At 63.7% G+C, this 56194-nt stretch carries 49 protein-coding genes, 1 tRNA gene and 1 pseudogene; 36 read left to right on the top strand and 15 right to left on the bottom strand.

Annotated features, from left to right (window positions below):
• Positions 1–89: 89 nt before the first annotated feature.
• The 3 genes from ACOXXX_RS13675 to ACOXXX_RS13665 all read left to right on the top strand — a co-directional run bounded on the left by ACOXXX_RS13675 (position 90) and on the right by ACOXXX_RS13665 (position 4551).
• Complete coding sequence (locus ACOXXX_RS13675; protein ID WP_422827154.1) at positions 90–971, top strand: hypothetical protein; 882 nt, start codon at positions 90–92, stop codon at positions 969–971.
• A gap of 21 nt (positions 972–992) precedes the next feature.
• On the top strand, positions 993–1931 hold the full coding sequence (locus ACOXXX_RS13670) for a hypothetical protein (RefSeq protein WP_422827153.1): 939 nt from the start codon (positions 993–995) through the stop codon (positions 1929–1931).
• A 115-nt stretch (positions 1932–2046) separates the two neighbouring features.
• Entirely contained in the window at positions 2047–4551 is a 2505-nt protein-coding gene (locus tag ACOXXX_RS13665) for a GcvT family protein (RefSeq protein WP_422827152.1), read from the top strand.
• Positions 4552–4626: 75 nt separating this feature from the next.
• Here the strand turns inward: ACOXXX_RS13665 and ACOXXX_RS13660 are convergent, their stop codons facing one another.
• From ACOXXX_RS13660 to ACOXXX_RS13650, 3 genes are read right to left on the bottom strand one after another with little or no spacing between them, the layout of a single operon-like run.
• Positions 4627–5088: a hypothetical protein gene (locus tag ACOXXX_RS13660; RefSeq protein WP_422827151.1), complete on the bottom strand. Its 462-nt coding sequence runs from the start codon at positions 5086–5088 to the stop codon at positions 4627–4629.
• 8 nt (positions 5089–5096) lie between these two features.
• Complete coding sequence (locus ACOXXX_RS13655) at positions 5097–6785, bottom strand: acyl-CoA dehydrogenase family protein (RefSeq protein WP_422827150.1); 1689 nt, start codon at positions 6783–6785, stop codon at positions 5097–5099.
• Positions 6775–7044 carry a hypothetical protein gene (locus ACOXXX_RS13650; protein WP_422827319.1) on the bottom strand — a complete coding sequence of 90 codons (270 nt, stop codon included), beginning with the start codon at positions 7042–7044 and terminating at the stop codon, positions 6775–6777. The genes ACOXXX_RS13655 and ACOXXX_RS13650 overlap by 11 nt, the downstream gene beginning before the upstream one ends.
• Here ACOXXX_RS13650 and ACOXXX_RS13645 point away from each other — a divergent pair.
• Complete coding sequence (locus ACOXXX_RS13645; RefSeq protein WP_422827149.1) at positions 6932–7702, top strand: sulfite exporter TauE/SafE family protein; 771 nt, start codon at positions 6932–6934, stop codon at positions 7700–7702. The two genes, ACOXXX_RS13650 and ACOXXX_RS13645, sit on opposite strands and share 113 nt — an antisense overlap.
• Positions 7703–7713: 11 nt before the next feature.
• Here ACOXXX_RS13645 and ACOXXX_RS13640 read toward each other — a convergent pair whose 3' ends face one another.
• Together ACOXXX_RS13640 and ACOXXX_RS13635 are read right to left on the bottom strand one after the other, a co-directional pair.
• The gene (locus tag ACOXXX_RS13640) at positions 7714–8214 is read right to left on the bottom strand and encodes a DUF3859 domain-containing protein (RefSeq protein WP_422827148.1); all 501 of its coding nucleotides are present in this window, start codon (positions 8212–8214) and stop codon (positions 7714–7716) included.
• A gap of 140 nt (positions 8215–8354) precedes the next feature.
• Entirely contained in the window at positions 8355–9953 is a 1599-nt protein-coding gene (locus ACOXXX_RS13635; protein WP_422827147.1) for a phosphoenolpyruvate carboxykinase, read from the bottom strand.
• Positions 9954–10299: 346 nt separating this feature from the next.
• Here ACOXXX_RS13635 and ACOXXX_RS13630 point away from each other — a divergent pair, with 346 nt between their 5' ends.
• Genes ACOXXX_RS13630 through ACOXXX_RS13600 form a run of 7 tightly spaced genes read left to right on the top strand, consistent with a single transcriptional unit; the run spans position 10300 to position 15757 of the window.
• Entirely contained in the window at positions 10300–11001 is a 702-nt protein-coding gene (locus ACOXXX_RS13630) for a response regulator transcription factor (RefSeq protein WP_422827146.1), read from the top strand.
• A 3-nt stretch (positions 11002–11004) separates the two neighbouring features.
• Positions 11005–12732 (top strand): sensor N-terminal transmembrane domain-containing protein, encoded by a 1728-nt coding sequence (locus tag ACOXXX_RS13625; RefSeq protein ID WP_422827145.1) that lies wholly within the window; start codon positions 11005–11007, stop codon positions 12730–12732.
• A gap of 9 nt (positions 12733–12741) precedes the next feature.
• The gene (locus ACOXXX_RS13620) at positions 12742–13167 is read left to right on the top strand and encodes an HPr kinase/phosphorylase (protein ID WP_422827144.1); all 426 of its coding nucleotides are present in this window, start codon (positions 12742–12744) and stop codon (positions 13165–13167) included.
• On the top strand, positions 13164–14093 hold the full coding sequence (gene rapZ / locus ACOXXX_RS13615; protein WP_422827143.1) for an RNase adapter RapZ: 930 nt from the start codon (positions 13164–13166) through the stop codon (positions 14091–14093). Before ACOXXX_RS13620 ends, rapZ begins: the two co-directional genes overlap by 4 nt.
• Positions 14090–14524, top strand: a complete 435-nt coding sequence (locus ACOXXX_RS13610) for a PTS sugar transporter subunit IIA (protein ID WP_422827142.1) — start codon at positions 14090–14092, stop codon at positions 14522–14524. The genes rapZ and ACOXXX_RS13610 overlap by 4 nt, the downstream gene beginning before the upstream one ends.
• 28 nt (positions 14525–14552) lie before the next feature.
• Positions 14553–14834, top strand: coding sequence for an HPr family phosphocarrier protein (locus ACOXXX_RS13605; protein WP_422827141.1), 282 nt, complete (start codon positions 14553–14555; stop codon positions 14832–14834).
• A 47-nt stretch (positions 14835–14881) separates the two neighbouring features.
• The gene (locus ACOXXX_RS13600) at positions 14882–15757 is read left to right on the top strand and encodes a lysophospholipid acyltransferase family protein (protein ID WP_422827140.1); all 876 of its coding nucleotides are present in this window, start codon (positions 14882–14884) and stop codon (positions 15755–15757) included.
• Between the two features lie 58 nt (positions 15758–15815).
• Here ACOXXX_RS13600 and ACOXXX_RS13595 read toward each other — a convergent pair whose 3' ends face one another.
• Positions 15816–16691 (bottom strand): 3-hydroxybutyryl-CoA dehydrogenase, encoded by an 876-nt coding sequence (locus ACOXXX_RS13595; protein ID WP_422827139.1) that lies wholly within the window; start codon positions 16689–16691, stop codon positions 15816–15818.
• A gap of 154 nt (positions 16692–16845) precedes the next feature.
• Between ACOXXX_RS13595 and ACOXXX_RS13590 the strand changes: the two genes are divergently transcribed.
• Both ACOXXX_RS13590 and ACOXXX_RS13585 read left to right on the top strand, forming a co-directional pair.
• On the top strand, positions 16846–17682 hold the full coding sequence (locus ACOXXX_RS13590) for a DUF6473 family protein (RefSeq protein WP_422827138.1): 837 nt from the start codon (positions 16846–16848) through the stop codon (positions 17680–17682).
• A gap of 285 nt (positions 17683–17967) precedes the next feature.
• On the top strand, positions 17968–18381 hold the full coding sequence (locus ACOXXX_RS13585; RefSeq protein ID WP_422827137.1) for a GFA family protein: 414 nt from the start codon (positions 17968–17970) through the stop codon (positions 18379–18381).
• Positions 18382–18609: 228 nt separating this feature from the next.
• Here ACOXXX_RS13585 and ACOXXX_RS13580 read toward each other — a convergent pair whose 3' ends face one another.
• The 5 genes and pseudogenes from ACOXXX_RS13580 to ACOXXX_RS13560 all read right to left on the bottom strand — a co-directional run bounded on the left by ACOXXX_RS13580 (position 18610) and on the right by ACOXXX_RS13560 (position 25227).
• On the bottom strand, positions 18610–19539 hold the full coding sequence (locus ACOXXX_RS13580) for an electron transfer flavoprotein subunit alpha/FixB family protein (RefSeq protein ID WP_422827136.1): 930 nt from the start codon (positions 19537–19539) through the stop codon (positions 18610–18612).
• Positions 19539–20297 (bottom strand): electron transfer flavoprotein subunit beta/FixA family protein, encoded by a 759-nt coding sequence (locus ACOXXX_RS13575; protein ID WP_422827135.1) that lies wholly within the window; start codon positions 20295–20297, stop codon positions 19539–19541. The genes ACOXXX_RS13580 and ACOXXX_RS13575 overlap by 1 nt, the downstream gene beginning before the upstream one ends.
• Positions 20298–20496: 199 nt before the next feature.
• Positions 20497–21618, bottom strand: a complete 1122-nt coding sequence (locus ACOXXX_RS13570; protein ID WP_422827134.1) for a M48 family metallopeptidase — start codon at positions 21616–21618, stop codon at positions 20497–20499.
• Positions 21615–22775 (bottom strand): annotated as a pseudogene (locus tag ACOXXX_RS13565) (DUF898 family protein); the annotation flags it as partial. The gene ACOXXX_RS13570 and the pseudogene ACOXXX_RS13565, both read right to left, overlap by 4 nt.
• A 28-nt stretch (positions 22776–22803) precedes the next feature.
• The gene (locus ACOXXX_RS13560; RefSeq protein WP_422827133.1) at positions 22804–25227 is read right to left on the bottom strand and encodes a DNA topoisomerase IV subunit A; all 2424 of its coding nucleotides are present in this window, start codon (positions 25225–25227) and stop codon (positions 22804–22806) included.
• A 170-nt stretch (positions 25228–25397) separates the two neighbouring features.
• Here ACOXXX_RS13560 and ACOXXX_RS13555 point away from each other — a divergent pair, with 170 nt between their 5' ends.
• From ACOXXX_RS13555 to ACOXXX_RS13540, 4 genes are all read left to right on the top strand, one after another.
• Entirely contained in the window at positions 25398–26057 is a 660-nt protein-coding gene (locus ACOXXX_RS13555; RefSeq protein ID WP_422827132.1) for an SH3 domain-containing protein, read from the top strand.
• 121 nt (positions 26058–26178) lie between these two features.
• Positions 26179–27003 carry an SDR family NAD(P)-dependent oxidoreductase gene (locus ACOXXX_RS13550; protein ID WP_422827131.1) on the top strand — a complete coding sequence of 275 codons (825 nt, stop codon included), beginning with the start codon at positions 26179–26181 and terminating at the stop codon, positions 27001–27003.
• Positions 27004–27072: 69 nt separating this feature from the next.
• Positions 27073–27276: a twin transmembrane helix small protein gene (locus ACOXXX_RS13545; protein WP_422827130.1), complete on the top strand. Its 204-nt coding sequence runs from the start codon at positions 27073–27075 to the stop codon at positions 27274–27276.
• Between the two features lies 1 nt (position 27277).
• Entirely contained in the window at positions 27278–27853 is a 576-nt protein-coding gene (locus ACOXXX_RS13540; RefSeq protein ID WP_422827129.1) for a cob(I)yrinic acid a,c-diamide adenosyltransferase, read from the top strand.
• 71 nt (positions 27854–27924) lie between these two features.
• Here the strand turns inward: ACOXXX_RS13540 and ACOXXX_RS13535 are convergent, their stop codons facing one another.
• Positions 27925–29301: a cytochrome P450 gene (locus tag ACOXXX_RS13535; protein ID WP_422827127.1), complete on the bottom strand. Its 1377-nt coding sequence runs from the start codon at positions 29299–29301 to the stop codon at positions 27925–27927.
• Between the two features lie 122 nt (positions 29302–29423).
• On the opposite strand from ACOXXX_RS13535, the gene ACOXXX_RS13530 reads away from it, so the two are divergent.
• The 4 genes from ACOXXX_RS13530 to ACOXXX_RS13515 all read left to right on the top strand — a co-directional run bounded on the left by ACOXXX_RS13530 (position 29424) and on the right by ACOXXX_RS13515 (position 33735).
• Positions 29424–30077 (top strand): hypothetical protein, encoded by a 654-nt coding sequence (locus ACOXXX_RS13530; protein WP_422827126.1) that lies wholly within the window; start codon positions 29424–29426, stop codon positions 30075–30077.
• 119 nt (positions 30078–30196) lie between these two features.
• Complete coding sequence (tuf, locus tag ACOXXX_RS13525) at positions 30197–31372, top strand: elongation factor Tu (protein WP_422825817.1); 1176 nt, start codon at positions 30197–30199, stop codon at positions 31370–31372.
• Positions 31373–31497: 125 nt separating this feature from the next.
• Positions 31498–32238: a sulfite exporter TauE/SafE family protein gene (locus ACOXXX_RS13520; RefSeq protein ID WP_422827125.1), complete on the top strand. Its 741-nt coding sequence runs from the start codon at positions 31498–31500 to the stop codon at positions 32236–32238.
• 255 nt (positions 32239–32493) lie between these two features.
• Entirely contained in the window at positions 32494–33735 is a 1242-nt protein-coding gene (locus tag ACOXXX_RS13515) for a CoA transferase (RefSeq protein WP_422827124.1), read from the top strand.
• A 134-nt stretch (positions 33736–33869) separates the two neighbouring features.
• On the opposite strand, the gene ACOXXX_RS13510 is transcribed toward ACOXXX_RS13515, so the two are convergent.
• On the bottom strand, positions 33870–34091 hold the full coding sequence (locus ACOXXX_RS13510) for a hypothetical protein (protein WP_422827123.1): 222 nt from the start codon (positions 34089–34091) through the stop codon (positions 33870–33872).
• Between the two features lie 516 nt (positions 34092–34607).
• Between ACOXXX_RS13510 and ACOXXX_RS13505 the strand changes: the two genes are divergently transcribed.
• Positions 34608–34683, top strand: a tRNA-Trp gene (locus ACOXXX_RS13505).
• A gap of 182 nt (positions 34684–34865) precedes the next feature.
• Here the strand turns inward: ACOXXX_RS13505 and ACOXXX_RS13500 are convergent.
• Positions 34866–35447: a hypothetical protein gene (locus ACOXXX_RS13500; RefSeq protein ID WP_422827122.1), complete on the bottom strand. Its 582-nt coding sequence runs from the start codon at positions 35445–35447 to the stop codon at positions 34866–34868.
• Positions 35448–35800: 353 nt separating this feature from the next.
• Between ACOXXX_RS13500 and secE the strand changes: the two genes are divergently transcribed.
• The 10 genes from secE (at position 35801) to ACOXXX_RS13450 (ending at position 50772) form a co-directional block, all read left to right on the top strand.
• A complete protein-coding gene (gene secE / locus ACOXXX_RS13495) occupies positions 35801–35998 on the top strand; it encodes a preprotein translocase subunit SecE (protein WP_422827309.1) in 198 nt (65 codons plus the stop codon).
• 181 nt (positions 35999–36179) lie between these two features.
• Positions 36180–36713, top strand: coding sequence for a transcription termination/antitermination protein NusG (gene nusG / locus ACOXXX_RS13490; protein ID WP_422827121.1), 534 nt, complete (start codon positions 36180–36182; stop codon positions 36711–36713).
• Between the two features lie 289 nt (positions 36714–37002).
• On the top strand, positions 37003–38193 hold the full coding sequence (locus tag ACOXXX_RS13485) for an OmpA family protein (RefSeq protein WP_422827120.1): 1191 nt from the start codon (positions 37003–37005) through the stop codon (positions 38191–38193).
• Between the two features lie 185 nt (positions 38194–38378).
• Positions 38379–38828 (top strand): 50S ribosomal protein L11, encoded by a 450-nt coding sequence (rplK, locus tag ACOXXX_RS13480; RefSeq protein ID WP_422827119.1) that lies wholly within the window; start codon positions 38379–38381, stop codon positions 38826–38828.
• Position 38829: 1 nt separating this feature from the next.
• Positions 38830–39528, top strand: a complete 699-nt coding sequence (rplA, locus tag ACOXXX_RS13475; protein WP_422827118.1) for a 50S ribosomal protein L1 — start codon at positions 38830–38832, stop codon at positions 39526–39528.
• Between the two features lie 422 nt (positions 39529–39950).
• Positions 39951–40466: a 50S ribosomal protein L10 gene (rplJ, locus tag ACOXXX_RS13470; RefSeq protein ID WP_422827117.1), complete on the top strand. Its 516-nt coding sequence runs from the start codon at positions 39951–39953 to the stop codon at positions 40464–40466.
• 71 nt (positions 40467–40537) lie between these two features.
• Positions 40538–40918: a 50S ribosomal protein L7/L12 gene (gene rplL / locus ACOXXX_RS13465; RefSeq protein ID WP_422827116.1), complete on the top strand. Its 381-nt coding sequence runs from the start codon at positions 40538–40540 to the stop codon at positions 40916–40918.
• 292 nt (positions 40919–41210) lie between these two features.
• A complete protein-coding gene (rpoB, locus tag ACOXXX_RS13460) occupies positions 41211–45350 on the top strand; it encodes a DNA-directed RNA polymerase subunit beta (protein WP_422827115.1) in 4140 nt (1379 codons plus the stop codon).
• A gap of 93 nt (positions 45351–45443) precedes the next feature.
• Positions 45444–49694, top strand: coding sequence for a DNA-directed RNA polymerase subunit beta' (rpoC, locus tag ACOXXX_RS13455; protein WP_422827114.1), 4251 nt, complete (start codon positions 45444–45446; stop codon positions 49692–49694).
• Between the two features lie 181 nt (positions 49695–49875).
• Positions 49876–50772, top strand: a complete 897-nt coding sequence (locus ACOXXX_RS13450) for a DMT family transporter (RefSeq protein WP_422827113.1) — start codon at positions 49876–49878, stop codon at positions 50770–50772.
• Here the strand turns inward: ACOXXX_RS13450 and ACOXXX_RS13445 are convergent.
• Positions 50748–51548 carry a putative rhamnosyl transferase gene (locus ACOXXX_RS13445; protein WP_422827112.1) on the bottom strand — a complete coding sequence of 267 codons (801 nt, stop codon included), beginning with the start codon at positions 51546–51548 and terminating at the stop codon, positions 50748–50750. The genes ACOXXX_RS13450 and ACOXXX_RS13445 overlap by 25 nt on opposite strands.
• 389 nt (positions 51549–51937) lie before the next feature.
• Between ACOXXX_RS13445 and rpsL the strand changes: the two genes are divergently transcribed.
• From rpsL to tuf (ACOXXX_RS13425), 4 genes are all read left to right on the top strand, one after another.
• Positions 51938–52309 (top strand): 30S ribosomal protein S12, encoded by a 372-nt coding sequence (gene rpsL, locus ACOXXX_RS13440; RefSeq protein ID WP_005980675.1) that lies wholly within the window; start codon positions 51938–51940, stop codon positions 52307–52309.
• Positions 52310–52321: 12 nt separating this feature from the next.
• Complete coding sequence (gene rpsG, locus ACOXXX_RS13435) at positions 52322–52792, top strand: 30S ribosomal protein S7 (protein WP_114512972.1); 471 nt, start codon at positions 52322–52324, stop codon at positions 52790–52792.
• 15 nt (positions 52793–52807) lie between these two features.
• Complete coding sequence (gene fusA / locus ACOXXX_RS13430; RefSeq protein ID WP_422827111.1) at positions 52808–54931, top strand: elongation factor G; 2124 nt, start codon at positions 52808–52810, stop codon at positions 54929–54931.
• Between the two features lie 87 nt (positions 54932–55018).
• Complete coding sequence (gene tuf, locus ACOXXX_RS13425) at positions 55019–56194, top strand: elongation factor Tu (RefSeq protein WP_422825817.1); 1176 nt, start codon at positions 55019–55021, stop codon at positions 56192–56194.

Here is a 56194-nt window from a genome sequence, read left to right as displayed (position 1 = left end):
ATCGCTCGCAAAACCGCCCTCGAATGATCCATGAAGCGCCGCAATCGGGGGGCAGACTGCGTGGTAACGGCACGAGCGGAGCTTTGAAAATGTCCCATACCGACCAAGAAATCCTGATGGCGCTGCGCCCCAAGCGCCCGAAAGGCCCCGCGCGCGGGGCGCGCAAGAGTCTGCTGGGCGTGGCTGCGGCGGTGTTTCTGGCCCTTGCGGTCTTTGTCGATTTCCTGACGTTCAGCATCAGCGCCAGTCTCTTCGGCGAGGAGGACACACCAAGCGCATATCTGGATCACCGGCTGAAGCTGTCGAAGCTCTCAACGTTCTGGGCGACCGAGAGCCTGCCCGAACGTGATTACAACGCCAACCCGCTTATCCCCTCCGAAAAGGCCGCCTATGCGGACCGGATGCACCTGGCCTTGCCCGCCGCACCCGAGGGCTGGACCCGCGCGCCCTTCACGACCGCGGATTTCTGGACCCTGCGCAAGGATCTGGTGCCCTGCCAGAAATACGACGACAAGCTTCTCAAGGCCAAGGCGATGATCGGCGATTCACGTGGCTGCCCGCCGGGTCTGGGTGGCGACGGGTTCCATGTCTACACCCGCGGCGTGGAGCAGATCGCGCTCATGCTGCGCTACATCCCGGCAGATCCCACCGTTCCGAGGGCCGAGGCGTTGCGGAACGCCCCCCTGCCGGACTTCGCCGCCGCCAACTTTGCCCAGAGCCGTGGCGACCGAACGCTGACGCCGTTCACCCGAGTGCGGAACTGGTCGTTCGGGGTGCTGCCCATGACGCTGACCCGGCGCAGTGGGGCGGTCAGTGACCTGCCGCTGCGGATCTATGCCCGCAACGGCGGGCAGGGCACGGTGGACATCTTTGCCGTGTCCACGGCCTCGGCCACGACAACAAAGCACCTGCTGAGTCAGATCGACTTTGCCTTTCTGAACGCGATGCTGGCGCCGACCGCCGATGGATAGGTTCTGCAGGATTGATGTCTGATGTCCGTGTCCGGTCGCGATACGCCGAAGGCCAGGGTCGGCTATACCGATCCGAAATTTGCCGCGCGGCTGGCGCGCATGGGTCTGAAACCGGGCCACGACCTGTCGCATGAAACGCCCCGGCTGCGGCGGTCGCGGTCGAAACCGGTGGCGGTGATTGTGCTGGTGCTGCTGCTGGGGGCGGTGCTTTGGGTCGATCATGCGCTGTTCCAGGCCCGTGCCGATCTGCGCGGGCAGGGGCGCGATCTTGTCGCCTATGTGACGGACCGGCTGGGTCTGAGCGTGCAGCCAACACGACATGCGCCGTTCCCCGACCGCGACTATCGGGCCGATCCGCTGAGCCTGGTCGAAAAGGCTGCGTTTTCCCGGCATCTGCCCTCCGCCCTGCCGCCCGCGCCCCCAGGCTGGACCCTGCGCCCGTTCGAGAGCGGCGATCAGGCCATCCTGCGCCCGGAGCTTGCGCATTGCGGCGGAGGTCCGGTGCGGCTTGATGCCGATTATTTCTACAACCGCACGGACCGTCCGCAGGCGCGTTGCCCGGCTTATCGCAACTGGACGGGGGTCTGGGTCTACGCCCAGGCCAACAAGCGCATCGCCATCGGCCTGCATTACAAACCGTCCCGGTCGCTCATCGGGCGCGTCTGCATGCCTCGGGGGCCGGTGCCGTCGGTCTTTATCGAGGCGTTCGGCGCCGATTATGCCAGCCGCGCCTACCGCAGCGCGACCTTCATCAACGGCTGGCGGTTCGGTGCCCTGCCGTCCAGCGAACGGCGCCCCGGTCATGTGCGCACCCGGATGCCGCTGCGGATGCTGGCCCGGAAGGCCGGGGACGGGGCGCTGACGGTTTTCGCGATGGCCAACGCGGCGCGCAGCGATGTCACCCGCATTCTTGGCGGGCTGGACACGGATGCCATGACCGCCCTGATTGCGCCGGGCTAGCCAAGAGCGGCCAATTCGCGTGGTCAGGTCGTTTTCCCACCATGACGTGTCGGGACAGTTTTGCGGCGGGTTTGGCAACCGAGTATGCACGGCTCAAACGCAACGGAGTCGCGCCATGAAAACACAAGTCAAAGCTCTGGTTGTCGGCGGCGGCGCTGTCGGAACCTCGATCGCCTATCACCTGGCCCGCGCGGGCTGGGAGGATGTCATGCTCCTGGAACGCGACGAGCTGACCAGCGGCAGCACCTGGCATGCCGCGGGCCTGCTGCCCTATTTCAACATGTCCTTCGCGACGACCCACATCCACGACTATTCGATCCGCTTCTACAAGACCCTGGAAGAGGAAACCGGCCTCAACGCCGGCTTTGCGGTCGTGGGCAACCTGCGCATGGCGCAGACGGACGAGCGGATGGAAGAATACATGGTCTACGCCACCACGGCGGAAACCTGCGGCGTGCCCTACGTCTTCATGACGCCCGAAGAGATCAAGGAACGCTGGCCGCTCATTCGGACCGAAGACCTCAAGGGCGCGCTTTATCATCACACCGATGGCTATATTAACCCTGCCGACGTGACCATGGCGATGGCCAAGGGCGCGCGCCAGCGCGGTGTCGCGATCGAACGCAAGTGGCAGGCGGATGCCTTCCACTGGAACGGCACCCATTGGGAAGTGACCGCGACAAAGATGGTCGAAAAGGGCGGCAACCTGGTGCCGTCGGACGAACAGATCGTCATCACCGCCGAACATGTCGTGACCGCCTCCGGAAACCACGCGCAGCGCACCGCGAAGATGCTGGGCATCAAGATGCCCGCCATCCCGGTCGAGCATCAGTTCGTCGTAATGGAGCAGGACCCGTCGCTGGTGGCCTGGCGCAAGGACGGCAACCCCGAACACCCCGTCATCCGTGACGCCGATGCGCAATCCTATGTGCGCGAAGAGCGGGGCGGCTGGATCCTGGGCGTCTATGAAAAGCACGCGCCTGCGCGCTTTGAATACGGCGTGCCCGACAGCTTCCGCGCGGACCTGTTCCAGCTGGATCTGGAGCGGATCGAAGATCAGTACATGGCGATGATCCACCGCGTTCCGTCCTGCGAGGAATGCGGCCTCAAGGACGATTTCAACGGGCCGATCTGCTACACCCCCGACGGCAACCCGCTGGTCGGTCCGGCCCCGGGCCTGCGCAACATGTGGCTGGCCGAAGGCTTCAGCTTTGGCATCACCGCGGCGGGCGGCACCGGCTATTACCTTGCGCAGATGATGGTCGATGGCGAGGCCGAGATCGACATGGCATCGCTTGACCCCAAGCGCTACGGCGACTGGATGACCACCGAATACGCTGCGCGCAAGAACGAAGAGGCGTATGAGCACGTCTACATCCTGCACCACCCGGATGAGGAGCGCCCCGCCTGCCGCCCGCTGCGCACCGTGCCCGCCTATGACCGGCAGAAGGCCCGTGGCGCGCAGTTCGGCCATGTGAACGGCTGGGAACGGCCCAACTATTTCGGGCCGCTGGATGCGCCCGACAGCTTTGACCATGACGCGCGCAGCTTCCGCCGCGGCGGCTGGTGGCAGTACGTGGAGGAGGAGGCGAAGGCCATCCGCGAAGGCGTGGGCCTGATCGACGCGTCGGCCTTTACCAAGCACATGGTCAAGGGTCCGGGCGCCACGCAGTTCCTGGACTGGTTCACCTGCAACAAGCTGCCCAAGGTGGGCCGCATCAACCTGACCTATGCGCTGACCGATCACGGCACCACCCGCACCGAATACACCATCGTGCGGCTGGCGGAGGATGAATATTATCTCATCTCCGCCGGGGCCTGGACAGAGTACGACGGCGATTTCCTGCGCAAATCCGCCGCCGACAAGGCGCCCGAGTTCGGCTATATCGAGATCCAGAACGTCACCACGCAATACGGCGTTTTCGCCATCGCGGGGCCCAAGTCGCGCGAGGTGCTGAACGCGGTGGTCAGGGATGCGGATCCGGCGACGGTGCTGTCGAACAAGCGTTTCCCGTGGCTGTCGATGCGCGACATCGAACTGGGCATGTGCCCGGTGCGCGCCATCCGCGTGGCCTATACCGGAGAATTGGGCTGGGAACTGCATCACCCGATCGAGATGCAGAACTACCTTTTCGACCTGCTGGAAAAGGCGGGCGAACCGCATGGCATGAAGCTGGTCGGTGCCCGGGCGCAGAACTGGCTTCGGCTGGAAAAGTCCTACCGTGCCTTCGGCCATGAACTGGGCCGCGACGCGACCCCGGCCGAGGCGGACCTGCCGCGCTTTATCGATCTGTCGAAGGACTTCAACGGCAAGGCCGCGATGCAGGAAAAGGGTATCCGCAGCAAATGCGTGACGGTGCTGGTGGATGGCCCGTCGGATGCCGATCCCTGGGGACGTGAGGCGCTTTACACCGAGGATGGCACCCGCGTCGGGCGTCTGACCTCGGGCGGCTATTCGGTGGCCTTCGGCAAGAGCATCGGCATGGGCTATGTGAAACCCGACCTCGCGGTCGCGGGCACCAAGCTCAAGGTCAAGATGTTCAACGAGCTTTGGGATGCCGTCGTGACCGAAGACAGCCCCTACGATCCCACCAACGCGACGATCCGCAAGGACGGCTGAGGCCGGGACACCCCTGAAACAAAAACGACCGCCGAACCCCCGGCGGTCGTTTTTCTTTGGGCGCGATTGCAAAGGTTACTTCAGCCGTTCCAGGATGCCCGGCTGTTTCATCAGTTCGGAAAAGCCCGATGCTTCCATTTTGGAGATGGCGATTTCGCTGGCGCCGCAGCGTTGGCCCAGTTCGATGGCCAGCGGCGACACCAGCACCGCGGGCACGTTCTGCGCGATGGTGTCGAGCGAGGTGATCTTGACCGCGGCCCAGGCCTCGGCGGCTTTCACGTAAGCCTCCACCGCCTGATCGCCCCCGACGGTGCGGATATTGTCGAGCACGCAGGCGCTGGCCTCGCGCGTTTCAGCGTCCCAGCTGAAATCCGGGATCTTGTCGGTGTGTTCTGGCAGCCGTTCCTCGTAAAAGCTGACCAGTTGATCGGCGGCGGCCTCGTTCGCCACCTCCAGCCGCTCCAGCATCTCGTCGGCGAGCGCGAGGCCCGGGGACAGGGCCAGCAGCAGGCCGGTTGCGAGGGTTGGCAGGCGCATTCTGACAATCACCCCAGCAACCGCCGTGCGATGACCTGCGCCTGAATCTCGGCGGCCCCTTCAAAGATGTTGAGGATGCGCGCGTCGCACAGGATGCGGCTGATGGTATATTCCAGCGCGAACCCGTTGCCGCCGTGGATCTGCAACCCGTTGTCGGCAGCGGCCCAGGCGACCCGTGCGCCCAGAAGCTTGGCCATGCCCGCTTCGATATCGCAGCGGTGGCCTTCGTCCTTTTCGAACGCCGAATAATAGGTCAGCTGCCGTGCGATCATGATTTCGACCGCCATCATCGCCAGCTTGCCGGACACGCGGGGGAAGTTGATCAGCGCCTTTCCGAACTGCTTGCGGTCCTGCGCGTATTGCATCGACACATCGAGCGCCGACTGCGCCACGCCGATGGCGCGGGCGGCGGTCTGGATACGGGCGGATTCGAATGTTTCCATGAGCTGCTTGAAGCCCTTGCCCTCTTCGCCGCCCAGAAGGTTTTCGCCCTTCACGTGGAAATCGTCGAAGCCCAGTTCGTATTCCTTCATGCCGCGGTAGCCCAGCACCTCGATCTCGCCGCCGGTCATGCCGTCGGTCGGGAAAGGTGCCTCGTCCGTGCCGGGGGTCTTTTCCGCCAGGAACATCGACAGGCCCTTGTAATCGGTCGTGTCGGGATCGGTCCGCGCGAGCAGCGTCATCACATGGGTGCGCGCGGCGTGGGTGATCCAGGTCTTGTTGCCGGTCACCTTGTAATCGCCGTTCCCGTCCTTGACCGCGCGGGTGCGCAGCGCGCCCAGATCCGACCCGGTGTTGGGTTCGGTAAAGACCGCCGTCGGCAGCTTTTCGGCCGACGCAAGGGCCGGCAGCCATTTCTGCTTTTGCTCTTCGGTGCCGCCCGCGATGATCAGTTCGGCGGCGATCTCGGACCGGGTGCCAAGGCTGCCCACGCCGATATAGCCCCGCGACAGTTCTTCGGACACGACGCACATCGATGCTTTGGACAGACCGAAGCCGCCGTATTCCTCGGGAATGGTCAGGCCGAAGACACCCATTTCGGCCAGCTCCTCGATAATCTCCATCGGGATAAGCTCGTCCTTGAGGTGCCATTCGTGCGCATGCGGCACGACCTTGTCGACGGCGAAGCGGCGGAACTGTTCGCGGATCATCTCAAGCTCGTCGTCCAGGCCCGTGGCGCCCACGGTCACGTCGGCATTGCGCTCCTGCATCAGCGTCACCAGCCGCGTGCGCGCGGCTTGGGTGTTGCCGGACTGGGTCAGTGTCATGACCTCAGGCGTCATCAGGACGCGCATGTCGTCCTGGCTCAGCCCGATGTCCTGCAGGCGCAGGATCTCGCCCTGGCTCATCGGGATGCCGCCGTAAATCTGCCAGAGGTATTCGCCAAAGGCGATCTGGTGGATCAGCTTTTCGACCTCGCCGAACTTGCCCTCCTCGACCAGCTTTTCCGCCCAGTTCTGCATCTGGCGCAGGGCCTCGGCATAGGTGGCAAGCCAGGCCAGCCCGTGCGCGGCGGTCTGGTGCTCTTCGACCAGCGCGCCAGAAATCCGGCCATTGTCGGTCAGCCGGTCACGCAAGGTGGTCCGCGCGGTGTCATAGACCTTTTCGACCGGGGCGATGGCCGCCTTGGTCAGGGTCAGAAGCTCGGGCAAAACAGTGTCTTGCGTCAGGGTCAGGTCCTGTCCGTCATGCGCCATGGGTCATGTCCTTTCCGTTGTTCGGCTCCGGATAGCCACTTTGCAGGTGCAGCGCAACAAAAATACCCGAAGGTGCGGCCATTTGATCGTTTCTTGCGCGTGCGTTTTTTGCAGTGCGGCGTTGCGGGCTCTGATAAGAGGCGGTCATGGAAAGCCTGATCTCCCTGATCCCCCTACAAACACTGGGTCTTTGTCTAGCAATTGCGTTGCTGGCGGGAATCGTCAAGGGCGTGGTCGGCTTTGCCATGCCGATGATCATGATATCCGGAATGGGGTCGTTTATCGCGCCGGAACTGGCGCTGGCTGGGCTGATTCTGCCCACTTTGGTGACGAACGGCATGCAGGCCCTGCGGCAGGGGACCAGTGCGGCCCTCGGGTCTGTGCGGCGATTCCGGGTGTTTCTGGGCGTCGGGCTGGTCATGCTGTTGATCGCCGCACAGCTGGTGACGCTGCTGCCGGTGCCGGTAATGCTGGCGCTGATCGGCGGGCCGGTGGCCGGCTTTGCCAGCCTGCAACTGCTGGGCTGGCGTGGAGAGTTGCCGGGTGGCCCCAGCCTGAAGCTGGAAATCGGCATCGGCGCGTTTGCCGGCTTCATCGGCGGGCTGTCGGGGGTCTGGGGGCCGCCGGTGGTGGCCTACCTCACGGCGCTTGGAACGGAAAAGCGCGAACAGATGCGGGTGCAGGGCGTGATCTATGGGCTGGGCGCTGTGGCGCTGACGCTGGCGCATCTGGGGTCGGGCGTGCTGAACGCCACGTCGGTCTGGCTGTCGCTTGTGCTGATCCCGCCCGCGGTGGGGGGCATGTGGATCGGCAACCGAATCCAGGACCGGATCGACCAGACCGTGTTTCGCAAGGCGACGCTGATCGTGCTGCTGGTGGCGGGGCTGAACCTGCTGCGGCGGGCGTTCTTCGGATAGCGTCGGCGGGATCAGGACATCGGCGCCCCGCCGCAGGAATTCGCGATTTCGGGTTCGGCCTGCGGTGGCACCACCTCGAAGGAGGCGCGGTAAACCTCGCGGCCGTTGTGGTTGGCGGTGAAGGTCCAGGTGCCTGTCACCAGTTCCTCGGGCAGGTCGAAGGTATAGGCGTTGATCGACGGCCCCGGCCCGCCGAGCGAGGTGACATAGCTTTGCTGCGTCGCGCCCGAGCCGCGGAACGGGGGATGCGTCAGCGAGATGACCACACCCTGCAGCGGCTGATCGGACACGGTGACCGACCGCAGGCCGAAGCTCAGCCCCATCACCGCGGGCACCCGCCCGCCGATCCACTGAAACTCGGGCACGTAATCGTAAAGGTCGATCTTTCCCGCCACGGTGCCCGGGGCCGCGACGCTGTCCGACGATTCGACCTCGCAAAAGATGCCTTGGGTCAGGGTGATCAGGCGCGCGTCGAACTGCGGGGTGGCTGAAACGGCCCAGGCGGGGACCATGACAAGCAAAAGGGAAAGCAATCTGAACATGCCGCCATGATGCGCCGACCGGGGCCGCAATTCAACGGTCTAAGACCGGATCGGCGCCGTGGGCCCCGTCACCGCCGCCGGATCGTGGGCGGCGATGGCGGGCGCGGGGCCTAGCCGATGGCCGCCGCTTTCACGTCGTCGTCGATATAGGGCACGTACTGTTCGAAGTTGTCGGCGAACATCTGCACCAGCTTTTCGGCCTGCGCGTCATAGGCTGCCTTGTCGTCCCAGGTCCGCCGCGGATCGAGCAGCAGTTCCGGCACGCCTTCGACCTTGACCGGCACCTCGAACCCGAAGTTCGGGTCCTTGCGGAACTCGGCATTGGCCAGGCTGCCTTCGAGCGCTGCGGTCAGTAGGGCGCGGGTGGCCTTGATCGGCATCCGGCTGCCCTGGCCGTAGGCGCCGCCGGTCCAGCCGGTATTGACCAGCCAGCAGGTGGCGCCGTGCTTGGCGATCTTGCCTTTGAGCAGGTTGCCATACGCCTCGGGCCGGCGCGGCATGAAGGGCGCGCCAAAGCAGGTCGAAAAGGTCGGCTGCGGTTCGGTCACGCCCCGTTCGGTTCCAGCGACCTTGGCGGTGAAGCCCGAAAGGAAGTGATACATCGCCTGCGCCGGGGTCAGCCGCGCGATCGGCGGCAGCACGCCGAAGGCGTCGCAGGTCAGCATGATGATGTTCTTGGGATGCCCGCCAAGCGCCGACCGCGAAGCGTTGGAGATATACTCCAGCGGATAGGCGCAGCGCATGTTGGCCGTCAGGCTGTCATCCTCGAAATCCAGATCGAAGGTTTCGGGATCGAAGACCATGTTTTCGATCACCGTGCCGAACTTGCTGGTGGTGTCGTAGATCTCGGGCTCGGCCTCGCGGCTGAGGTTGATGGTCTTGGCATAACAGCCGCCTTCGAAGTTGAAGGTGCCGCGATCCGACCAGCCGTGTTCGTCATCGCCGATCAGGATGCGGCCCGGATCGGCGGACAGCGTGGTCTTGCCGGTGCCCGACAGGCCGAAGAACACGGCCGTGTCCACCGGGTTGCCGACCGCGTGGTTGGCCGAGCAATGCATCGGCATGATGCCCTTTTCGGGCAGCAGGTAGTTCAGCAGGGTGAAGACGGATTTCTTGTTCTCGCCCGCATATTCGGTGTTTGCGATCAGGATCAGTTTCTTGTCGAAGTTCATCGCGATCACGGTTTCTGACCGGCAGTCATGGCGCGCCGGATCTGCCTTGAAGCTGGGGCAGTTGATCACGGTGAAATCGGCGGTGAATTCGTCCAGTGAGTCCTGATCCGGACGGCGCAGCATGTGGCGGATGAAAAGCCCGTGCCAGGCCAGTTCGGTGATCACGCGCACGTCGATGGCATGGGTCGGGTCGGCCCCGCCGACCAGATCCTGCACGTAGTAATCCTTGCCCTTCATATGCTCGAGCATGTCGGCATGCAGCGCATCGAAGCCTTCGGGCGACATCGGCGCGTTGTTGTCCCACCAGATGCTGTCGGCCACGCTGTCGGTGCGCACGATGTGCTTGTCCTGGGGCGACCGGCCGGTGAACTTTCCGGTGGTGACCAGAAACGCGCCCCCCTTGCCAAGCGTGCCTTCGCCATTGCCCAGGGCGATCTGGATCAGCGCGGGTTCCCGCAGGTTGTAATAGACAGTGCCCAGCCCCTCGATCCCCTGATCCTCAAGGCGGAATTGCGGGTTCACCCGTCCGAATGTCATTTTGCAAGCTCCTGTAGCCGCACAATGCGCGGCGATCTTTCCCGGGACGGCGACGCGGACGCCGTCCATCGCGCGCAGGACACGCCCGAATAGGCAGGTGCATAGCATGCGACTTCTGTCGGTGAACAGGTGACATCCGCATCGTTAGCGATACCACCTGCCGTTTAGCGCAATCATCTTTCGCGCGAGTCCCCGATGTGAGGCAATTTAGCCATTCCTTACGAAATTTCGCGTGCAATGGGCCACGGTGCCTTGCCTGATTCGCAGTTGGCTATTGTTGAAATGGGCAAATGCCCGCATAGTGGCGAAAAAAACAGGCAACAAGAGCAGTTGAAGGAAATCAACCATGTCGAAAATCGCCCTGGTGGACGACGACAGGAACATCCTGACGTCCGTGTCCATGACTCTGGAGGCAGAGGGCTTTGAGGTCGAAACCTATAACGACGGTCAGGCCGCCCTGGACGCATTCAACAAGAAGCTGCCCGATATGGCAGTCTTCGATATCAAGATGCCGCGGATGGACGGCATGGATCTGCTGCAGCGCGTGCGGCAGAAATCCAAGATGCCGGTGATCTTCCTGACCTCGAAGGATGACGAGATCGACGAGGTGCTGGGCCTGCGCATGGGCGCTGACGACTATGTGAAAAAGCCGTTTTCCCAGCGGCTTCTGGTCGAACGCATCCGCGCCCTGCTGCGCCGCCAGGAAGCGGTCGCAGGCGACGTGGTGGGCGACACCGAAGAGACAAAGCTGATGACCCGTGGGTCGCTGACGATGGACCCGCTGCGCCATTCGGTGACCTGGAAGGGCATGGACGTGTCGCTGACCGTGACCGAATTCCTGCTGCTGCAGGCGCTGGCGCAGCGCCCCGGCTTCGTCAAGTCGCGTGATCAGCTGATGGACGTGGCCTATGACGATCAGGTCTATGTCGATGACCGCACCATCGACAGCCACATCAAGCGGCTGCGCAAGAAGATGCGCAGCGCCGACGATGACTTCTCGGCCATCGAAACGCTCTACGGTATCGGGTATCGTTACAACGAAGAGTGATCCATGGCGCTGGCCGAGAGGATAACCATGCGCGACGACACCCCCGGTGAACGCCGGGATGCCGATGTGGTGCTGGGCGACGACTGGATCGCCCCCGACAGCACGGTCGAGAAGGAAATGCAGGCCAGTCGGGCACGGCGTGGCCTGTTTTCGCTCAACCGGTCGCCCCTGACGCGCAAGATCATAACCTTCAACCTCATCGCGCTGAACGTGCTGGTGGCGGGGATCCTCTACCTCAACTCGTCGCGCGACACGCTTGCCGTGCAGCGCGCCAACGCCATGCTGGCCGAGGCGGAACTGATCGCCGACGTGTTCGAGGCGCAACTGCCCACAGGCGCGCCGGTCAGCCTGGCCACGGGTGACGGGATCGAGGTGGCGGAAACCCTTGCCGGGATCGACCTGCGCCGCGGGGCGGAACTGCTGGTGTTCGATTCCTCGCTGTTTCTGGTGGGCGAGGCACAAGGCACTCTGGATGTCGTGATGCCGGGCGCCAAGGCCGAAGAAGAACCCAGCGCGCTGATCACGGATTTCCTCTCGGGTCTCTGGCGGCGCGTCGCCGGGGTGTTCGACATGCTGGGCGATGACGCACCGCTGAACCAGGAAGACCGGCTGCGCCGGATGATCGAAACCGGCGACCCGTTGACCACCCGGGTGGATTCCGGCAGCGGCCCGCACGGGGCCACGATCTTTACGGCCCTGACCCCGATCCTGCAGGGCGGCCAGCAGATCGGCACCGTGGCGCTGGTCAGCGCGGCAGCGGAAATCGATGCTGCGGTGCGGGCCGAACGCGAACGGGTGCTGCAGATGTTCGTGATCGCGACGCTTGTGTCCATCGGGCTGAGCCTCGTTCTGGCCTCGACCATCGCCAACCCGATTTCGGACCTGGCCGATGCCGCCGAGATCGGCCGCGACCGCAACAAACGCTCGGTCGCGCCGGGGCGGATCCGCATCCCCGACCTCACCGCCCGCCCGGATGAAATCGGGCGGCTGTCGGGCGCGCTGCGGGGCATGGTCGGGGCACTGTACGACCGGATCGACAGCAACGAACAATTTGCCGCCGATGTGGCGCACGAGATCAAGAACCCTCTGGCATCGCTGCGGTCCGCCATCGGGTCTCTGCGTATCGTCAAGAAGGAAGAGCACCGCGACAAGCTCTTGAACGTGATCGAACATGATGTGCGCAGGCTTGATCGGCTGGTCAGCGATATCTCGAACGCCTCGCGGCTCGATTCCGAGTTGGTCAAGGAAGAGGAACAGGCCTTCAACCTGCTCGAGATGCTGGGCAACCTCGCGCAGTACTTGGGCGAGGATGCCAAGAAGAAGGGCATCGAATTCATCATCGATCTGCCGCAGCGCCCGATTGAAATTCAGGGCCTTGAGGCACGGCTGGCGCAGGTTTTTGTCAACCTCATCACCAATGCGACGTCGTTCTGCGAAGACGGCGACGCGATCCGCATATGGGCGCGGCGGCGCGAAAACCGTGTGCTGGTGGTGGTCGAGGATACAGGCCCCGGCATCCCGGAAGAGGCCTTGGGCAAGATCTTCAAGCGCTTCTATTCGCAGCGCCCGCAGGATGATTTCGGCAACAATTCGGGGCTGGGCCTGGCGATTTCCAAACAGATCGTCGAGGCGCATGGCGGCGTGATCTGGGCCGAGAACATCCGCCCGACCGAAGCGGACGTGACCTCGGAACCGCTGGGCGCGCGCTTCGTCGTGGGCCTGCCGATCTGAGGCCCCCGGGTGGCCGCCCCGCACATCCTGCATGCCAGTGCCGTTGCGGTGAAGGCGCGCGCCGCGTTGATCATCGGCGCGTCGGGCAGCGGCAAATCCAGCCTCGCGCTTGAGATGATGAGCCGCGGCGCCGTGCTGGTGGCCGATGACCGGGTGGTGCTGACCGCCGAACCCCAAGGCATTATTCTGAGCGCGCCCGATAGCATTCGCGGCCTGATCGAGGCGCGGGGGCTGGGCATCTTGCGGGCTGAGGTCTGCGCATCTGCCCGGCTTTGCTGCGTGGTCGATCTGGACCAGGCCGAGCCGGAACGTCTGCCCCCCGAACGGCACACCTGCCTGCTGGGGCAAACCGTCCCCTTGCTTCACAATGCTGCGCATGCATCTTTTCCCGCAGCGCTTGTGCAATATCTCAGGGGCGGACGGAGCGACAGATGACCGATCACAGCGATATCCCGAGCCAGCGCGTCGTGCTGGTCACCGGCCCTTCGGGGGCCGGACGGTCGACCGCGATCAACGCGCTCGAGGATTTCGGATATGAGGCCATCGACAACATCCCGGTCAGCCTGATCCCGCGGCTGCTGGACGGCCCGGCGCTGCCGCGCCCCATGGCGTTGGGGCTGGATGTGCGCAACCGGGACTTTTCGCCCGACGGCCTGCTTGATCTGCAGACCCGGCTGACCGGGGTGCAGGGACTGACGCTGGAACTGCTGTATCTCGATTGCAACCCGGACGTGCTGGTGCGCCGCTATTCGGAAACCCGCAGGCGGCATCCGCTGGCACCCGATGCGTCCCCCGCCGAAGGCATCGCGCGGGAAATCCTGCTTCTGGAGCCGGTGCGCGCGCGGTCGGACATCCTGATCGACACGACCGACCTCACCCCGCATGATCTGCGGTCCGAGGTGCAGGGCTGGTTCGGCACCGACACCGGGCTGGGCATGGCGGTGTCGGTGCATTCGTTTTCCTACAAGCGCGGCCTGCCGCACGGTGTCGACGTGGTGTTCGATTGCCGCTTTCTCAACAATCCCTACTGGGAGCCGCGGCTGCGCGGGCTGACCGGGCAGGATGCCGATGTCGTGGGTTACATCGCGGTGGATCCGCGCTTTGCGACCTACCTGGAGCATATCCTGGGGCTGCTCACCTTTCAGCTTCCGGCGTGCCTGGCCGAGGGCAAGGCGCATTTTTCCGTCGGCATCGGCTGTACCGGAGGGCAACACAGATCGGTTGCCGTAACGGAAAAGGTGGCGCGTGGCCTTGCGGACAGCGGCTGGCGGGTGTCAACTAGGCACCGGGAACTAGAGCGGCGCGGCCTTGCCAAGGGGATGGGCGGGGCAGACGCCAATAGCGGAAGGTCACCGGGGTGATCGGAATTGTCATCGTCGCACATGGCGGACTGGCCCGAGAGTATCTGGCCGCGATGGAGCATGTCGTGGGCGCGCAGTCGGGTGCCGTGGCGATCTCGATCGACGCCGATCACGACCGGCAAAGCAAGCAGCGCGAAATCTGCGCCGCGGCGGATGCGGTCGACCAGGGCGAAGGCGTGGTCGTGGTCACCGACATGTTCGGCGGCTCGCCCTCGAACCTCAGCCTGCTGGCCTGCCAACCCGACAACCGGCGTATCCTTTATGGCATGAACCTGCCAATGCTGATCAAGCTGGCCAAAAGCCGCCACCTGAGCGTGCCGGACGCGGTGCGCGCTGCGCTCGAGGCCGGGCGCAAGTATATTGACAGCCAGAACGTCAAACCCTTCGCAACGGCCCCAGGCGCCGACGACCGCGCGACCGACCCGGCCTGATCCGCGGCATTCTTGATTTGGGATTTCCATGACCGACGAAACACAGACGCGCGAATTGAAGATCGTCAACGAAAAGGGTCTGCACGCCCGCGCCTCGGCCAAACTGGTCGAGGTGGTCGAGGGGTTTGATGCCACGGCCGAGGTCAGCAAGGACGGTGACAGCGCCTCGGGTGACAGCATCATGGGGCTTTTGATGTTGGCAGCCTCCAAAGGAACCTCTATTGAGGTCCAAACCCGGGGTCCGGACGCAAAGGCGCTGGCTGATGCCATCGCCGCGCTGGTGGCCGACCGCTTCGGAGAGGATTGCTGACCCCGGTAGATGGATCGGGGAAAAGGGAACAGGACATCAAATACCGCATGGTGGAGACGTCTCAACGCACGATTGCGCGGCTGAATCCCGGCCCGGGACCTGTGCCCTATGACAAGCGCAAGCTGAGCTACGCCAACACTTTCAGCAATCCCTGGAAGGCCAACACGATCCGCACGCTGGAGTGGCTGACGGGCAAGCTGCCGCTCTTGCGGCTGGTGCGCAAGTTCGAACGCATGGGCCCGGCGGACGGGCACGCGTTTTTCGGCCAGGCGCTGGGGCTGATGGGCATTTCCATTCAGACGCCCCCCGAACAGATTGCCCGCATCCCCAAGACCGGCCCGGTGATCGTCGTGGCCAACCATCCGCACGGGCTGATCGACGGAATGGTGCTGGCCGAACTGATCGGCAAGGTGCGCACCGACTACAAGATCCTGACCCGGTCGCTTCTGACCGGCGTCGACGAGATTTCGGAGTTCATGATCCCTGTGCCGTTCCCGCACGAAGAGGACGCGCGCGAACAGGGGCTTGAGATGCGCGCCAGCGCCATGGCGCACCTCAAGGCCGGGGGGGTGATCGTGCTGTTTCCGTCCGGCGTGGTGGCGGCGTCGGAAACGATGTTCGGCCCCGCCATCGAGGCGACGTGGAACCCGTTCACCGCCAAGATGATCCAGCGCTCGGGCGCGACGGTGGTGCCGATCTTCTTTCCCGGGCAGAATTCCCGCGCCTACCAGATCGCCAATCGCGTGTCGCCGACGATCCGGCAGGGGTTGCTGATCCACGAGGTCGTGCATGCCTTCCGCAAGCCGCAAAAGCCGGTGGTGGGCGAGCCGATCAGCGCCGATGCGGCACAGGATTTCCCCGGCGGTCAGCGCGAATTCGTGGCGTGGCTTCGTGAAACGACGATGGCCCTGCGCGAAGACTAGAACGGCGGCGGCCTGCCCCCCGCGCTGAACCTCATGAAACCCAGCGGGACAGTCGCGGTCAGCGCGTCGGCACCGGTGTGTCGCCGCGGTAGTCGTAGAACCCGCGCTGGGTCTTGCGGCCCAGCCATCCGGCCTCGACGTATTTCGACAAAAGCGGGCAGGGCCGGTACTTGGTATCGCCCAGCCCGTCGTGCAGCACGTTCATGATCGCAAGGCAGGTGTCCAGCCCGATGAAATCCGCCAGTTCCAGCGGTCCCATCGGATGGTTGGCGCCCAGCTTCATCGCCTCGTCGATGGAACTGACCTTTCCCACCCCTTCGTACAGCGTATAGACCGCTTCGTTGATCATCGGCATCAGGATGCGGTTGACGATGAACGCCGGGAAATCCTCGGCGCTGGCGGCGGTTTTGCCCAGCTTGTCGACCACGGCAAGGCAGGCGTCGTAGGTTTCGCCGTCGGTGGCGATGCCGCGGATGAGTTCCACAAGCTGCATCACCGGCACAGGGTTCATGAAATGGAAGCCCATGAATTTCTCGGGCCGGTCGGTGCGCGACGCCAGCCGCGTGATCGAAATCGAAGAGGTGTTCGAGGTCAGGATCGTTTCCGGCTTCAGATGCGGCAGCAAGCTGTCAAAAATCTTCTGCTTGACCTCTTCGCGCTCGGTCGCGGCCTCGATCACCAGATCGGTCTGACCCAGATCCGCGATCTCGAGCGTGGTCGCGATGCGGCCCATCGCGGCCTCCTTGTCGGCCTGGCTGATCTTGTCGCGGCTGACCTGCCGGTCAAGGTTGCGACTGATCACCTCGACCGCCTTGGTCAGCGCGTCTTCGGTGACGTCGTTGAGCTGCACGTCATAGCCCGCAAGCGCCATCACATGCGCGATGCCGCTGCCCATCTGCCCGGCGCCCACGACGCCTACCGACTTGATTTCCATGCCCGCATCCCCTGCCTGAACGGGCCAACCATAGGCCCGGGCACGGGGCGGCTGCAAGGCGGGTCGATCAAGTTTGAGAGGCATTGTCCACTTAGTCTCTTGGAAAGATGAATCGGCGAATCTGTGAGCGGGTGAAGAAAGAGAGGTGGGTGTGATGACCTATGTGGGGCAGGCCAAAGGTGGCCTGGAGTATTATCCGTGCCGATATGAGCGGTCGCGGGTGCTGTTTCGCGGGCCGCGGCGCAGGCTGTCGGGGGACTATCTGGCCTTTCTCGGCGGGACAGAGACGTATGGGCGGTTCATAGCCACGCCTTTTGTTGCGCTGACCGAACGACAGTTGGGTCTGTCCTGCGTGAATTTCGGGTATGTGAACGCCGGGCTGGATCTGTACCTCAACGATCCTGCGGTGCTGAGCATCGCCGAAGGCGCGGTGGGCACGGTGATCCAGGTCATGGGCGCGCAGAACATGTCGAATCGGTATTATTCGGTGCATCCGCGCCGGAACGACCGGTTCCTTCGGGCCGCGCGCGGTCTTCAGGCGATCTATCCCGAGGTGGATTTCACCGAATTCCACTTTACGCGCCACATGCTTTGCCGGTTGCAAACGCTGTCGCCCGAGCGCTTTGCCTTGGTCGCAGATGAATTGCGCAGTGCGTGGCTGGCGCGGATGAAACAGGTGCTGGCGACCTTGCGGGGGCCGGTCGTGCTTTTGTGGTTCGCACCCGAGGCGCCCGCCACGTCCGAATGCAACCTCGTCGAAGGTGATCCGCTGTTCCTGGACCGGTCGATGATCGAGGCGCTGCGCCCGCGCGTGTCGGCGGTGGTCGAGGTCACGGCGAGCGACCGGTCACGCGCGGAAGGAACGGAGGGTATGGTGTTCACCGAATTCGAGGCGAGCGCAGCCGCCGAACAGATGGGCATTGCCTGCCACGAAGAGGCGGCAGAGGCGCTGGCGGCCACGCTTGCCGACATGCTCTCGGTCGAGGTCTGAGCCGGGTGCCCAGCGGAAAGGCCTGCCGACGGGGCAGGCCTCTTTCGGCGCAGGATGCACGTAAGGGCCCGCGGGAGGCTTGGAACGCAACGACCGCTTCTAGCCAAAAGCCAACAATGCTGTCCTTTGGCCAAGTCTTGGCTTTTTCGCGCACAGTAAACCAAGGCGGCCCCAACACGCTTTCATGAAAGGGTGCTGCGGGCGGGACTTCTGCCGATACTCTATGTGACATTCGCGGGGAAAATTGGCAGGCTGGCTTGAATTGAGGATTGGGGGGAGAAGGTCGTGAAGATTGATGGATCATGCCATTGCGGCGCAATCACCTACGAAGCGGAGCTTGATCCGGCATCGGTGGGAATATGTCATTGTGCGGATTGTCAGGCCTTGTCCGCTTCGGCTTTTCGTACGCTGGCCATTGTACAAGGTGATCGTTTCCAGCTTTTGACGGGCACGCCGAAACACTACGTAAAGATTGGAGACAGTGGAAATCCGCGCGTTCAGGCCTTCTGCGCCGATTGCGGTTCCGGCCTCTACTCCTGCGGCGTTGAAGATCAACCTGCCGCGTACAACCTACGGGCCGGAACGGTAACGCAACGCGCTGAACTGGCTCCGAGCTTCGAATGCTGGACGCGTTCCAGACTACCATGGGTCACGGAACGTCACGGTGCCAGACAGTTCGAGGGCAATCCAAGTGCCTAAGAAGGTGCCGACCTGACCCGGTGTTGCCGACAAAGTCGTATCGGTGGAGGTATTTCGGATACATCGACGATGTGGACAGGGCTGTGGACGTTGCTGTGCCGGGAGCCGGGCGCGCGGCGGGTGATGAGCGACCTGCACTCTGGCAGCTTCGACCCCGACAGCCGACAGCCTCTATAGAAAAAGGCCTGCCGAAACGGCAGGCCTTTGAACCGATTTTCAGGATGGGTGTCAGCCCAGCTTTTCCGTAAGTTCAGGCACGGCAGTGAAAAGGTCCGCCACGAGGCCGAAATCGGCGACCTGGAAGATCGGCGCCTCTTCATCCTTGTTGATGGCGACGATGATCTTGCTGTCCTTCATGCCCGCAAGGTGCTGGATCGCGCCAGAGATGCCGACCGCGACGTAAAGATCGGGGGCCACGACCTTGCCGGTCTGACCGACCTGCCAGTCGTTCGGGGCAAATCCCGAATCGACCGCTGCGCGAGAGGCACCGACGGCGGCCCCGAGCTTGTCGGCGAGCTTTTCGATCAGGGCGAAATCCTCTTCCGAGCCGACGCCGCGCCCGCCGGACACGACGATGCCCGCCGAGGTCAGTTCGGGCCGGTCGCTCTCGGCGACCTTGTCCTCGACCCATTCCGACAGGGCCGGGTCTTCGCCGGTGGCGACATCCTCGATCGAGGCCGATCCGCCGGTGCCTGCGGCATCGAAGGTCGAGGTGCGGATCGACATGACCTTGACGCTGTCCGACGACTTGACGGTCTGGATGGCGTTGCCGGCGTAGATCGGGCGTTCGAATGTGTCTGCATCCACGACGCCCGACACATCCGTCAGGATCATCACATCCAGAAGTGCCGCGACGCGCGGCAGGATGTTCTTGGCATCTGTGGTCGCGGGCGCGACGATGTGGCTGTAATCCCCGGCCAGCGACGCGATCAGTGCCGACACCGGTTCAGCCAGGCGGTGACCGTAAAGATCGTCCTCGGCCAGCAGCACCTTGTCCACGCCGTCGATGGTCGCGGCCTCTTTCGCGGCCTCCGAAGCCTTGGCCCCGGCGCAAAGCACGGTCACGTCACCGATCGCCTTGGCGGCGGTCACGGTCTTGGCGGTGGCGTCCATCGCCAGCGCGCCATCGGTAATTTCGGCAATCAGAAGTACGGCCATCACACAACTCCCGCTTCTTTGAGTTTCGACACGAGTTCATCGACGCTTTCCACCTTGATCCCGGCGGCGCGTTCCTCGGGTTCGGTCGTCTTGACGATTTCCAGGCGCGGGGTGACGTCGACGCCGTAATCGGCGGCGGTCTTTTCATCCAGCGGCTTTTTCTTGGCCTTCATGATGTTGGGCAGCGACGCATAGCGCGGCTCGTTCAGGCGCAGGTCGGTGGACACGATGGTCGGCATCTTGACCTTGATGGTTTGCAGGCCGCCGTCCACTTCGCGGGTGACGACCGCATGATCGCCGTCGATATCGACATTGTTGGCATACATCGCCTGGCTCCAGCCCAGCAGCGCCGACAGCATCTGACCGGTGGCGTTCATGTCGTTGTCGATGGCCTGCTTGCCGCAAAGCACCAGACCCGGCTCTTCCTCCTTGACGATGGCGGCGAGGATCTTGGCCACGGCCAGCGGTTCGATGTCGGTGTGCACGTCATCGGCGGCGACGACGAGGATGGCACGGTCGGCGCCCATGGCGAGCGCGGTGCGCAGGGTTTCCTGGCTTTGCTTGACACCGATGGAAACGGCGACGATTTCGTCCGCCTTGCCCGCTTCCTTGAGGCGGATCGCCTCTTCGACGGCAATCTCGTCGAACGGGTTCATCGACATCTTGACGTTGGCAAGATCGACACCGCTGCCGTCCGCCTTGACGCGGACCTTCACGTTATAGTCGATCACGCGTTTGACAGGCACCAAAACCTTCATCTGCGAAACTCTCCCTTGCGTTGCACGGCCCCCTGGGCACGCGACTCTGAAATCAGGCTCTTTGGGGTGATACCGTCTGCCGCGTCGGTGAAACAGGGCAAAATCGTCACGTTAGCGCCAACCTACGTCGCGTTTTTCCGGCTTGGCCGTCAGTCTGACCTTTGACGTAAGCCGTGGGCCGCGCCCGACCAGACCGACCTCAGTCGCAAATCCGGCGCAGATCCTGCCATTCCTGCGGGGTCAGCAGAGGCTGGGGCGTGAACTGCGCGGGCACGGCGGCCTCTGCCGCGGCGATGCGGTCACCCAACGCCGGGTGCGACAGGAAATGCGCGACGAACCCGTCGGCCTCGGCCCCCTTTTCACGAAAGCGTTCGAACATGCCTGCCAGCGCGGCGGGCGACAGGTCCGCGGCCAGCATCATCTCGTGCGCGAAGGTATCGGCTGCCGCCTCTGCGCCTTGGGTGTATTTCGCCTCGATCAGCCGTTCGGCGAGGAAAAGCACCACGGCACCGCCCGCGAAATCCCCGAAAAGCAGGCCCAGCACGCCGATGGAGCCGGCAGAGCGCAGGGCATGTCGGGTAGGGTCGCGGCTGACCACATGGCCGATCTCGTGGGCAAAGACGGCGGCGACCTCTTCGGGGGTGGCGGCCGCGTCGATCAGCCCGTCGAAGAACACGATATGCCCGCCGGGCAGGGCAAAGGCGTTGAGCATGTCGTGGTTCAGCACGTGCACCGTCAGGTCGGTCGGCAAGTCCTGCCCCGCCACCAGCCGATCGCGCATCTTGTCCAGCGCCTGCACCCCGGCGGCCCGTTCGCAGACCGGCACCGGATTGACCCCGGTGCGGTCGAGCGCAGAGCGGATCTGGTCCAGCGTCACCTCCCCCAGCGCGGCCTCGCCCTCGGGCGGGATGAAGACGGCCAGCTGGTCGGCGAGGCGCGGCACCAGCACGGTGATGATCAGCGCGACCGACGCCACGGCGGCGATGGCCCACAGCACCAGCTGACCGCGTTTCGTCACCGGGGCGCGGAGGTCGAGATTTGGCAGGCGCGGCTCCAGTTCGCGGTCCTCCAGCAGGAGGCGCTGCAACGGATCGTCGCGCAGCCGCAGCGCAAAGACATCGCGCCCGGCCTGGTCCGGCACCTCGCGGATATCGTCCAGCGGCCAGCGCAGCGCCTCGCCCTGATCGCGGGAGATGACCAGTGCGCGGGCGTGTTCGTCGATGGAAAGGCGGACCGCCGCCGCCTCGGGCCGCACGCCGTCGAGGTAGCGGGCGGTGGCGGTAAAGGCCTCGGGGGCGGCACCGACGCGAAGCAGTGTCATATGGAGGCCCCCACGTCCAGCGCCTCGGCAAAGCCTTCGGCCTGTACCACCTCGTCGCGCGGACGCTGGCGGATCGCCGACAGCGCGCCGGGATCGGTGATGCGCAGCCCGCGGGCATAATGGCGGATCACCGGCATGGTGACGAAGGCATGGGTCAGCGCCGACCACATCAGGAAGATGGTGAAATACAGCGCCGCACTTATCCCGATCCGCACGGCGGTCGGCAGGTCGCTCAGCAGGATGACCGTCGGTGCGCCCGCATCGGCCATCATGTCGGCGAAATAGACACCGGCGATCACCACGCCCAGGATCATCAGCGGCAACACGATGGCCACGCCCGCCAGCAGATAGCCCAGCACATAGATCATCGCGATACGGAACGGGCTGGCCTTGAGCGAAAGTCCCGTCCCCTCAAGCGATTTGGTCGCGGTCAGCCGTTCGAGGCTGCGCACGCGGTAATGCACCAGCCCGTAAAGCCCGATCATCCCCGCCAGGATGCCCAACCCCGCCGACAGCGGCGGGTTCTGCGCCAGATATCCGGCCGCCGCTGACCCGCCCGCGAGAGCGGCTGCCACGAAAAGCGGTATCATCGCCGGGTAGAGCATCTGCCAGCGGCCCCCCTGTGCCATCGTCGCGGTGCCGTAAGAGGTGCGGTTGGTGCGGTACGCCTCGAGCCGGTAGGTCATCAAGGGCAGCAGCAGCCCGACGCTGAGGATCGTCAGAGCCCAGTAAAAGCAGGCCCGCGCCGCATAGCCCCAGGCCCCCGGCGCCAGCCCGAACCGCAGGCCGCGCCAGCGGGTGCGCGCCAGGGTGTAGCGCCGCGCGCGATAGCTGGCGTAGAACCATAGCGGGATCACGCCCACAAAGCTCAGCAGGTAGGCGGCGCCGTTGCCTTGGAAGAGCGAGAAGCTCAAAAACATCAGCAGCAGGTTCACGATGCCGATGTAGAAGGCCAGGATCACCACGGCGATGAGAAAGCCCAGCAGCTTTTCAAAGGGATCGCCCACGTATTCCATCGGCAGGCCGCCGGGGCGGACTGCGGACCAGTACCACCGCCGCAGCCGGGTTTTCATCCAGAACCGGTAGAATCCCAGGGTCAGAACTGTCCAGAACCCGGTCTTCAGCGCCAGCCAAAAGAGCCTTGCGCGACGGCCTGCAAAATCGGTGGCAAGGCTGCCGTCCGGGTCAGGTGAACCGGTTGTCGCGGGGGAAGCCGCGTGGGGCCATGCGCCCGGCGCTGGCGCGCTTTGCGGTCCATTCGGCGAGGTCGCTTTCGGTGCGGGTGCGTCCGGCGGGGTCGCGCCAGGAGAGGCCTTCCCCCAGGGTGAAGGTGGTTGCATCCGACAGGCCCCCGTCCTTGTATTTCTGCAGCCGCACGCCTTTGCCGCGGCCCATTTCGGGCAGTTCGTCCAGCATGAAGACCAGCACCTTGCGGTTTTCGCCGACGACCGCGACGGCGTCGCCCTTGACCGGTGTGCAGATCCGGGCGCGTACGTCGCCGCGCACGTTCAGCACCTGCTTGCCGCTTCGGGTCTGGGCCACGACCTCGTTTTCCGGCACGACGAACCCGTCGCCCGCGTCCGACGCGACCAGCAGCTTGCGGTCCGGCTGGTGAATGAACAGGGCCACGATCTCGGCCTCGTTCGGCAGGTCGACCATCAGGCGCAGCGGTTCGCCCATGCCGCGTCCGCCGGGCAGGTTGGCCGCCGACAGCGTGTAGAACCGCCCGTTCGAGCCGAAGATCAGCAGGCGGTCGGTGGTTTCGGCGTGAAAGATAAAGCGTGGGCCGTCGCCGTCCTTGAACTTCAACTCGCGGTCCAGCGCGATATGGCCGTTCATGGCGCGAATCCAGCCCATCTGCGAACAGACCACGGTGATCGGCTCGCGGTCGATCATCGCCTCGAGCGGCACCTCCTCGACCTCGCCAGCCTCGGCAAAGACGGTGCGGCGCGCGCCGCCCTCGTATTCCTTGCCAAAGCGCTTGCGCACCTCGCGCAGCTGGTCGGCGATGGATTTCCACTGCAGGTCGTCGGATTCCAGCAGATCCTCGAGGCCCGCGCGTTCCTCCATCAGCCGGTCGCGTTCGCTCACCAATTCCAGCTCTTCCAGGCGGCGCAGGGAGCGCAGGCGCATGTTGAGGATCGCCTCGGCCTGCACGTCCGACAGCCCTTCGCTGCGCCCGACAAAGCGGCGCGGCACGGCGGCGCTGGTGCCGTCATCGGCCAGAACGCCGCGCGCTACGGCCTCCGCATCCTCGCGCAGATCCAGCGATTTGACGTCGATGCCCAGCAGGGGCGAGACATAGTCGGCTTCGGAGGTGGCCCGGGTGATCGTTTCCTGATGCGCGCGCGACCAGTCCTCGTACATCAGCGCGGCCTTGGGGTCGTCGTCGTAGCGGATGATGTCGATCACGCGGTCGAGGTTGAGAAAGGCGATGATCAGCCCCTCGAGCACCTCGAGCCGGTTGTCGATCTTGGCCATCCGGTGCCGCGCCCGGCGGATCAGCACCTCGCGCCGGAAATCGAGGAAGGCGCGCAGCACCTCTTTCATCGAACAGACCTTGGGTGTCACCCCGTCGATCAGCACGTTCATGTTGAGCGAAAAGCGCGTTTCCAGGTCCGAATTGCGGAACAGCATCCCCATCAGCACATCGGGGGCCACGTTCTTGGAGCGCGGTTCCAGCACCATGCGGATGTCTTCGGCAGATTCGTCGCGGACATCGGCCAGGATCGGCACCTTCTTGGTCTGGATCAGTTCTGCCAGACGCTCCACCAGTTTCGATTTCTGCACCTGGTAGGGAATTTCCGTGACCACGACCTGCCACTGGCCACGGCCCAGATCCTCGACCTCCCACTTGGCGCGCAGGCGGATCGACCCGCGCCCGGTGCGATAGGCGGTGGCGATGTTTTCCTGTGGCTCCACGATCACGCCGCCGGTGGGAAAATCGGGGCCGGGGACGTACTGCAGCAGCGTGTCGTCGCGGGCGTCGGGCGCCTTGATCAGATGTAGACAGGCGTCGATCAGCTCGCCGATGTTGTGCGGCGGAATGTTGGTGGCCATGCCCACCGCGATACCCGACGCGCCATTGGCCAGAAGGTTGGGGTAGGACGCGGGCAGGACCACCGGTTCCTGCAAGCGACCGTCGTAATTGTCACGAAAATCGACGGCGTTTTCATCCAGCCCGTCCAGCAGCGCCTCGGACATGATGGTCATCCGCGCCTCGGTATAGCGCGATGCCGCCGGGTTATCGCCGTCGATGTTGCCGAAATTGCCCTGACCGTTCACCAGTGGGTAGCGGATGGTGAAATCCTGCGCCAGCCGCGCCATCGCGTCGTAGATGGCCGCGTCGCCATGCGGGTGGAAATCCCCCATGGTGTCACCGCTGATCTTGGCGGATTTCAGAAAGCCGCCCGTGGAACTTAATCGCAGCCTGCGCATTGCATACAGGATACGCCGGTGCACGGGCTTCAATCCGTCGCGGGCGTCTGGCAGCGCACGGTGCATGATCGTGCTGAGCGCGTACGTCAGATACCGGTCCCCGATGGCCCGACGCAGCGGTTCCGACAGGTCTCGCGGGTTCATGTTGGGGTCATCGACGATATCATCCATAGATGGTGTGATATCGTCGGGCGAGAGGCGCGTAAAGCATGGGGCGGGGGAAAATTTCCCTCAATTCCCTTAGCTGCACGGGGCGGAATCGGTTAATGTGTCGTCTATCGCGGGCTAGCCTGCGGTGGGGGGACAATACGGAAGTTGGATGTGTTCGGGGGAGCGTTGCCATGACGCGGTTTATTATTTTGTCATTCGCCTTCATGGGCTGGGGTTTTTACGAAATGAGCGGCGGTGCCGACTTCGAACCCGGCTCCTACACTACAGCCAAAGCCGATCCGGCGGACGATGCGGAACCCGCGCCGGAAGCAATTGTCGCGCGCGCCGATACCTCTTCCGCGCCGCTCACGACCGTGGCGCTGACCCGCGACACCGCCGACGACACGGCGCCAAAGCTGGATGTGACGCTGGCGCGGGCCGACCAGCGCGTTATTGAGCCAGCATCCGAGCCTGAAACCGACGCCCCGGTGGATGCCGAAAAACTCGCCGCGCTGGTGGCCGAGGGGATTTCCGAAGCTGAGACCACGGCGGATCTGGCGGTTGGCGTGGAAGACGTCTCCGCCCCCGAGGAAACCGCCGTGCTGTTTTCCATGGACGATCTGAACCGAACCGCCCCCGCTGGTCGCAGCGACCTGCGCGAAGTGTCGGGATCGCGCGTCAACCTGCGCGACGGGCCGGGCACCAGCTATGGTGTCGTCACCCAGTTGGAGCGTGGCGACGACGTGGTGGTTCTGGCCGACACGGGTGACGGCTGGCTGAAGTTGCAGGTGGTCGACAGCAACCGCATCGGCTGGATGGCGGATTTCCTCGTCACCGCCTCGGCAGAGTAAACCTTACCGACGTGTCCCGGCCGTCTGGCCTTTATTGAGCGCCGTCCAACCCGACGGCGCTCTTGCACGTTCTGCGCTCCCGCGACATGACGGGGCACGGCGGGCAAGAGGCAGTTACATCATGCAGAAATCCATCCTCATCACCGGCTGTTCCAGCGGCATCGGCCTTGATGCCGCACAGACGCTGCGGACGCGTGGCTGGCGCGTCTTCGCGTCGTGCCGGGCGCAGGAAGATTGTGACCGCCTGCGCGCCGGCGGTTTCGACAGCCCGCAGATCGACTATGAGGACAGCGCCAGCATCCGAACCGGGCTGGCCGAGCTTCTGGAGGCCACCGGGGGCAGGCTGGATGCGCTGTTCAACAACGGCGCCTATGCCATTCCCGCCCCGCTTGAGGATGTGCCCACGGACGCCTTGCGCGCTACGTTCGAGGCGAACCTGATCGGCTGGCACGACCTCACGAACCAGGTGATTCCGATGATGCGCACGCAGGGGCACGGGCGGATCGTCAACAACTCCTCTGTCCTTGGGCTGGTGGGGATGAAATGGCGGGGCGCCTACGTCGCGACGAAATTCGCGCTTGAGGGCATGTCGGACGTTCTGCGCATGGAAATGGCCGACGCCAACATCCAGGTGGTGCTGATCGAACCGGGCCCGATCACCACGGATTTTCGCAAGAATGCCGTAAAGAAATTCGAACGGTGGATCGACTGGGAACGCTCTGCCCGGGTGGATCAGTACCGCACCGCATTGAAGGACAAGCTTTACCAGGGCAGCGAGGGCGGGCCGTCATGGCCGGCCTCTGCGGTCACGGCCAAGCTGATCCGGGCGCTCGAGGCGCGCCGCCCCAGGGCGCGCTATTACGTCACGACCCCAACTCATGCGATGGGCGCGCTGCGTCGGGTGCTGCCGACCCGTTGGCTGGACGCGATCCTGACGCGCGGCTGACGGCGCGGTTCGCCTTTTGCGGCCATGCGGCTACATCTTCATCAGAAACAACAACGATCCGGGGGCGATATGCGCGACGACCCATTATTCCTGACCATGGCTGCGGTGATGCTGGCGGTGGTGGTGATCCTGATGATCGGGATCGGCGGCTTCGCCAAGGGTGGCGAATTCAATCGGAAATATGGCAACAAGCTGATGCAGCTTCGCATCGCCGCGCAATTCGTCGCGGTGCTGCTGATCCTGCTGTTCGTCTGGCTGCGCAGCGGAGGGTAAGATGGTCGTCCTGAACAAGATCTACACAAAGACCGGCGATGACGGTGAAACCGCGCTGGGCAACGGCGCGCGGGTCGCCAAGCATTCCATGCGGGTCACCGCCTATGGCACCACGGACGAGCTCAACGCCGTGGTGGGGCTGGCGCGGCTGCATGCGGACGAGACGCTCGATACGCAGCTGAGCCGCATCCAGAACGATCTTTTCGACATCGGCGCGGATCTGTGTACGCCCGACATGGAAAAGGATGCGGAACGGGAATATCCGCCCCTGCGGGTGTCAAATGCCCAGACCGCGCGGCTGGAATCGGAGATCGACGCGATGATCGCGCGGTTGGAGCCGTTGCGCAGTTTCATCCTGCCCGGCGGATCGGCGGCGGCGGCCTATCTGCACCAATGCCGGACCGTGGCACGGCGGGCCGAGCGGCACGTGGTGCAACTGGCGACGATGGAATCGGTGAACCCGGCGGCGGTCAAATACCTCAACCGGCTGAGCGACTGGTTCTTCGCCGCATCCCGCATCGCCAATGACGACGGCAAGGCCGATGTCCTGTGGGTGCCTGGGGCCAACCGGGAATAAGCGGCAACCCGGGGCGCCGCTTTCCTTGAGGAAAGCGGACCGGAAAATGCGAATTTTCCGGCTGCGCGGGGTCAGACCGGTTCTGCCTCGAGCCAGACGCCGCCCTCGGGGCGCAGGGTCAGGATCATCACCGGATCCGGGTCCCGCCCAGGCACGGCGGTGAACCGGAACCGCGCGAGCAGGGTGGCGAGGATGATCACCGCCTCTTGCAGCGCAAAGCTGGCGCCGATGCAGATGCGCGGCCCGTCACCGAACGGCAGATAGGCATAGCGCGGCGCGGATTTGCGCGCCTGCCAGCGGTCGGGGTCAAAGCCATCGGGATCGGACCAGAGCGCGCGGTGCCGGTGCAGCGCGTAGATCGGGATCATCACCGTGTCGCCCGGGCGGATATCGACCCCACAGACGGTGTCGCGCGTCTGCGCCGTGCGCGACACCATCGCCGCGGGGGGATAAAGCCGCAGCGCCTCGTCGATGATGCTGCGGATGACGGGCAGCTGGTCGACATCCGCGCCGGTAGCCGCGCGCCCCTGCAGCACGCTCTGCACCTCGGCCCGGGCGCGGTCCTGCACCGCCGGGTCGAAGGCGCAGAGGTAAAGCGCCCAGGACAGCGTGAGCGCGGTGGTTTCGTGACCCGCGACGATAAAGGTCAGCAGGTTGTCGCGTAGCTCCTCTGTCGTCATCGCGCGGCCGCTGTCGGGATCCGAACCCCCCAGCAGCAGGTCCAGCAGATCGGGCACACCGCTGCCGCCCTGTGCCTTGCGTGCCTCGATCGCGCGGTCGGCATTGGCCTTCATCGCGCGCATTTCATCGGCGGCGACCATGCGGCCGGGGCGGGGCACCCAGTCGGGCAGGCCCAGCACGTCAAAAAGCGAGATCTTTCCGGCCTCCGAGATATAGACGTCGATGGCGCGGTGCACCGACGCGCGGTCGAACCCGCCGCCGCCCGACAGCGTGACATCGGCGATCACGTCAAAGGTTGTGGTCACCATCTCGTCAAAGAGGTTCACCGCCCGAGGGCCCGCCGCCGCGATCCGGTCACAGCAGCGCAGCGCCGCGTCGGTCATCACCGGCGCCAGGTTGCGCACGTTGCGGTGCGAAAACACCGGCGCCGCGGTGCGCCGCTGCCAGCGCCAATGCGCGCCTTCCGCGATAAAGAGCGAGTCGCCCACCGCCGGGCGCAGCAGGTTCTTCGTGACGACGGATTTGGGGTAATCCTCCAGCCGGTCCAGCAGGATATGCTTGAGCGCGTCAGGCTCCATCACCATGTGCCAGCGCTTGCCGGTCCGCCCGGATACGATGGGCAGGTGCGTCGCCGCGTCGGGGATGATCGACACGATGTTGCTGCGCGCGGCGCGCAGGCTGGCCAGCAGCCCCAGCGGTTCGTGGCCCAGCGGCACACGCACCGGCAGGCGGGGGCCTGGGTCGTTTTCGGGCTGGGGCTGGGGCATCGCGGGTCTCCGGTCTTCTGCGTCAAAGATAGGCCGCGTGCCAACCCGGGCCAACCCGCTGCCGATTGCATCACGGAGCCTGTCGGGCTATGCCTTTGATATCGCCAGAAGGATGCTGCCCCATGATGCGCAAACTGCTTTGCTGCCTTGCCCTGATCGGCCTCACGGCCTGCGCCGACGGGGCGCGCGAACTCAAGGAACCGGCGGAACCGCTGGGCGACATGAAGCTGGGGCATGCCATCGTGGTGGCGCCCAATATCGTCAAGGGGCCGCTGTCGCGTGATGCCACCGACGAGGAATGGATCGCCAGCCTCGACAACGCGCTCGAGGAACGCTTTCGCCGTTACCAGGGCGACAAGTTCTACCACATTGGCGTCAGCATCGAAGGCTACGTTCTGGCCCAGCCCGGCGTGCCGCTGGTGCTGAGCCCGAAGTCGGTGCTGATCCTCAACGCCACGGTCTGGGACGATGCTGCGGGCAAGAAGCTCAACACCGAACCGGAGCAGATTACCGTGCTCGAGGCGGTGTCGCCCAACACGATTGTCGGGTCGGGGCTGACGCAGTCGAAGGCGGTGCAGCTGCGGGTGCTGTCGGCCAATGCGGCGCTGAAGATCGAACAGTGGATGCGCAAGATGCAGAAGGACAAGGGCTGGTTTGGCGGGCCCGAGGCCGATGCCGTCACCGCGGCCCGGATCGCCGCCGAGGCGCCCGCGGAGGAAGAGGCTGCAGCGGACGCGCCGCAGACCGCTGAAACAGCCCTGGCGGCGGCGGAATAGCGGCCTTTGCGTCACGCCGCGCCATCTCTGGCTTGATTTTCCTGCGCCGACTCAATATCTGCCCTCGCGATGGAAATCGGGCCCGGGCGGCCCCCCCAAGCACGAGGCGTCTGAATTAGATGGCAAAGTCAAAGTTTGAGCGCAATAAGCCGCACTGCAACATCGGCACGATCGGTCACGTTGACCACGGCAAGACGACGCTGACGGCGGCGATCACGAAGTATTTCGGCGATTTCAAGGCGTATGACCAGATCGACGGCGCGCCCGAGGAGAAGGCCCGCGGGATCACGATCTCGACGGCGCACGTGGAATACGAGACCGAGAACCGTCACTACGCGCATGTCGACTGCCCCGGCCACGCCGACTACGTCAAGAACATGATCACCGGTGCGGCGCAGATGGACGGCGCGATCCTGGTGGTGAACGCCGCTGACGGCCCGATGCCGCAGACCCGCGAGCACATCCTGCTGGGCCGCCAGGTCGGCATCCCGGCGATGGTGGTGTTCCTCAACAAGGTCGACCAGGTCGACGACGAGGAGCTGCTCGAACTGGTCGAGATGGAAGTGCGCGAACTGCTGTCGGCCTACGATTTCCCGGGCGACGACGTTCCGATCATCGCAGGCTCGGCCCTGGCCGCCATGGAAGGCCGCGATCCCGAGATCGGCGAAGAGAAGATCAAGGCGCTGATGGCCGCTGTCGACGAGTACATCCCGCAGCCGCCGCGCGCCACCGACCAGCCGTTCCTGATGCCGATCGAAGACGTGTTCTCGATCTCGGGCCGCGGCACGGTTGTGACCGGCCGGGTCGAGCGTGGCGTCGTGAACGTCGGCGACGAACTGGAAATCGTCGGCATCCGCGACACCAAGAAGACCACCTGCACCGGTGTCGAGATGTTCCGCAAGCTGCTGGACCGCGGTGAGGCAGGCGACAACATCGGCGCGCTGCTGCGCGGCATCGACCGTGACGGCGTGGAGCGTGGCCAGGTGCTGTGCAAGCCCGGTTCGGTCAAGCCGCACACCAAGTTCGAGGCCGAGGCGTACATCCTGACCAAGGAAGAGGGTGGCCGTCACACGCCGTTCTTCGCCAACTACCGCCCGCAGTTCTACTTCCGCACGACGGATGTGACCGGCACGGTGAACCTGCCCGAGGGCACGGAGATGGTGATGCCGGGCGACAACCTGAAGTTCGAGGTCGAGCTGATCGCCCCGATCGCGATGGAAGAAAAGCTGCGCTTCGCCATCCGCGAAGGCGGCCGCACCGTCGGCTCCGGCGTCGTCGCAAAAATCATCGAGTAAGGCAGCCGCCTCTCGACATCGCAAAGGCCGTCCTCCGGGGCGGCCTTTTTCGTTGGCGGCGCAGGTTGCCAGGGCCGCCGGAAACCTTTTAGGGTTCGATCAAGTCCCAAGGGTGGATCGACCCGATGCTGCTGGACCTTGCCCCGACAAATATTTCGCTGCTGGTCGCGGCGGCTTTCGTGGCCGCCTGCGTTCGTGGCTTTTCGGGCTTCGGGTCAGGCCTGATCTACCTGCCTGTCGCGGCTCAGATCCTGACGCCGTTCCAGGCGCTGACCACCATCGTGATCTTCGACCTCCTTGGGCCGCTGCCGATCCTGCGGCGCGGCTGGCGCGACTGCGACAGGCAGGATCTGCGGCGTCTGCTGACCGGTCTGGTGGTGGGCCTACCCATCGGTCTGACGATTCTGACCGTTGTCGCGCCCGAGGTGTTCCGCTACGCGGTTTCGCTGGTGGCCCTCTTCATGGTGGTCTGCCTGATGCTGGGGCTGCGGTATCGCGGGACGCTCGCCTCGCCGCTGATCTACGGCACCGGCGGTCTGTCGGGGCTGTTGCAGGGTGTGGCGGGGATCCCGGGGCCGCCGGTGATCCTGCTCTACATGGCCAGCATGCGCCCTGCGGTGGCGGTGCGCGCGACGATGCTGCTGTTCCTGTTCGCCACGGACATCGTGCTCTTGCCGATGCTGGCGCTCTTCGGGCGGCTCGACCTTTCGGCAGTGCTGCTGGGGGCGCTGCTGATCCTGCCGACGATGGCGGGCAGCCTCGCGGGTGCCTGGCTGTTCCGGCCGGAGTACGAGCGGGCCTATCGCGGCATCGCCTATGCGATCATCACCGCCTCGGCCCTGTCCGCCCTGCCGATCTGGGGCTGATGGGGGCGGCTGCGTCTTTTGCATCTGCAGAAAGTGACGCAATGGGCATATCTGACGCAATAAAATGTCGCACCCCCTAGGGATTATGTGCAGTTGCAGCATCGCAAAAGCGCCTTTGCAATCAAGGCTCTGGCGCTTTTTCACAGCTCTGCGGGCTGCGGCACGTATACCGTTGTATCCCGTTAAGACGTTATTTTTATTGATTTTTTTGCCTTCTCGCACCATCTTTGCAGGATGCCGGAGGAGGGGCAGCCGATGAGCCAGATACTGAAGGGAATGCGGGTTGTGGAAGGATCGGCCTTCGTCGCCGTGCCGCTGGCCGGTCTGACGCTGGCCCAGATGGGGGCCGAAGTCATTCGCTTTGACCGGATCGGCGGCGGGCTGGATGCAACCCGCTGGCCCTTGGCTCCCAATGGCAGCAGCCTGTTCTGGGACGGGCTCAACAAGGGAAAGAAATCCATCGCGGTCGACATGAAATCGCCCGAGGGAAAGGAGTTGATCACCCGGATCATCACCGCCCCGGGCGAGGATGCGGGCCTGTTCATCACCAACCTGCGCGTCAAAGGCTGGCTGGATCACGAAACCCTGTCCAAGCACCGCGAGGATCAGATCATGGTGACCCTGATGGGCGACCGGAAGGGCCGCCCGCAGGTCGACTACACCGTGAACCCGGCCCTGGGCATCCCGCACATGACGGGGCCGGAAGGCCACGATGCCCCCGTTGCCCACGCGCTGCCCGCCTGGGACGTGGCGGCGGGCAACATGGTCGTCTCGGCGCTGCTGGCGGCGGAACGGCACCGCCTGCGGCGCGGCACCGGGCAGGATGTGGAGCTGACGCTCAAGGACGTGGCGGCGGCGACGCTGGGCCACCTCGGCGTGCTGGGAGAGGCGGCGCTGACCGGCAAGAGCCGCCCGAAATGCGGCAACGCGCTGTACGGCGCCTACGGGCAGGATTTCATCTGCGACGACGGTGTGCGGGTCATGGTGATCGGCCTGACGGACCGGCAATGGCGCGGGCTGGTCAAGATGACCGGCACGCAGGCGGCGATGGACCGCCTGTCGTCGGCCACAGGGCGCGATCTGAGCGATGAGGGTAACCGCTTTGCCCTGCGGGACGAGATCACGGGCATCCTCAAGCCCTGGTTCGCCGCTCGCCCCAGCGTCATCGTCGGGCGGGAATGCGATGCGGCGAAGGTGACCTGGAGCCAGGTCCGGTCGGTGCCCGAGGCGCTGGCCGAAGATCCGGATCTGTCCGAAGACAACCCGGTCTTCAAGATGATGGATCACGACGGGGTCGGCCGCTACCCGGTGCCAGGTTCGCCCCTGACGTTTTCGGGCTATGACCGCGAGGCGCCGGTTCTGGCCCCTGTGCTGGGCGCGGATACCGAAGAGGTCCTGTCAGAGGTGGCGGGCTGCGACGGAACAGAAATCGCGGCCTTGTTCGACAAAGGCGTTGTGCAGGGGATGCGTAACGGACAGGCCCGTTCGGCGGCGTGACGCCCGTTCCGTATGCGCACGGGGCCCAGACGTGTTGAAGGCCGCCCAATGGGCGGCCTTTGGTCGTTCCGCGCGCCTTTATCTCAGCGCGCGGGACTGTCTTTCATGATCTGAACGGTCATGCCGGGATCAGATCAGTTGACGAAGCTGCGGATCTTGGCGCGCTTTTCGCTTTGCGAGTCACCCGAATAGGCGATGGCCAGCAGCGAGCCGATCTGGGCTTCGGACAGGGTCGAGGTTTCGATGTTCGGTGCATACTGCTGCAGGATGGCCTGGTTGGCCGAGGTGGTCATGGCCGATGCGGCACCGGTAAGAGCGGTGAGAGCGACGGCGGCGATTGCAATGGTGCGTTTCATGTCAATGGTCCTTGGTTTGTGTGGGGCGCTAAGTGCCCGTTTCGGTTTGTGTTTGTCGGTTTGTCTGTCCGACACCAATACAATTGGCCCTGCCGGCCCGGTTTGGGAAATCACGAAAAGCCCCCGCTCTCTCACGCCCAATTGTGGTTGAAGTGACCCAAGGTCGGGCATGTGTTGTGCGGGGCTGCGCAGCCTTGGTGCGGCCCAATGAAACAGGGCTCTCGCGGCCTTTTCGGCTGACATATCCACGGCCCTTTGCGTGATGATCCGTGTGCCGTTGGCCGCATGTCAGACCCAAACGAAAACGTGAGGGTAGGTATGTTACACAAAACGCCGCAGTTCTCACGACAAAGAGCGTGGGATCAGTGCGGTCGTGAGCGTGTTTTGTTGTTCAACGCCGCTTTCAATGCGCCTCTTGCGGCCGGGTGTTCGTGCTTTCGGCAAGGATCGAGCGATACCGCGCGCGAAAGGCTCTTGATTTCGGGAGGGGCTTGGCATAGGCCACACATCGGAAATAGGGGTATAGCTCAGTTGGTAGAGCGACGGTCTCCAAAACCGTAGGTCCCGGGTTCGAGTCCCTGTGCCCCTGCCAGTCCTCCTTAATGTCAGATGAAGCATCGGCCGTTGGGCGCTATGCCCTGTTTGGCGGCTCCTGTCGGCCGTCCGCGCAAGCACAGCGAATATAGCGACTGGCCCTGACAACCCCTGGCACCAGCGCAAGAAAAAGGGGCTGCCCGAAGGCAACCCCTGTCAACTCGTAAAGACTGGACGCGATTACATCACGAGACCTTCGAGCTTGCTCGAAATCTCGGTTGGGCTACCGCCACCGTAGACGATCGCCAGAGCGGAATTCAGCTGCGATTCAGTCAGCGAAGCGATCTGTTCCGGCGTCAGGTAACGCTCGAGAATGACCATTTCGCCTTCGGTCATGGTGTTGGCCTCGGCCATCGGGGTGCCGTTATCCATCAGCACGGCCTGGACCTTGCGGTCAACGTCGCCAGCATCGGTGCTGCTGATCAGGGCCAGCGCGGTGTCGATCTGTGCCTGGCTCAGCTTGCTGACGTCAACGCCCGGTGCCGCGGCTTTGATCTGCTCCATCTCGGCTTCGGATGCCATTCCGGGGCTCGACATGTATTCGTTGCCGCTGACCAAAGCATTCAGCTTGCCCAGCTTATCGCTGCGGTTGTCGCCACCGTTGATGATCTGCAGAGCCTGCGCCACTTCGGCGTCGCTCATGGCTTCAACGTTCACCGTCGGCAGGAACGAATTGATCTCGACCTTTTCCTGTTCGGTGGCGGCAAAACCTGCGGTGGCCATCGATGCGGTCAGGGCCGTAGCAATCAAAAAGCGTTTCATTTGTACTCTCCTACTTCTTTCATTCGTGTCGTACGGTCTTAAGCGGCGTCGTGTGCCGCAGCCGGTATGAGGTAGGAACACTCGATGCGGAAAAAGGTTCCGCAAAAAATATGGCTTAAGTGACTGACCTGTATCTAAAATTCATAGATTATTGAATCGTGCGGGAACGACGAATGGGCCAGTTTGTTCCAGCAAGTGACGCTACGTCTTTTTCACGGGAACGGCACCGGATGCGAGGTTTCGTGATCGGCGAAGAACGCGCTGCGCAGCCCGCCGTAGCCGGGCTTGACGCATTGCCTTGAAACCGCCGCGCTTTGCCCGTATGTGCCCTGCAGCGCTATGAGAGAAGCATGATGGCCCGTACAAATCCGATCAATTTCATCCAGCAGGTTCGCGCCGAGGTGTCCAAGGTCGTTTGGCCGACCCGCCGCGAGGTGCTGCTGACAACCGTCATGGTGTTCATCATGGCGACGCTGACGGCGATCTTCTTTGCGCTGGTCGATCTCGCGATCCGGGGTGGACTGCAGGCGGTTCTGGGGATGTTCGGCTAAGCGTCGGTCGGCCTGCACGGCCGGTCTTTGCCTCTTGAATTCATGGGGGCGGGGCGGTAGTCCACAGCGCAACTTTCCCGAAACAGGCGTGCAATGATTCGAGTTGCGCGCCGCTTTTCTTTTCGGATGTGACAACGGCAAGCCGCGGGCAACCCCGCGCAGAAACAAGGGTAGGGGCCAGATGGCGAAGCGGTGGTATTCGGTGAGCGTTCTCTCGAACTTCGAGAAGAAGATCGCCGAGCAGATCCGGACGGCGGTCGAGGAGCAGGGGCTTCAGGACCAGATCGAAGAGGTTCTGGTGCCCACCGAAGAGGTCATCGAGATCCGTCGCGGCAAGAAGGTCACGACCGAACGCCGCTTCATGCCGGGTTACGTGCTGGTGCGGATGGAAATGTCCGATGCAGGCTATCACCTGATCAACTCGATCAATCGCGTCACCGGCTTTCTGGGGCCGCAGGGCCGCCCGATGCCGATGCGCGACGCCGAGGTGACCGCGATCCTGGGCCGTGTCCAGGAAGGCGAGGAAAGCCCGCGCACGCTCATCCACTTCGAGGTCGGCGAAAAGGTCAAGGTCAACGACGGCCCGTTCGAGGATTTCGACGGCATGGTCGAGGGCGTGGACGAAGACAACCAGCGCCTGCGGGTCGCGGTGTCGATCTTTGGCCGCGAAACGCCGGTCGAGCTCGAATTCACCCAAGTGACCAAGCAGGGCTGAGCCCATCGCGTCACAGCCTGCCAAGGCTTCCGTTCTCAAGAACATCACTCTGACCTGCGCCGTCCGGCGCAGGCTTTTCCGTACAAGCCGGTTTTTCGGGCTGCGCTGGGTTATTGCTGCGCAGCGCGGTCTTCCGCGCCTGTGCGCTGCGCGCCGCACAGGCGCGAATTTGCCGGTGAACCGGCAAGTTTGTCGTTGACCTCACGCTTATGTGTCCGTCTAAATCTTGCCCAATTAACAAGATGTAGTTTGCGCGAGCGAACTGCTGACAGATTTGGGGGAGCATGTGATGCTGAAATATATAAGGGACAGCCTGCCGTGGATCGTTCCGTCCTCCGCGCTGGTGTTTGCCGCCACGGGATTTTTTGGCGAAACGCCGTTCTCGCGCTCTGCGCCCGAACCGGAGCCTGCCGCCGCTGCCACGGTGGACCGCTTTGCCGAGATCACGGCCGCAGCCCAACGCGCCGCTGCCATGCCCGCGCCCGAGCCGGAAATGGTCGCGCGGCAGTCGAGCTTTGACGAGAACCTGAGCCTCGATGCCGCGGCGATGACCGCCCACGCCCCCGAGCCGGCAGAGGTTGCCGCAGCAGCCGCGCCGCAGCCGATCCCCGCCGCACGGGTGCCGCAGAAACAGGCCGCAAGCGCGATTGCAGCCCAGACCGCGCTTTTCCAGTCCTCCAAGCAAGGCGCCGGGTCCAAGGCCGCCTGCGTTCGCGACCTCGAGATCCTGACCAAGGGGTCGCGGGTCTATTTTCCAAGCGGCGGCGTGACGGCAGAGCAGGCCGGGATCGAACAGGCCGGCGTCATCGCGATGATTGCGGAAAACTGCCCCGGGGTGCGCATCCGCGTCGAGGGGCATTCCGATCCTTCGGGGGACCCGGAGGCGAACCTGCGGCTGAGCAAGCTGCGGGCCGAACAGGTCATCAACCGCGTGGCGGCTTCGGGATTGGATACCAGCATGATGTTCGCCGAAGGGCTGGGCGATCAGTCCCCGTCGACCGTCAGCGGCCCGGAACCCAGCGCCTACTATGACCGTCGCGTGGAGTTTGCGCTGGTCGAGGACGCGCCCGAACTGCGGACCGCCAGTGTCGCGCCGCTGAAGGTCAACCCCTGGGCGTCCGAGACCTGCGTGAAGAACCTGGAACGCGCCGCGCAAAACACCTCGCTCTTCTATGCGCCGCGGTCGGTGTCGCTCAACGCGTCCGATCTGGACATCGCGCTGTCGCTGGCCCAGCAGGCGGTGGAATGCCCCTATGCCCGCCTGCGGGTCGTCGGCCACCACACCGCCGAGGTCCAGGCGGACGAAACGCCGTCGACCGGCCGCCTGCGCGCCAAGGCGCTGATGGCGATGCTGGTGGGCCGCGGCGTGCCGTCGAACCAGATCATCATCGCCAGCCCGTCAGCCCCGTTCGCGCAGGATCAGCAAGCGGGGATGCCGGGCAGCCGAGTGAATTTCGACATCATCCTCGAAGACGGCTAAGCGCGCGGCGGTCCGCGGAATCAAGGCTTGAAGACTCGGTAGAGGCGCTGTAACAGGCGCCTCTGTTGCCTTTGGCAGCACAAAGCGTGGGAGGCGAGGGCATCGCGATGTCCGGACCATGACCACGGCAACATGAAAGGCCCGCGTGACGCGTCACCGAGCTGTTGGATGAAAGGAGACGCCAGATGGCAAAGAAGCTTGCTGGCAAGATGAAACTGCAGATCAAGGCAGGCCAGGCCAACCCCAGCCCGCCCGTCGGTCCGGCGCTGGGTCAGCGCGGCATCAACATCATGGAATTCTGCAAGGCGTTCAACGCCAAGACGCAGGAAATGGAGCCCGGCGCGCCGTGCCCGACCGTGATCACCTATTACCAGGACAAATCCTTCACCATGGATATCAAGACGCCGCCCGCGTCTTATTATCTGAAGAAGGCCGCCGGTCTGAAGCCCGTGGGAAAGCGTAATCGCCCGCGCGGTGCCGAAGCGCCCGGTCGTGAAACCGTGGCCACGGTGAGCATCAAGCAGGTGCGTGAAATCGCCGAAGCGAAGATGAAGGACCTTTCGGCGAATGACGTCGAAGCGGCCATGAAGATCGTACTGGGCTCGGCGAAGTCCATGGGCATCGAGGTGAAGTAAGATGGCTAAACTTGGAAAACGCGCCCGTGCCGCACGCGAAGCATTTGCCGGCAAAGAGGACGTCTCGGTCGAAGAGGCGGTCAAGCTGATCAAGTCCACGTCGAACGTGAAGTTCGACGAAACCGTCGAGATCGCCATGAACCTGGGCGTCGACCCGCGCCACGCCGACCAGATGGTCCGCGGTGTCGTCGGCCTGCCCAACGGCACCGGCAAGACCGTTCGCGTCGCCGTCTTCGCCCGCGGCCCCAAGGCCGAGGAAGCGCAGGCTGCCGGGGCCGACATCGTCGGTGCCGAGGATCTGATGGAAACCATCCAGGGCGGCAAGATCGAATTCGATCGCTGCATCGCCACCCCGGACATGATGCCGATCGTCGGCCGTCTGGGCAAGGTGCTGGGCCCGCGCAACCTGATGCCGAACCCCAAGGTCGGCACGGTGACCATGGACGTCAAGGAAGCTGTCGAGGCGGCCAAGGGCGGCCAGGTCCAGTTCAAGGCGGAAAAGGCCGGTGTCGTGCACGCAGGTGTCGGCAAGGTGTCCTTTGACGAGGCGAAGCTGGTCGAGAACATCAAGGCGTTTGTCGGTGCCGTGGCCAAGGCCAAGCCGACCGGCGCGAAGGGGACCTACCTCAAGCGCATCTCGCTGAGCTCGACCATGGGCCCGGGCGTCACCGTCGATGTGGCGGCTGCAAGCGCCGAATAAGCGCCAGCGTCAGTGATCGGGAAAGGCGGGCCACCGGGGTCCGCCTTTTCGCTTTTATGGTCGTTTCCGGTTCCAGCGGGCCGGAGGGGCCGGCCACCGAACCGGCGGCGATCCGCAAAAATTCCAGAACTTGCAGGTGAACTGCCAATCGGCTCTTCACATTCCCAGCGTTTGCCACTAGACCGCGCTTCGTCAAGTCGCATGACCCTGTCATGTCGGCCTGATGATTCGTCCGAGACGGTGGGCTGGAGGCGGCCAAAAGCCAATCCCGCTAAGTCCTGCCCGAGACGGGAAGAGACATAACGTACCGGATCTGTGTTCCGGACGCGCGATGTGACGACCCGATCGGACCAGACGTCCGGGCATCCGCCCGGGCCAAGTGAGCCGGAGGGGTCGCCCCCTCCAATACATGGAGTGAAACTGTGGATAGAGCCCAGAAAGAGAAAGTGGTCGAGGAACTCGGCCAGATCTTCGAAAGCTCTGGCGTCGTGGTGGTTGCCCACTACGAAGGTCTCACGGTTGCCGAGATGCAGGATCTCCGGGGTCGCGCGCGCGACGCTGGTGCATCTGTGCGTGTCGCCAAGAACAGGCTCGCCAAGATCGCCCTGGAAGGAAAGCCCTGCGAAAGCATCGCCTCCTTCATGACGGGTATGACCGTCCTCACCTTCTCCGAAGACCCCGTGGCAGCCGCCAAGGTGGTCGAGGACTTCGCCAAGGACAACAAGAAGTTTGAAATTCTTGGCGGCGCAATGGGTGAGAACGCTCTGGACCGGGCCGGTGTGGAATCGGTGTCGAAAATGCCGTCGCGCGAGGAGCTTATCGCTTCGATCGTCGGCTGCATCGGCGCACCCGCATCGAACATCGCCGGGGCCATTGGCGCACCTGCTTCGAACATCGCATCCATCCTGTCCACGATCGAGGACAAGGCGGCTGCGTAAGGCAACCCAAGGATCATCGTGGGGTTGAAACCCCGTCGTTGGAACACATTTAGATACGGAAAGAAGTCACAATGGCTGATCTGAAGAAACTGGCAGAAGAGATCGTTGGTCTGACCCTGCTGGAAGCACAAGAACTGAAAACCATCCTGAAAGACGAGTACGGCATCGAGCCCGCCGCTGGCGGCGCAGTGATGATGGCGGGCCCGGCAGGCGACGCAGGCGGCGCAGCCGCTGAAGAGCAGACCGAGTTCGACGTTATCCTGAAGTCGGCAGGCGCCTCCAAGATCAACGTGATCAAGGAAGTTCGCGGCATCACCGGTCTGGGCCTCAAGGAAGCCAAGGACCTGGTCGAAGCCGGCGGCAAGGCCGTCAAGGAGCAGGTTTCCAAAGAGGAAGCCGAAGAGATCAAAGGCAAGCTGGAAGCAGCTGGCGCCGAGGTCGAACTCAAGTAATCGCGGTGGTGCAGCCGTTTTCTTGCAAAGAAAACGGCCCGGAATTTTTCGAAAATTCCGGTTCGCCACCGAGGCAAATCAAGGCTGGATCCGGGGAAATCCGGGTCCAGCCGAGCCTGTCTCAGAGAGGCCCCGCGCGACAGGGGCTTTTCTAAGACCAGGTTCGAGGGTCGGGAGGCGTCCGGTGGGACGGATGCCAGGCATAGACCGGAACTTTGTCGTCTCGTAGGGGCGTGCCGCTGTGGCCCGACAGCGCGCACACCCGGTGAGAAACTGAAAGGTGACACCTGACATGGCGCAGAGCTTTCTTGGCCAGAAACGTCTTCGTAAATACTTTGGTAAAATCCGCGAAGTTCTGGAGATGCCGAACCTGATCGAGGTTCAGAAATCCTCCTACGATCTTTTCCTGAAATCCGGCGATCAGCCGCAGCCGCTGGACGGCGAAGGCATCAAGGGTGTCTTCCAGTCGGTCTTTCCGATCAAGGATTTCAATGAAACCAGCGTGCTGGAATTCGTCAGCTACGATCTGGAAAAGCCCAAGTACGACGTCGAGGAATGTCAGCAGCGCGACATGACCTACAGCGCGCCGCTCAAGGTGACGCTGCGTCTCATCGTGTTCGATATCGACGAGGACACCGGCGCGAAGTCGGTCAAGGACATCAAGGAACAGGACGTCTACATGGGCGACATGCCCCTGATGACGCCCAACGGCACTTTCGTGGTCAACGGCACCGAGCGGGTCATCGTTTCCCAGATGCACCGCAGCCCGGGCGTGTTCTTCGACCACGACAAGGGCAAGACGCACAGCTCGGGCAAGCTGCTTTTTGCCTGCCGGATCATTCCCTACCGCGGTTCCTGGCTCGACTTCGAATTCGACGCCAAGGACATCGTGTTCGCGCGCATCGACCGCCGCCGCAAGCTGCCGGTGACGACGCTCCTTTACGCGCTTGGCCTTGATCAAGAAGCGATCATGGACGCCTATTACAACACCGTGACCTTCACCCAAGCGAAAGGTCAGCGCGGCTGGGTTACAAAATTCTTCCCCGAGCGTGTGCGCGGCACCCGTCCGACTTACGACATCGTCGATGCCGACAGCGGCGAGGTGCTGGCCGAGGCGGGCAAGAAGGTTACGCCGCGGGCCGTGAAGAAGATCATCGATGAAGGCAAGGTGAAGAACCTGCTGGTGCCGTTCGAGAACATCGTCGGCAAGTTCGTGGCTAAGGACATCATCAACGAAGAAACCGGCGCGATCTATGTCGAAGCGGGCGACGAGCTGACCTGGACCGTCGACAAGGACGGCGATGTCACTGGCGGCACGCTCAAGGAGCTGATGGATGCCGGCGTGACCGAGATCCCGGTACTCGACATCGACAACATCACCGTGGGTGCGTACATGCGCAACACCATGGCGCAGGACAAGAACATGAACCGCGAAAGCGCGCTCATGGACATCTACCGCGTCATGCGCCCGGGCGAGCCCCCCACCGTGGAAGCGGCAAGCGCGCTTTTCGACACGCTCTTTTTCGACAGCGAGCGCTATGACCTCTCGGCCGTGGGCCGGGTCAAGATGAACATGCGCCTCGCCCTCGACAAGCCCGACACCCAGCGCACGCTGGACCGCGAGGATATCGTGGCCTGCGTCAAGGCGCTGGTCGACCTGCGCGACGGACGCGGTGATATCGACGACATCGACCACCTCGGCAACCGCCGGGTGCGCTCGGTCGGCGAGCTGATGGAGAACCAGTACCGCGTCGGCTTGCTGCGGATGGAGCGCGCGATCAAGGAGCGGATGTCGTCTGTCGAGATCGACACGGTGATGCCGCAGGACCTGATCAACGCCAAGCCTGCCGCCGCCGCCGTGCGCGAATTCTTCGGCTCCAGCCAGCTGTCGCAGTTCATGGACCAGACCAACCCGCTGTCGGAAGTCACGCACAAGCGGCGCCTTTCGGCGCTTGGGCCGGGCGGTCTGACCCGCGAACGCGCGGGCTTCGAGGTGCGCGACGTGCACCCGACCCACTATGGCCGGATGTGCCCGATCGAGACGCCGGAAGGTCCGAACATCGGCCTGATCAACTCGCTCGCCACCTTCGCTCGGGTAAACAAGTACGGCTTTATCGAAACGCCTTACCGCGTCGTCAAGGACGGCACGGTCACGGACGAAGTGCACTACATGTCCGCGACCGAGGAAATGCGCCACACCGTGGCGCAGGCCAACGCCAACCTCGACGAGAACATGCATTTCGTGAACGATCTGGTGTCGACCCGGAAATCCGGTGATTACACCCTGTCGCCCAACGAAACCGTCGACCTGATCGACGTGTCGCCCAAGCAGCTGGTGTCAGTCGCGGCGTCGCTCATTCCGTTCCTGGAAAACGACGACGCCAACCGCGCCCTGATGGGATCGAACATGCAGCGGCAGGCGGTGCCGACCCTGCGGTCCGAGGCCCCGCTTGTGGGGACGGGGATCGAGGAAATCGTGGCCCGCGACTCCGGTGCGGCGATCATGGCGAAACGTTCGGGCGTGATCGACCAGGTCGACGCCATGCGGATCGTCGTGCGCGCGACGGACGATCTGGAACCCGGTGATCCGGGTGTGGACATCTACCGCATGCGCAAGTTCCAGAGGTCGAACCAGAACACCTGCATCAACCAGCGGCCGCTGGTGAAGGTGGGTGACCTGGTGACCAAGGGCGAAGTGATCGCCGATGGCCCCTCGACCGACATGGGGGAACTGGCGCTTGGCAAGAACGTCGTCGTCGCCTTCATGCCGTGGAATGGCTACAACTATGAGGATTCGATCCTGATTTCGGAACGAATCTCGCGCGATGACGTGTTCACCTCTGTCCACATCGAGGAATTCGAAGTGGCGGCACGGGACACGAAGCTCGGGCCGGAAGAGATCACCCGCGACATCCCGAACGTCGGCGAAGAGGCGCTGCGCAATCTCGACGAGGCGGGCATCGTGTACATCGGCGCGGACGTGGAGCCTGGGGATATCCTTGTGGGCAAGATCACCCCCAAGGGTGAATCGCCGATGACGCCCGAGGAAAAGCTGCTGCGCGCCATCTTCGGCGAAAAGGCATCGGACGTGCGCGACACGTCGCTGCGGGTCAAGCCGGGTGATTACGGCACCGTGGTCGAGGTGCGCGTCTTCAACCGGCACGGCGTGGAAAAGGACGAACGTGCCCTGCAGATCGAGCGGGAAGAGGTCGAACGTCTGGCCCGTGACCGGGACGACGAGCTGGGCATCCTGGATCGCAACATCTACGCGCGCCTGAAATCGATGGTTCTGGGCAAGGTGGCTGTCAAAGGCCCCAAGGGCGTCAAGCCCAAGTCCGAGATCACCGAAGAGCTTCTCGAGTCTCTCAGCCGCGGCCAGTGGTGGCAGCTGGCGCTCGAGGACGAGGCCGATGCCAAGATCGTCGAGGCGCTCAACGAACAGTACGAGGCGCAGAAGCGCACGCTGGACGCGCGGTTCGAGGACAAGGTCGAAAAGGTCCGCCGCGGCGACGACCTGCCCCCGGGCGTGATGAAGATGGTCAAGGTGTTCGTCGCGGTAAAGCGCAAGCTGCAACCGGGCGACAAGATGGCCGGGCGTCACGGCAACAAGGGCGTGATTTCCAAGGTGGTGCCGATGGAGGACATGCCGTTCCTCGCGGATGGCACGCCGGTCGACTTCTGCCTCAACCCGCTGGGCGTGCCGTCGCGCATGAACGTCGGTCAGATCCTGGAAACCCACATGGGCTGGGCCGCACGCGGTCTGGGCATCAAGATCGACGATGCATTGCAGGACTATCGCCGCACCGGCGATCTGACCCCTGTGCGGGAGGCGATGAAGATCGCCTATGGCGAGGATGTCTATGAAGAGGGCATCCAAGGCATGGACGAGGACATGCTGGTCGAGGCGGCGGGCAACGTCACCCGCGGCGTGCCGATCGCCACGCCGGTCTTCGACGGCGCGAAAGAGGCCGATGTGAATGACGCCCTGGCACGTGCCGGGTTCGACACCTCGGGCCAGTCGCTGCTGTTTGACGGCCGCACCGGTGAGCAGTTCAGCCGAAAGGTGACGGTGGGTGTGAAATACCTGCTGAAGCTGCACCACCTGGTGGACGACAAGATCCACGCGCGGTCGACCGGGCCCTACAGCCTCGTGACCCAGCAGCCGCTGGGCGGCAAGGCGCAGTTCGGCGGTCAGCGTTTCGGGGAGATGGAGGTCTGGGCGCTCGAAGCGTACGGTGCCGCCTACACCCTGCAGGAGATGCTGACGGTGAAGTCGGACGACGTCGCGGGCCGGACCAAGGTCTACGAGAGCATCGTCAAGGGCGAGGACAATTTCGAGGCCGGTATTCCGGAATCGTTCAACGTTCTCGTCAAGGAGGTCCGGGGTCTGGGCCTCAACATGGAACTCCTGGATGCGGAAGAAGACGAGTGAGGCAGACAAGTTTTGAAAAAACTTGTGCCAAGACTTTTATGAAAAGTCTTGGCGCCGCTCCCCTTCCTTCCGACAGCCTTTAAGGATTTGAAAATGAACCAGGAACTGACAAACAACCCGTTCAATCCGGTTGCCCCCGCCAAGACCTTTGACGAGATCAAGGTCTCTCTGGCCTCGCCCGAACGGATCCTCTCTTGGTCCTTCGGGGAGATCAAGAAGCCCGAGACGATCAACTACCGCACGTTCAAGCCCGAGCGTGATGGCCTGTTCTGCGCGCGCATTTTTGGTCCGATCAAGGATTACGAATGCCTCTGCGGCAAGTACAAGCGCATGAAGTATCGCGGCGTCGTCTGCGAAAAGTGCGGCGTCGAAGTCACGCTGCAAAAGGTGCGTCGCGAGCGCATGGGTCACATCGAACTGGCCGCTCCTTGCGCGCATATCTGGTTCCTGAAATCGCTGCCCAGCCGCATCGGTCTGATGCTCGACATGACCCTGCGCGATCTGGAGCGGGTTCTGTATTTCGAGAATTACGTCGTCACCGAGCCGGGCCTTACGGATCTCACCTACGGTCAGATGCTGACCGAAGAAGAGTACATGGATGCCCAGGACGCCTATGGCATGGACGCCTTTACCGCCAACATCGGCGCCGAGGCGATCCGCGAAATGCTGGCGGCCATCGACCTCGAGGCCGAGGCCGACAACCTGCGCGCCGATCTGAAAGAGGCGACGGGCGAGCTCAAGCCCAAGAAGATCATCAAGCGTCTGAAGGTCGTGGAATCCTTCCTGGAGTCGGGCAACCGGCCGGAGTGGATGGTTCTGACCGTCATTCCGGTCATCCCGCCCGAACTGCGCCCGCTGGTGCCGCTTGACGGGGGCCGTTTCGCCACGTCCGATCTCAACGATCTCTACCGCCGCGTGATCAACCGGAACAACCGTCTCAAGCGGCTGATCGAACTGCGTGCGCCCGACATCATCGTCCGCAACGAAAAGCGGATGTTGCAGGAATCGGTCGACGCGCTCTTTGACAACGGCCGTCGTGGCCGCGTCATCACCGGTGCCAACAAGCGCCCGCTGAAGTCGCTGTCGGACATGCTCAAGGGCAAGCAGGGCCGCTTCCGTCAGAACCTGCTGGGCAAGCGGGTCGACTTCTCGGGCCGCTCGGTCATCGTGACCGGGCCGGAGCTCAAGCTGCACCAGTGCGGCCTGCCCAAGAAGATGGCGCTCGAGCTCTTCAAGCCGTTCATCTATTCGCGGCTTGAGGCAAAGGGTCTGTCCAGCACCGTCAAGCAGGCGAAAAAACTGGTGGAAAAGGAACGTCCCGAGGTTTGGGACATCCTTGACGAGGTGATCCGTGAACATCCCGTCATGCTCAACCGGGCGCCGACGCTGCACCGTCTGGGCATCCAGGCGTTCGAACCGATCCTGATCGAAGGCAAGGCGATCCAGCTGCATCCGCTCGTCTGTTCGGCCTTCAACGCCGACTTCGACGGCGACCAGATGGCCGTGCACGTTCCGCTGAGCCTTGAGGCGCAGCTGGAAGCGCGGGTTCTGATGATGTCCACGAACAACGTGCTGTCGCCCGCCAACGGCGCGCCGATCATCGTCCCGTCGCAGGACATGATCCTTGGCCTCTACTACGTGACCATCGCCCGCGATGGAATGAAGGGGGAGGGGATGAAATTCTCCTCCATCGAAGAGGTCGAGCACGCGCTGAACGCGGGCCACGTGCACCTGCACGCCAAGATCGAATGCCGCGTCAAGCAGATCGACGAAACCGGCAACGAGGTCTCGGTCCGGTTCGAAACGACCCCGGGCCGCGTGCGGCTGGGGGCGCTGCTGCCGATGAACGCCAAGGCGCCCTTCAGCCTGGTCAACACGCTGCTGCGCAAGAAGGATGTGCAAAAGGTCATCGACACCGTCTACCGCTATTGCGGTCAGAAGGAGTCGGTCATTTTCTGCGACCAGATCATGACCATGGGCTTCCGCGAGGCGTTCAAGGCGGGCATTTCGTTCGGCAAGGACGACATGGTCATTCCCGAAACCAAGTGGCCCATCGTCGAGGACACCCGCAGCCAGGTGAAGGACTTCGAACAGCAGTACATGGACGGCCTGATCACCCAGGGTGAGAAGTACAACAAGGTCGTCGATGCCTGGTCCAAGTGTAACGACAAGGTCACCGAGGCGATGATGTCCACCATCTCGGCCTCGCAGACCGATGCGGACGGGTCCGAGGCGGAACCGAACTCGGTCTACATGATGGCGCACTCCGGTGCGCGGGGCTCGGTCACGCAGATGAAACAGCTGGGCGGCATGCGCGGCCTGATGGCCAAGCCCAACGGCGACATCATCGAAACGCCGATCATCTCGAACTTCAAGGAAGGTCTGACCGTTCTTGAATACTTCAACTCGACCCACGGCGCCCGGAAGGGTCTGTCGGACACGGCGCTCAAGACCGCGAACTCGGGCTATCTGACCCGGCGTCTGGTGGACGTGGCGCAGGATTGCATCGTGCGCATGAACGACTGCGGCACCGACAACGCCATCACCGCCGAAACGGCCGTGAACGACGGCGAGGTCGTGGCGTCGCTGGCGGAACGTGTGCTGGGTCGCGTCGCGGCCGAGGATGTGCTGCGTCCGGGCACGGACGAGGTGCTGGTCAAGCAGGGCCAGCTGATCGACGAACGCATGTCCGACGCCATCGACGAGGCGGCGGTGCAGACCATGCGCATTCGTTCGCCGCTGACCTGCGAGGCCGAAGAAGGCGTTTGCGCCATGTGCTACGGGCGCGACCTTGCCCGCGGTACGCTGGTCAACCAGGGCGAGGCCGTCGGCATCATCGCGGCGCAGTCCATCGGTGAGCCGGGCACCCAGCTGACGATGCGGACCTTCCACATCGGCGGCGTGGCGCAAGGTGGCCAGCAGTCGTTCCAGGAGGCGTCGCAGTCCGGTATCATCGCGTTCGATCAGGCCTCCACGCTCGAGAACGCCAACGGCGAAACCCTCGTCATGGGACGCAACATGAAGCTGCGGATCATGGACGAACACGGCGCCGAACGGGCCAGCCACAAGCTGGGCTACGGCACCAAGCTGTTCGTCAAGGAAGGCGATACCGTGGCGCGGGGCGACAAGCTTTTCGAATGGGATCCGTACACCCTGCCGATCATCGCGGAAAAGGACGGCACCGCCCGTCACGTGGACCTTGTGAACGGCGTTGCCGTGCGCGAGGAAACCGACGATGCCACAGGCATGACCCAGAAGATCGTGTCGGACTGGCGCGCGGCCCCCAAGGGCAACGAGCTCAAGCCCGAGATCATCCTGGTGGGCGAGGACGGCGAACCGGTGCGCAACGACGCGGGCAACCCGGTGACCTATCCGATGTCGGTGGACGCGATCCTGTCCTGCGAAGACGGGCAGGAGATCAAGGCCGGCGACGTCGTCGCGCGTATCCCGCGCGAAGGCGCCAAGACCAAGGACATCACCGGTGGTCTGCCGCGTGTGGCCGAACTCTTTGAGGCTCGCCGCCCCAAGGACCACGCCATCATCGCGGAAATCGACGGCTACGTGCGCTTCGGCAAGGACTACAAGAACAAGCGCCGGATCAGCATCGAACCGGTGGACGACAGCCTGTCGCCCGTCGAATACATGGTGCCCAAGGGCAAGCACATCCCGGTCGCCGAAGGCGACTATGTGACCAAGGGCGACTATATCATGGACGGCAACCCGGCGCCGCATGACATCCTGGCCATCATGGGTGTCGAGGCGCTGGCGAACTACATGATCGACGAGGTGCAGGACGTCTACCGGCTGCAGGGCGTGAAGATCAACGACAAGCATGTCGAGGTCATCGTGCGTCAAATGCTGCAGAAGTGGGAGATCCAGGACAGCGGCGATACCACGCTGCTCAAGGGTGAGCACGTCGACAAGGCCGAATTCGACGAGGCCTGCGAAAAGGCGATCGCCAAGGGCGGCCGTCCGGCGCAGGGCGAACCGATCCTGCTGGGCATCACCAAGGCGTCGCTGCAGACCCGCAGCTTCATCTCGGCGGCGTCCTTCCAGGAAACCACCCGTGTGCTGACCGAAGCGAGCGTGCAGGGCAAACGCGACAAGCTGGTGGGTCTCAAGGAAAACGTCATCGTGGGCCGCCTCATTCCGGCCGGGACCGGTGGCGCGACCATGAAGGTGCGCCGGATCGCGTCGGACCGCGACAATGTCGTGATCGACGCGCGTCGCCAGGAAGCCGAAGCTGCGGCCGCGCTGGCCGCACCGGACGCGTCGGATGACGACGTGGTCGGCGGGGACGAGTTCGACACGCTGGTGGTGGACACGCCCGAAAGCCGCGAATAAGCGGTCCCATACGACCTTCAGAAACACCCGCTTCGGCGGGTGTTTTCTTTTGCGACATCGCCGCAGGGCGCCGTTTTCCTCAAGGAAAACGGACCGGAATTTTTGAAAATTCCGGGGCCCGCGAGGACGCATCGGTGGTTTCGTGATGGTCAACCGCGACGCCCGGGCGTAAGTCACCGCCATGACACCCGTTTCCGATAACACACGCGGCGCGTTCCTGATGATGGCCTCCATGGCCTGTTTCACCTTTGGCGATGCCTGCATGAAAGTGGCCAGCAGCACGCTGCCGCTCAGCCAGCTTCTGGCGCTACGCGGCATCTTTGCGACGGCAATCATCTACCTCATCGCCCGGCGGCTGAACGCACTGCGCCTGGATCTTCCGCGTCGTGACTGGGGCCTGATCGCCCTGCGCGCGGTGGCCGAAGTGGCGGCGGCGTGGTTCTTTCTGACCGCGCTTTTCAACATGCCCATCGCCAATGTCACGGCGCTGTTGCAGATGTTGCCGCTGACGGTGACGCTGGCAAGCGCGGTGTTCTTCGGCGAACCCGTTGGCTGGCGGCGCTGGACGGCGATCCTGATCGGATTCGGCGGCATGCTGCTGATCGTGCGGCCGGGGACCGAAGGCTTCAACGCCTATTCGGTCTATGCGCTGATCGCCGTCATCTGTGTCACCGTGCGGGATCTGGCAACCCGGCGCATGTCGGCGGTTGTGCCCAGCCTCACCGTCACGCTCAGCGCGTCGGTGGCGGTGCTGGTCTTTGCCGCCGTGCTGTCGCTGGGCGAAACCTGGCAGCCATTGGATGCACCGCTTTGGGCGCTGGTGGCGGCGATGTCGATCTTCATCATCGGCGGGTATCTTTTCAGCGTCCTGGCCATGCGCACCGGCGAGGTGAGCGTCGTCACCCCGTTCCGCTATACCGGGCTGGTCTGGGCCCTGGTCCTGGGCTGGGCGATCTTCGGCGAATGGCCGCTGCCGCTGACGTTCCTGGGCGCGGGCATCATCATCGCGACAGGGGTCTTTACCCTGCTGCGCGAAGCGCGCGCGCGGCGGCTTCAGGCGAAGACGGTCCGGATGTGATCCGCATCAATGGCGAAGAGCCGCTTCATCTCGGCCTCGCCATCCGCATCCAGCCGCGGCAGTGCAACCGGCTTCACGTGTTTTTTCTGGCGTGAGTCGTTGTGATCGTTATGTCCGCGCAGGAACATCGGCGGATCGGTAAAGGTCACCGTGGGCATGAACTGGTTGATCTTGTTATGGCCGAAATTCATGATCGACTGCGCCACGCGCGGCTGTACGGCGACCGCCTGCGCCACGCCCCAATAGGGTGTGACGGTGGGATCGGCGCAGATCCCCCGCGCGTCTGCGCGGCCCACGAAACCGCGGTTCCAGTCGAACCCGACCAGCCGGTGCCGCCCGGTCAGGGCCTGACAGTCCTGCGCCGCGGCGCGCAGCGTCTCGACAAAGGTCACCGCCACCGCGTCGTCGTCATCGTGGCGGAACTCCAGGCAGGGCTGCGCCATGTCGCGCGCGGCATTGATCACCTCCTGGCAGACCTTGCGGTGCGGGCCGGGCGGGCGCGCCACGATCCGCGCCTGCGGAAAATCCGCGACCAGTGCGCGCAGCCGGTCAAGTGCGGCGTCGGGCAGGCTGTCGCCAATGAGGATGAGGAAGGTGAAATCGGGGTCGGTCTGGGCCTTGAGTCCCGGTAGGCAGAGGCATTCGAAATTGGCAAAGCGCTCGTTCAGACGCCTGGGCGCGTAAAGGTACGCCTCGCGCGCCGCAACGCTCTCGTGTTCGACCTGAAATCCGCCCGTGCCCGGATAGGAAAACCGGCAAAATCCAATAACTTGCATCGCCAACTCCGCTAGCGTCGGCCCATGGGCCGCCACGCGGCAACAGTTGCACCGGGGACCGCCCAAAGCAAGGCCGGGGCGCTGTTGACAAGCATTCCGACTCCCCCTATACGCCCGCTATCTCGGACGGGACAGGTGTCCCTTGATCCGATCTACAGAACCGAAGCGGTCACGATCCGGGCGTATCCCGCCCCGATCCTCTGGAACCCCCCGCGTCGTTCCCGCACCAGGGAACGCATGCGGTTTTTTGCGTCGTTCCAGAACGATGCACAAGATGTCGTGCACCTGACGTGCACATGGTGACTTGCGGACGCGCAAGGCGCTGGAACTGAAACCCGCACGGGATACCCCGTGCACCACATATGTGAGCTACACGGGGAATTACCGGAATGCCAACGATCCAACAGCTGATCCGCAAGCCGCGGCAGCCGAAAGTCAAACGCTCGAAGTCCATGCACCTGGAGCAGTGCCCGCAAAAGCGCGGCGTCTGCACGCGCGTTTACACCACCACGCCGAAGAAACCGAACTCCGCCATGCGGAAAGTGGCCAAGGTCCGTCTGACCAACGGCTACGAGGTGATCAGCTATATTCCGGGTGAATCCCACAACCTTCAGGAACACTCGGTCGTCCTGATCCGCGGCGGTCGTGTGAAAGACCTTCCCGGTGTGCGCTATCACATCCTGCGCGGGGTTCTGGATACCCAGGGCGTCAAGGACCGCAAACAGCGTCGCTCCAAGTATGGCGCGAAGCGTCCGAAATAAGAGGGTATTTAGATGTCACGTCGTCACGCCGCAGAAAAACGCGAAGTCCTGCCCGACGCCAAGTACGGCGACCGGGTCCTGACCAAATTCATGAACAACCTGATGATCGACGGCAAGAAGTCGGTCGCCGAAAGCATTGTCTACAATGCCTTCACCCGGGTTGAGACCAAGATCAAGCGCGCCCCCGTGGAAGTGTTCCACGAAGCGCTGGACAACATCAAACCCAGTGTCGAGGTGCGGTCGCGCCGCGTCGGTGGTGCCACCTACCAGGTGCCCGTCGAAGTGCGCCCCGAGCGCCGCGAGGCGCTTGCCATCCGCTGGCTTATCGATGCCAGCCGCAAGCGCAACGAGAACACCATGGAAGAGCGCCTGGCTGGCGAGCTCATGGATGCGGTCCAGTCGCGCGGCTCTGCCGTGAAAAAGCGCGAAGACACCCACAAGATGGCCGACGCCAACAAGGCGTTCAGCCACTACCGCTGGTAAGAAGGAGCGAGCAGAATGGCACGCGAATACCCCCTTACGCGCTACCGGAACTTCGGGATCATGGCCCACATCGATGCGGGCAAGACCACGACGACCGAGCGTATCCTTTACTACACCGGCAAGTCGCACAAGATCGGCGAAGTGCACGACGGTGCCGCGACCATGGACTGGATGGAGCAAGAGCAAGAGCGTGGGATCACCATCACCTCGGCTGCGACCACCACGTTCTGGCAGCGTCAGGAAGATCCGACCGCTGACGGCACCTCGGACACCAAGATCCGGTTCAACATCATCGACACCCCCGGCCACGTGGACTTCACCATCGAAGTCGAGCGTTCGCTGGCCGTGCTCGACGGCGCCGTGGCGCTGCTCGACGGTAACGCGGGCGTTGAGCCGCAGACCGAAACCGTGTGGCGTCAGGCCGACCGGTACAAGGTTCCGCGTCTCGTCTTTGTCAACAAGATGGACAAGATCGGTGCGGACTTCTTCAACTGTGTGAAGATGATCAAGGACCGCACAGGCGCCACTCCGGTTCCCGTGAACTTTCCCATCGGTGCCGAAGACCAGCTCGAAGGCATCGTCGATCTGATCAAGATGGAAGAGTGGACCTGGAAGGGTGAAGACCTTGGCGCGTCCTGGACCCGTCAGGAGATCCGCCCGGAGCTCAAGGACCTCGCCGACGAATGGCGTTCGCACCTGGTCGAGCATGCCGTCGAAATGGATGACGACGCGATGGAAGCGTACCTCGAAGGCGAAGAGCCGGACGAGGAAACCCTGCGCAAGCTCGTGCGCAAGGGCACTCTGTCGCTGTCCTTCGTGCCGGTTCTTGGTGGTTCCGCCTTCAAGAACAAGGGTGTGCAGCCGCTGCTGAACGCCGTGGTCGACTTCCTGCCGTCGCCGCTCGACGTGCCTGCCTACATGGGCTTCAGCCCGTCGGACGAGACCGAAACCCGCAACATCGCGCGTCACGCCGATGACAGCGAGCCGTTCTCGGGCCTCGCGTTCAAGATCATGAACGACCCGTTCGTGGGGTCGCTCACCTTCACGCGGATCTATTCCGGCGTGCTGAAAAAGGGCGATTCGATCCTGAACACCACCAAGGGCAAGAAAGAGCGCATCGGCCGTATGATGATGATGCACGCCATCGATCGCGAAGAGATCGAAGAGGCGTTCGCAGGTGACATCATCGCGCTGGCGGGTCTGAAAGACACCACCACGGGCGACACGCTGTCGGACAGCCAGAACCAGGTGGTTCTGGAAACCATGACCTTCCCCGATCCGGTGATCGAGATCGCGGTCGAGCCCAAGACCAAGGCCGACCAGGAAAAGATGTCCGCCGGTCTGCAGCGCCTTGCCGCCGAAGACCCGTCCTTCCGGGTGGAGACCGACCTCGAGTCCGGTCAGACCATCATGAAGGGCATGGGCGAACTTCACCTGGACATCCTGGTGGATCGTCTCAAGCGCGAGTTTAAGGTCGAGGCCAACATCGGTGCGCCGCAGGTGGCTTACCGTGAGACCATCGGTCACGAGGTCGAGCATACCTACACCCACAAGAAGCAGTCGGGTGGTTCGGGTCAGTTCGCCGAAGTGAAGATGATCATCAGCCCCACCGAGCCGGGCGAAGGCTATTCCTTCGAAAGCCGGATTGTCGGCGGCGCGGTGCCCAAGGAATACATCCCGGGCGTCGAAAAGGGCATCAAGTCGGTCATGGACTCCGGTCCGCTGGCGGGCTTCCCGGTCATCGACTTCAAGGTGGCACTGGTTGACGGTAAGTTCCACGACGTGGACTCGAGCGTTCTGGCCTTCGAAATCGCCGCCCGCATGGGCATGCGCGAAGGCATGAAGAAGGCCGGCGCCAAGCTGCTGGAACCGATCATGAAGGTCGAGGTGATCACGCCAGAAGAATACACCGGCAACGTGATCGGCGATCTGACCTCGCGTCGGGGCCAGGTGTCGGGGCAGGAACCGCGCGGCAATGCCGTGGCGATCAACGCCTTCGTGCCGCTGGCCAACATGTTCGGCTACATCAACAACCTGCGCTCGATGTCCTCGGGCCGCGCGCAGTTCACGATGCAGTTCGATCACTATGATCCGGTGCCGCAGAACATCTCGGACGAGATCCAGAAGAAATACGCATAACGGGATGGCGGGGAGTGAACCCCGCCCTACCCACCACCGTAGGGTGGGGTGTGACCCCACCACCCACACGACAGACAGGAGGCCAGCATGGCAAAGTCAAAGTTTGAGCGCAATAAGCCGCACTGCAACATCGGCACGATCGGTCACGTTGACCACGGCAAGACGACGCTGACGGCGGCGATCACGAAGTATTTCGGCGATTTCAAGGCGTACGACCAGATCGACGGCGCGCCCGAGGAGAAGGCCCGCGGGATCACGATCTCGACGGCGCACGTGGAATACGAGACCGAGAACCGTCACTACGCGCATGTCGACTGCCCCGGCCACGCCGACTACGTCAAGAACATGATCACCGGTGCGGCGCAGATGGACGGCGCGATCCTGGTGGTGAACGCCGCTGACGGCCCGATGCCGCAGACCCGCGAGCACATCCTGCTGGGCCGCCAGGTCGGCATCCCGGCGATGGTGGTGTTCCTCAACAAGGTCGACCAGGTCGACGACGAGGAGCTGCTCGAACTGGTCGAGATGGAAGTGCGCGAACTGCTGTCGGCCTACGATTTCCCGGGCGACGACGTTCCGATCATCGCAGGCTCGGCCCTGGCCGCCATGGAAGGCCGCGATCCCGAGATCGGCGAAGAGAAGATCAAGGCGCTGATGGCCGCTGTCGACGAGTACATCCCGCAGCCGCCGCGCGCCACCGACCAGCCGTTCCTGATGCCGATCGAAGACGTGTTCTCGATCTCGGGCCGCGGCACGGTTGTGACCGGCCGGGTCGAGCGTGGCGTCGTGAACGTCGGCGACGAACTGGAAATCGTCGGCATCCGCGACACCAAGAAGACCACCTGCACCGGTGTCGAGATGTTCCGCAAGCTGCTGGACCGCGGTGAGGCAGGCGACAACATCGGCGCGCTGCTGCGCGGCATCGACCGTGACGGCGTGGAGCGTGGCCAGGTGCTGTGCAAGCCCGGTTCGGTCAAGCCGCACACCAAGTTCGAGGCCGAGGCGTACATCCTGACCAAGGAAGAGGGTGGCCGTCACACGCCGTTCTTCGCCAACTACCGCCCGCAGTTCTACTTCCGCACGACGGATGTGACCGGCACGGTGAACCTGCCCGAGGGCACGGAGATGGTGATGCCGGGCGACAACCTGAAGTTCGAGGTCGAGCTGATCGCCCCGATCGCGATGGAAGAAAAGCTGCGCTTCGCCATCCGCGAAGGCGGCCGCACCGTCGGCTCCGGCGTCGTCGCAAAAATCATCGAGTAA

This window comes from Thalassococcus sp. BH17M4-6 (assembly GCF_049323015.1).
Lineage (GTDB): Bacteria > Pseudomonadota > Alphaproteobacteria > Rhodobacterales > Rhodobacteraceae > Puniceibacterium.
This window is presented reverse-complemented; position numbering and strand designations above follow the sequence as displayed.

What these genes read in the sequence shown, in the direction of transcription:
- ACOXXX_RS13665 (WP_422827152.1), top strand. Translation starts at nt 2,047, where the DNA reads ATGAAAACACAAGTCAAAGCTCTGGTTGTCGGCGGCGGCGCTGTCGGA.
- ACOXXX_RS13625 (WP_422827145.1), top strand. Translation starts at nt 11,005, where the DNA reads ATGGCGCTGGCCGAGAGGATAACCATGCGCGACGACACCCCCGGTGAA.
- ACOXXX_RS13515 (WP_422827124.1), top strand. Translation starts at nt 32,494, where the DNA reads ATGAGCCAGATACTGAAGGGAATGCGGGTTGTGGAAGGATCGGCCTTC.
- ACOXXX_RS13670 (WP_422827153.1), top strand. Translation starts at nt 993, where the DNA reads ATGTCCGTGTCCGGTCGCGATACGCCGAAGGCCAGGGTCGGCTATACC.
- rpoC (WP_422827114.1), top strand. Translation starts at nt 45,444, where the DNA reads ATGAACCAGGAACTGACAAACAACCCGTTCAATCCGGTTGCCCCCGCC.
- ACOXXX_RS13520 (WP_422827125.1), top strand. Translation starts at nt 31,498, where the DNA reads ATGCTGCTGGACCTTGCCCCGACAAATATTTCGCTGCTGGTCGCGGCG.
- rapZ (WP_422827143.1), top strand. Translation starts at nt 13,164, where the DNA reads ATGACCGATCACAGCGATATCCCGAGCCAGCGCGTCGTGCTGGTCACC.
- rplL (WP_422827116.1), top strand. Translation starts at nt 40,538, where the DNA reads ATGGCTGATCTGAAGAAACTGGCAGAAGAGATCGTTGGTCTGACCCTG.
- ACOXXX_RS13635 (WP_422827147.1), bottom strand. Translation starts at nt 9,953, where the DNA reads ATGACATTCGGACGGGTGAACCCGCAATTCCGCCTTGAGGATCAGGGG.
- ACOXXX_RS13630 (WP_422827146.1), top strand. Translation starts at nt 10,300, where the DNA reads ATGTCGAAAATCGCCCTGGTGGACGACGACAGGAACATCCTGACGTCC.
- fusA (WP_422827111.1), top strand. Translation starts at nt 52,808, where the DNA reads ATGGCACGCGAATACCCCCTTACGCGCTACCGGAACTTCGGGATCATG.
- rpsL (WP_005980675.1), top strand. Translation starts at nt 51,938, where the DNA reads ATGCCAACGATCCAACAGCTGATCCGCAAGCCGCGGCAGCCGAAAGTC.
- rpsG (WP_114512972.1), top strand. Translation starts at nt 52,322, where the DNA reads ATGTCACGTCGTCACGCCGCAGAAAAACGCGAAGTCCTGCCCGACGCC.
- ACOXXX_RS13580 (WP_422827136.1), bottom strand. Translation starts at nt 19,539, where the DNA reads ATGGCCGTACTTCTGATTGCCGAAATTACCGATGGCGCGCTGGCGATG.
- ACOXXX_RS13545 (WP_422827130.1), top strand. Translation starts at nt 27,073, where the DNA reads ATGCGCGACGACCCATTATTCCTGACCATGGCTGCGGTGATGCTGGCG.
- tuf (WP_422825817.1), top strand. Translation starts at nt 30,197, where the DNA reads ATGGCAAAGTCAAAGTTTGAGCGCAATAAGCCGCACTGCAACATCGGC.
- ACOXXX_RS13550 (WP_422827131.1), top strand. Translation starts at nt 26,179, where the DNA reads ATGCAGAAATCCATCCTCATCACCGGCTGTTCCAGCGGCATCGGCCTT.
- secE (WP_422827309.1), top strand. Translation starts at nt 35,801, where the DNA reads ATGGCCCGTACAAATCCGATCAATTTCATCCAGCAGGTTCGCGCCGAG.
- ACOXXX_RS13560 (WP_422827133.1), bottom strand. Translation starts at nt 25,227, where the DNA reads ATGGATGATATCGTCGATGACCCCAACATGAACCCGCGAGACCTGTCG.
- ACOXXX_RS13645 (WP_422827149.1), top strand. Translation starts at nt 6,932, where the DNA reads ATGGAAAGCCTGATCTCCCTGATCCCCCTACAAACACTGGGTCTTTGT.
- ACOXXX_RS13605 (WP_422827141.1), top strand. Translation starts at nt 14,553, where the DNA reads ATGACCGACGAAACACAGACGCGCGAATTGAAGATCGTCAACGAAAAG.
- ACOXXX_RS13485 (WP_422827120.1), top strand. Translation starts at nt 37,003, where the DNA reads ATGCTGAAATATATAAGGGACAGCCTGCCGTGGATCGTTCCGTCCTCC.
- ACOXXX_RS13500 (WP_422827122.1), bottom strand. Translation starts at nt 35,447, where the DNA reads ATGAAACGCTTTTTGATTGCTACGGCCCTGACCGCATCGATGGCCACC.
- ACOXXX_RS13655 (WP_422827150.1), bottom strand. Translation starts at nt 6,785, where the DNA reads ATGGCGCATGACGGACAGGACCTGACCCTGACGCAAGACACTGTTTTG.
- ACOXXX_RS13595 (WP_422827139.1), bottom strand. Translation starts at nt 16,691, where the DNA reads ATGGAAATCAAGTCGGTAGGCGTCGTGGGCGCCGGGCAGATGGGCAGC.
- ACOXXX_RS13660 (WP_422827151.1), bottom strand. Translation starts at nt 5,088, where the DNA reads ATGCGCCTGCCAACCCTCGCAACCGGCCTGCTGCTGGCCCTGTCCCCG.
- ACOXXX_RS13530 (WP_422827126.1), top strand. Translation starts at nt 29,424, where the DNA reads ATGATGCGCAAACTGCTTTGCTGCCTTGCCCTGATCGGCCTCACGGCC.
- ACOXXX_RS13675 (WP_422827154.1), top strand. Translation starts at nt 90, where the DNA reads ATGTCCCATACCGACCAAGAAATCCTGATGGCGCTGCGCCCCAAGCGC.
- tuf (WP_422825817.1), top strand. Translation starts at nt 55,019, where the DNA reads ATGGCAAAGTCAAAGTTTGAGCGCAATAAGCCGCACTGCAACATCGGC.
- ACOXXX_RS13510 (WP_422827123.1), bottom strand. Translation starts at nt 34,091, where the DNA reads ATGAAACGCACCATTGCAATCGCCGCCGTCGCTCTCACCGCTCTTACC.
- ACOXXX_RS13590 (WP_422827138.1), top strand. Translation starts at nt 16,846, where the DNA reads ATGACCTATGTGGGGCAGGCCAAAGGTGGCCTGGAGTATTATCCGTGC.
- ACOXXX_RS13450 (WP_422827113.1), top strand. Translation starts at nt 49,876, where the DNA reads ATGACACCCGTTTCCGATAACACACGCGGCGCGTTCCTGATGATGGCC.
- nusG (WP_422827121.1), top strand. Translation starts at nt 36,180, where the DNA reads ATGGCGAAGCGGTGGTATTCGGTGAGCGTTCTCTCGAACTTCGAGAAG.
- ACOXXX_RS13640 (WP_422827148.1), bottom strand. Translation starts at nt 8,214, where the DNA reads ATGGTCCCCGCCTGGGCCGTTTCAGCCACCCCGCAGTTCGACGCGCGC.
- ACOXXX_RS13535 (WP_422827127.1), bottom strand. Translation starts at nt 29,301, where the DNA reads ATGCCCCAGCCCCAGCCCGAAAACGACCCAGGCCCCCGCCTGCCGGTG.
- ACOXXX_RS13600 (WP_422827140.1), top strand. Translation starts at nt 14,882, where the DNA reads ATGGTGGAGACGTCTCAACGCACGATTGCGCGGCTGAATCCCGGCCCG.
- rpoB (WP_422827115.1), top strand. Translation starts at nt 41,211, where the DNA reads ATGGCGCAGAGCTTTCTTGGCCAGAAACGTCTTCGTAAATACTTTGGT.
- ACOXXX_RS13540 (WP_422827129.1), top strand. Translation starts at nt 27,278, where the DNA reads ATGGTCGTCCTGAACAAGATCTACACAAAGACCGGCGATGACGGTGAA.
- ACOXXX_RS13650 (WP_422827319.1), bottom strand. Translation starts at nt 7,044, where the DNA reads ATGATCATCGGCATGGCAAAGCCGACCACGCCCTTGACGATTCCCGCC.
- rplK (WP_422827119.1), top strand. Translation starts at nt 38,379, where the DNA reads ATGGCAAAGAAGCTTGCTGGCAAGATGAAACTGCAGATCAAGGCAGGC.
- ACOXXX_RS13445 (WP_422827112.1), bottom strand. Translation starts at nt 51,548, where the DNA reads ATGCAAGTTATTGGATTTTGCCGGTTTTCCTATCCGGGCACGGGCGGA.
- rplA (WP_422827118.1), top strand. Translation starts at nt 38,830, where the DNA reads ATGGCTAAACTTGGAAAACGCGCCCGTGCCGCACGCGAAGCATTTGCC.
- ACOXXX_RS13575 (WP_422827135.1), bottom strand. Translation starts at nt 20,297, where the DNA reads ATGAAGGTTTTGGTGCCTGTCAAACGCGTGATCGACTATAACGTGAAG.
- ACOXXX_RS13555 (WP_422827132.1), top strand. Translation starts at nt 25,398, where the DNA reads ATGACGCGGTTTATTATTTTGTCATTCGCCTTCATGGGCTGGGGTTTT.
- ACOXXX_RS13570 (WP_422827134.1), bottom strand. Translation starts at nt 21,618, where the DNA reads ATGACACTGCTTCGCGTCGGTGCCGCCCCCGAGGCCTTTACCGCCACC.